The organism is Corynebacterium sp. AOP40-4SA-5, assembly GCF_052377355.1.
Lineage (GTDB): Bacteria > Actinomycetota > Actinomycetes > Mycobacteriales > Mycobacteriaceae > Corynebacterium.
Genome location: NZ_JBQSWS010000006.1, coordinates 1 through 57,671 on the forward strand (window position 1 = coordinate 1; position 57,671 = coordinate 57,671).

A 57,671-nucleotide genomic window follows, 5' to 3' on the forward strand; every position below is an offset into this window, starting at 1 on the left:
ACGAGCACCCGGCCCCGGACACAGTGGACCCCCGGACCGAAAGGGCCGGGGGTGCACTGCTGACGTTTCAAGAGGAGAATGCTCAGCTGCCGTATACGAGGTGTCCTTCCGGTGGGGTCCGTGTCGCTCGGCCACCTTCTCGGTGGCACTGACATCAATCTACGACTGCGTTCTTGGGGGAAGCTGTCAGGCTGCTGGAGCGTCAGTGCAAGTTCACGTAGCGCTGTCGCAGGGGGCGGCGAGCTGCACGTCAGTGGCCCAGTGGAGGGGAAAACCCACCCCGTCGAGCCACGCTTCCACGCCGCCGGCGTCGAGCATGCCGTTGATGAGGCGTTGCGAGGAGTGCAGTGCGCGGGACGCCGCGGCGGCGTCGACGTACCCGGCGAGCAGGGCGTCGCCGAGCTCCTCGAGGTCGAGCACCTCCCATTTGCGTCCGGCGTAGGTCACCAGGTCGACGTAGAGGTCGGTGGTGTGCCAGGTGTCGCCGGCGTCCTCGACCAGGGCGATGTCGACGTAGAGGTCCTGGCCGTCGAAGCGTCCGCCCTCGCCCTTCCGGAAGTGGAATCGGTTGACCCGCAGGTCGAGCTCCGGGATGAGCCAGCTCTCGAGGTAACCGAAGCGGGGGTGGTCGGCGGGACGGGCCATGTACAGCATGCCGTCGGTCCGCGACCAGTGGTCCACGGCGCGCAGGAAGCCCTTGGGGTCGGTGTTGGTGTCGTTGACGAGGTCGAAGGTCTCGACCTTGGGCGGGTGCAGGTCGCTCATCTCGGCTCCGGGGGTGGCCGGTGGTGGGTCAGCGGACGTTGAAGATACCGGCGGTGGGCAGGAAGGTGCAGTTGCCCTGGGCGCCCTCCTCGTCGGTGGTCACGCCGCCCTCGAGCAGGGTGAGGACGTTGCCGGGGCCGGTGTCCGCCAGGCCGTTGATGGTGGCGGGGCCGTCGGGGTTGATCCCGCCGAAGCCGAGGGGGGTCTGGCCCACGCGGCCGTTGTCGATGTTGACCCAGTGCACGCGCATGCCGTCGTTCTGGTGCTCGGCGACGGGTCCGGTGCCCAGGGCGGTGAAGACGAAGGAGATCTGTCCGGCGGGGACGCCGGGGAGGGGCAGCTCCGCGGGGCCGGGCACGCCCATGGCCAGGCCGACGGCGTTGCTGTCGCCGCCGATGCAGTTCTGGGCGAGTGTCGGCCAGCCGAACTGGGTGAAGCCGGGGGCGTCCTCGGGCAGGCCCACACCGGGTTCACCGTCGCCGCGGAAGAAGCTGACGACGCGCTTGAGGACACCGGAGACCTCTTCGGGGATCTCGGGCCGGTTGGCGACGTCCTCGATCTGCGCCAGGAGTTCGGGGGTGGGCCGGCCGAGGTTGTCGAGCGGCAGGTCCGGCATGGCCGGGAGCCCGGGCAGTCCCGGGATCGTGGGGGCGGCCTGCGCCGCCGGGGCGGCGGCGAGCGACATGCCGGCGGACGCCGCGGCGGCGGTCAGGACGGCGACGACGGTGCGCGCCACGCGGCGCGTGGGGCGTCCGGCGCGATTGGTGCGTCCTGCCCGGGCCGGGCGGGCGGGGCGGGTGAGCTGGGTGAGCTGGGGTAGCTGGGGTAGCACTGTCAGCCTCTCGGTGGTCTGGAATGGTGCCCCGTACGCTGCGGTCGCCGGGAACATCAAACGTCACATGAGTCCCAACCGTAACATGCGTAACAGGCCGGACCAAGTGTCGGTTTTGCCTACCATAGCAGCGATAGGCGTTCACCGCGCGCCGGAGAGCAGCACACGATAGTCTCGATGAGAGAAAACAGGGTGCTGTCGAGTACCCTGGACCGTCGTTGAACCCCGAGTCGTCCTCCGGGCCCGCCGACCTCGACTCATTCTCAATTAGGAAGCTGAAGGATCTGTGTCACTGACTGAATTCCGCAATGTCGCCATCGTCGCCCACGTTGACCACGGCAAGACCACCCTCGTCGACGCCATGCTGCGTCAGTCCGGGGTCTTCGATGCCCACGGCGAGGTCGAGGACCGTGTCATGGATTCGGGGGACCTGGAGAAGGAGAAGGGCATCACCATCCTGGCCAAGAACACGGCGATCCGCCGTGCCGGCCTGGGTAAGGACGGCGGTGACCTGGTCATCAACGTCATCGACACCCCCGGCCACGCCGACTTCGGTGGCGAGGTCGAGCGTGCCCTGTCCATGGTCGACGGTGTCGTCCTGCTGATCGACGCCTCTGAGGGCCCGCTGCCCCAGACCCGTTTCGTGCTCGGCAAGGCCCTCGAGGCCAAGATGCCGGTCATGATCTGCGTGAACAAGACCGACCGTCCGGACGCCCGGATCGACGAGGTCGTCACCGAGGCGCAGGACCTCCTGCTCGAGCTCGCCTCCGCACTGGACGACGAGGAGGCCGCGGCCGCCGCCGAGACCCTCCTCGACCTGCCCGTGCTCTACGCCTCCGGCCGCGCCGGCAAGGCCTCCACCGAGAACCCCGGCAACGGCAACGTGCCGGAGGCCGAGGACCTGCAGGCCCTCTTCGACGTCCTCTACGACGTGCTCCCGGAGCCGTCCGCAGACATCGAGGCCCCGCTGCAGGCCCACGTCACGAACCTGGACTCCAGCTCCTTCCTGGGCCGCATCGGCCTGATCCGTGTCTTCGCCGGCACGATCCGCAAGGGTCAGCAGGTCGCCTGGATCCACTACGACGCCGACGGCGTCGAGCACACCAAGACCGCCAAGATCGCCGAGCTGCTGCGCACCGTCGGCGTCTCGCGCGTCCCCGCCGAGGAGGTCATCGCCGGCGACATCGCCGCGATCTCCGGCATCGAGGACATCATGATCGGCGACACCCTCGCCGACCCCGAGCACCCGGTCGCCCTGCCGCGCATCACCGTGGACGAGCCCGCGATCTCGATGACCATCGGTGTCAACACCTCCCCGATGGCCGGCCGTGGCGGCGGCGACAAGCTCACCGCCCGCGTCGTCAAGGCCCGTCTGAACCAGGAGCTCATCGGTAACGTCTCCATCCGCGTGCTGCCCACCGAGCGTCCCGACGCCTGGGAGGTTCAGGGCCGTGGCGAGATGGCCCTGTCCGTCCTGGTGGAGACCATGCGCCGCGAAGGTTTCGAGCTGACCGTGGGCAAGCCCCAGGTGGTCACCCGGACCGTGGACGGCAAGCTCCAGGAACCCTACGAGCACATGATCATCGACGTGCCCGAGGAGCACCTCGGTGCCGTGACCCAGCTCATGGCCGCCCGCAAGGGCCGCATGGAGGGCATGGACAACACCGGTACCGGCTGGATCCGGATGAACTTCACCGTCCCGTCCCGTGGTCTGATCGGTTTCCGCACCATCTTCATGACCGAGACCCGCGGCACCGGCATCGCCAACCACTACTCGGCCGGCTACGAGGGTTGGGCCGGCGAGATCAAGGACCGTCCCAACGGCTCCCTGGTCTCCGACCGCACCGGTCAGATCACCGCCTACGCGCTGACCCAGCTCGGCGACCGTGGTGAGTTCTTCGTCGAGCCCGGCACCCAGACCTACGAGGGCATGGTCGTCGGGCAGAACAACCGCGACGAGGACATGGACATCAACATCACCAAGGAGAAGAAGCTCACGAACATGCGTTCCGCCACCGCGGACGCCACCGTGACGCTCGCCAAGGCGCGCAACCTCACCCTCGACGAGGCCATGGAGTTCTGTGGCGGCGACGAGTGCGTGGAGGTCACCCCGGAGAACATCCGCGTGCGCAAGGTCATCCTCGGCGCCACCGAGCGTGCCCGTGCGCTGTCGCGCATGAAGGCCCGCAACAAGTAGGCCGTTCCGGCACAGTCGCAGCCACGTACATGAGGAGCCGTCGCCAGGTGAACAAGATCAGTCGTCCCCGGCGGCGGCTTCCGTCGGTCGTAGCTGCCCTCGCGGCCTGCGGTCTCGTCCTGTCCGCCTGTCAGGCGAACCCCGGTGACGCGCCGACGGTCGAGGAAGCCAACGACCCCGACCCCGAGGCCGGCGACGCCGCCGACGGCGGGGGAGACGGCGACACCGGGGCGTCCTCCGTGCCCGAGGAACTGCGCACCATCACCGTGGGCGTGGACCGCATCCCCGCGGACCTGAACCCGCACCTGGTCGGGTCGCGGTCGATGCTGACATCGACGGTCGCCGACCTCACCCTGCCGAGCGCCTTCACCGTCGGCGAGGACGGCGACCGCACCGTGCTCAACACCGACCTGCTCGACGCGGCCGAGGTCACGGCCGGCGAGGAGGACGCACCCACCGAGGTGCGCTACACCCTGGCCAGCGAGGCCCAGTGGTCCGACGGCACGCCCATCAGCGGCACGGACTTCCACTACCTGTGGCAGCAGGTCGTGACCATGCCGGGGACCACCGACACCGCCGGGTACGGGGACGTCGACGACGTCGCCGTGTCCGCCGGCGGCAGCACGGTGACGGTGTCCTTCACCCGTCCGCAGCAGGACTGGCGCGAACTGTTCGCACACCTGCTGCCCAGCCACATCTACGGGGCCGAGGGCCGCAACTTCACCACCTTGCTGGGATCGTTGCCCGCGGCGTCCGGCGGGGTGTACACCGTGCGCCAGTTCGACCCCTCGCGCGGCAACCTGGTCCTGGAGCGCAACACCCGTTACTGGGGCGGGTCCCCGGCACGCACCGACCGGGTGGTCTTCTCCGAGTCGGCCGACCTGAACACCTCCACGCAGATGCTGCGCGCGGGGCAGTACCAGATGCTGACGACCCGTAGCGGGGCGGTGACCTCCGAGTCCGTGGACTCCGTGCCGACGGTGGGCGCCAGGACCGTGGACCTGGACACCCGGCTCGACCTGGTGCCCAACGTGGCCTCCGGTCGCCTCGAGTCCGCCGCGGCGCGGCGCGCGCTGCTGGGCAGCATCGACGCCGACCAGGTCTCACGCCTGGTCACCGGCGCGCCGGACGCCACGGCACCCGCCGGGGTCATCGGCGCGTACGGCGGAGGCGCCGGCGACGTCGACGCGGCGGAGGCCGTCGGGGCGAGCGACGCCGACCCGCTGCGCATCGCCGCGGACACCCTGGACGACGAGGCCGTCGAGGCCGCCCGCCGGGTCGCCGACCAGCTGACCTCCGCGGGCATTCCCGCGACGGTGGTCACCCCGTCCGCGTCCGACCTGTACTCCGCCTTCCTTCCACGCGGCGAGGTCGATGCGGTGCTGGTGTGGCAGGACCGGGACCGCTCGCGCACCGACCTGCGCAGCTCCTTCGCCTGCGACGACGCCGACCGACCCGTGATGTCGCCGTCGCGCTCCCTGCCCACCGAGTCCGAGCTGCCGGAATCCCCGGAGACCCCGGAGAGCACGGAGGACCCGGCTGCCACCGACTCCTCTGAGTCCTCTGAGTCTTCTGAGACCTCCGAACCGACGACCACCAGCCCGGCCCCCGGCGACAGCGAGCTGACCGCCCGGGCGTCGAACGTCTCCGGGATCTGCGACCCCGAACTCGACACGCTGCTGGACGACGGTTCGGACACCCAGGTCTCCGGGTACCTCTCCAACCTGGCGCTCTCGCTGCCGTTGATGGGCGACTCCGTGGTCGTGGGCCGCGCGGCCGAGCTGGCCGGTCCCGCAGGCCGCGTCGCGGACTGGCCGGTCGGGCAGAGCACCGGCCTCTTCGTGAGCATCCCGGAGTGGTTCCGCGCCAGCCAGCAGTCCGACGCCGCCTCCGACGACGAGGCGGACACCACGAATGAGGCAGACGATGACTGACGTGACAACCGAAGAAGCGCGCGGGGACGGCGATCTCGCCGGACTGCGCGTGCTCGCCGTCCACGCCCACCCCGACGACGAATCCATCTGGGGTGGCCTGGCGTTGGCTAACTGGGTGCGCCGTGGCGCCGACGTTTCCGTGGTGACCTGCACCTTGGGGGAGGAGGGCGAGGTGATCGGCGAGAAGTACGCCGACATCGTCGCCGACGGCTACGACATCCTTGGCGGATACCGCATCGCCGAACTCCAGCGGGCCCTCGGTGAACTGGGGCTCGGACGCCCCCGGTTCCTCGGCGGCCCGGGGCGCTGGCGTGACTCCGGCATGGTCGGAACCCCGGCCGCGGAGCACCCGTGTGCATTCGTCAACTCCGGGCAGACGGCCGTCGACCAGCTCGCCGAGATCTTCGACGAGCTGCGTCCCCACGTGGTCGTCACCTACGGCCCGGACGGTGGCTACGGCCACCCCGACCACATCCGTGCCCACGAGATCACCCACACCGCTGCCGACCAGGCGGCTCAGGACGCTCAGGACGCTCACGGCGGCAGGTGGGTGCCGTCGCGGATCTACTGGACCGCCCAGGAACGTGAGCGGGTCGAGGAGGGCCTGCGCGACCTCGACTCCCAGGGTGAGCCGCCGCAGGGTTGGCGGCGTCCCGAGCCCGGGGAGCTGGCCACCGTCCCGGCCCGCGTGGTGGACGCGAGGGTCGAGGGCAGCGGGGAGGACCTGGCGGCGAAGCGTCGGGCCATGGCGGCCCACGCCACGCAGATCTGGGTCGCCGACGGTTCCGTCAGCGACGTCAACGACCGGCCCCGCATTGGGCGTGCAGGTCATGCGGGGACGGTCGCCTACTGCCTGTCGAACCTCATCGCCCAGCCGCTGCTGGACACCGAGAGCTACACCCTCGCCCGGGAATTTCCGGCGCGGGGCGGTGTTTCGCAGGAGACAGTGGACAGACTAGACTGTCTATTTGCCGAAGGGAGGTGAGAGCGATGGGCGCACAGGACGGGACGGACACGTCCCGCACCGCCGAGCCGCACTGGGGAGACCCGGAGCGCTCGCAGGTCCGTCGTGACACCTCACGCTCCGAACGGGTGGCGGGGATCGTCTGGCTGTGCGTCGGCGCGGTCGTCGCCACCCTGTTGTCGGCGCTGTACCTGGGGTCGAGGATCACCGTCGGTGAGGTCTCGGTCCCGTTCCCCTGGCCGGTCGTCGCCGCACCGTGGTTCAACTTCGTGCTGGTCAGGACGGCTATGCTGTGGACCGACAACCGTCGGGTCGCCGCGACACCGTTGTGGGTGTGGCTGGCGACGTACAGCGTCCTGCTGTTCTGGCCGGTGCTCCCGGGGACCGGCGGAGACACGCCCCTCGGCGGTACCGTGTGGGCGGTCCTGCTGCTCGCACTGGGGGCGGCCGGGGGTGGTTGGGCATTACTGCGGTTGAAGTGAGATGATCACTTTCGACGAACGGCTGTGCAGCAGCCACGACTGCGGTGCGCACACCTCACAGGTGCGGGCCACCGGGACCCGGTGACTCCGGGACCCACCGAGCTAGACCAAGAGACAAGACCCCGAGAATCCTTGACAGTGACGAACTCCAGAAGGTGACAACGAGATGACCTACGTGATCGCGCAGCCGTGTGTGGATGTGATGGACCGGGCGTGCGTGGAAGAATGCCCCGTCGACTGCATCTACGAGGGCAAGCGTTCGCTGTACATCCACCCCGACGAATGTGTGGACTGCGGCGCCTGCGAACCGGTGTGCCCGACCGAGGCGATCTTCTACGAAGACGACCTGCCGGACGAGTGGGAGGACTACATCGACTACAACGTCGCCTTCTTCGACGACCTGGGTGACCCGGGCGGAGCCGCCAAGCTCGGCCCGCAGGACTTCGACGTGGAGGGCATCACGAACCTCCCGCCGCAGAACCAGGACTAGCACCGGACAAGCAGAAACCACCACCACAGCCAGAGGAAACCGCATGCCGCGCAGCACCCGCCGAACGCTCTCCGCAGAACTCCCGGATTTTCCCTGGGACTCGCTGGCCGACGCCAAAGCCACCGCCGCGGCGTACCCCGACGGCATGGTCGACCTGTCGGTGGGCACCCCGGTGGACGAGGTCGCCCCGTCGATCCAGCTGGCCCTGGCGGAGAGTGCCGGGGCACCGGGGTACCCGCAGACCGTCGGCACCCCGGCGCTGCGCGCGGCGATCGTCGCGTCCCTGGGCCGGCGCTTCGGCGTCGCCGGTGTCGGGGAGGATGCCGTCCTGCCCGTGGTGGGCACCAAGGAGGCCATCGCCTGGCTGCCGTTCCTGCTGGGTGTCACACCCGGGCAGACCGTGGTCATCCCGGAGCTGGCCTACCCGACCTACGAGGTCGGCGCGAAGCTGGCCGGTGCCGAGGTGCTGCGCAGCGACTCGCTCGTGGCGCTGGGCCCGCAGGCCCCGGCGATGATCTTCATCAACTCCCCGGCCAACCCGCACGGCAAGGTGCTCGGTGTCGAGCACCTGCGCAAGGTCGTGGAGTTCGCCCGTGAACGCGACGTGGTCGTGGTGTCCGACGAGTGCTACCTCGGCCTCGGCTGGAACAGTGCCGAGTCCGGAGACGATGGTGCGCCGGTCTCCGTGCTGGATCCGCGTGTCTGCGACGGTGACCACACCAACCTCATCGCGGTGCACTCGTTGTCGAAGACCTCGAACCTGGCGTCCTACCGCTCCGGGTTCCTCGCCGGCGACCGTGACCTGATCGCCGAGCTGCTCAGCGTGCGCAAGAACGCCGGGCTGATGATGCCCGGCCCGATCCAGGCCGCCAGCGTGGCAGCCTTCGAGGACGACGGCCAGGAGATCCTGCAGAAGGAGCGCTACCGCAAGCGTCGCGAACTGCTGTCCGCAGCGGTCGAGGTCGCCGGGCTGCGCATCGACCACTCCGAGGCCGGCCTGTACCTTTGGGCCACCGAAGGCCGACCGTGCCGCGAGACCGTGGACCGGCTCGCCGGGCTCGGCATCCTGGTCGCCCCGGGCGAGTTCTACGGTCCCTCCGGCGCCGAGCACGTGCGTATCGGGCTGACCGCCACCGACGAGCAGATCGTCACCGCCGCGCGTCGCCTCGCCGGGCAGGCGGAGTAGACCGCCCAGGCGGCAGCACCCGCTTTCAGGCAGCAACCCCGCAGGCTGGTCCGACCAGCCTGCGGGGTTGCTGCCTCGACAGGTCGTGCCGACGGCTCCTACCGCGGTTCGACGGCGTCCAGCGGTGGCACCCGGGCCGCGCGCACGGCCGGGGCTACGGCGGCGCAGACGCCGAGCACCACGGACCCGCCGAGGACGGCCCCCAGCAGGCCCCAGGGCACGCTGAGCACCGACAGTCCCACGTCCGAGAGCACGGTGAGCACCGCCCACCCGGCACCCAGCCCGAGCAGCACGCCCGGCACCGCCCCGTAGAGGGTGGTCTGCAGCGACTCGACGACCACCATGCGCCGGACCTGCCCACGGGTGACCCCCACGGCCCGCAGCACACCGATCTCGGCGCGACGTTCCACCACGGACAACGCCAGGGTGTTGACCACACCGAGCACCGCCACCGCGACGGCGAGGGCGAGCAGGGCGTAGACGGCCATGATCACCCGGTCGATCAGCTGGGACTGTTCGCCGGCGTACTCGTCCGGGGTGAGGACGTCGGTGGCCGGGGTGGTGGCCAGGGTCGTGGCGAGCCGGGTGTCCAGCTCGTCGGGACCGGTCGAGCCGTCGCCGGCGACGAAGAGGGCGAGGACGCGGTGACCGCCGCGTCCCTGCGCGCCCGGTGCGAGCCGCCAGTAGGCGCTCGCCCCGACGACGACGTCGCCGAGCACCCGGGACCCCTCGTAGGTGCCCTTGAGCGGCATGGTCACCGAGCGGCCTTGCCCGGGCGCGGCGACCGGCACCATGTCACCGACCTGCCAGCCGTTGTCGGCGGCGTAGGACGCCGACATCGTGACACCGTCCTCGCGGCCCAGGTCGAGGTCGCCGTGGACCCCGCCGACGTCCAGGACGCCGGCGGGGTCGCCGTTGCTCACGGTGACCAGGGGGAGGGTGCCGCCGTCGTGCTGCGACGGGTCGCCGACCGTGGCCAATGCCTTGGCCACGGTGAAGGTGGAGCCCACCCCGTCGGTGTCGCGGACCGCGCTCACCGCCTCTCCGGGCACGGGGACGTCGACGGCCCCGCCCGGGGCGGCGACGACCCGGTCGGCGGTGACCTCGGTGTCGATGACCTCACGCATCGACGCCGCGGTGGACGCCCCGGTCATCCCGGTCACCGTCACCAGGCACAGGCCCAGGGTGAGGGCGAAGGCGGTGCCGGCGGTGCGGCGCGGGGTGCGTCCGGCGTTGCGGACCGCGAGTCCGCCGGGGGCGCGGAAAGGACGCCCCGGGACCAGGTCGAGTACCCCCACGAGGCAGTGTCCCAGCACCGGGACGACCACGGTCGAGACCCCCGGGGAGAGCAGGTAGGTGCCCAGCAGCACGGCCAGGAGCCCCGCCGCGCAGAGGCCGCCGCGCACGCTGGTGCCCCAGTCCCAGTCCCCGTCCCCGGTAAGCACGGCCAGCACCGTCGCCGCGGCACCGAGCACGGCGAGGACGCCGCCGACGACGGTGCGCCGGACCAGCGGCGTCGCGGCGTCCTGCGCGTCGGCGACGGTGGGGGAGGCGACCGCGGCACGTCGGGCAGGTCCCCACGCGGAGACCACGGTGGTGACCGTACCCAGCACCAACGGCACCAGGGCCGTCGCGGCACCCGGTGAGGACGCGACCTCGGCAGGCTCGGGCAGCGGCAGTCCGGAGGTCACTTTCGCGGTCGCCCAGAGCCCGGCGACGACCGCGCCGGCGCCGGCCAGCACGCCGAGCACGGAGCCGAGCACGCCGATCACGACGGCCTCGGCGAGCACCGAGACGCCGACCTGCATCCGCGACATGCCCAGGCCGCGCAGCAGAGCGAAGTCGCGTAGGCGTTGACCGACGGTCATCGCGAAGGTGTTGGCGATGATGAACATGCCGACGACCAGGGCCAGTGCACCGAACACCGCCAGGGTGTAGCGCAGGAACGCCAGGCCGGACGTGGCGGGCGAGCGTTCCTGGGCGGCCAGGGCCTCGGCGGTGCGCACCGAGGGAGAGTCGTCCTGGCCGGAGAGCTCCCCGTCCAGCTTCTCGGCGACGTCGCCGGCGGACCTGCCCCCGGCGACGGTGAGGCCGAGGCCCGGGAGTCCGTCGGCGGCGAGTTCGCTGCGGTAGTCGTCCTCGTTGAGGGCTAGGCGGACGGCACCGTCTGCGCCGCCGCCGTCACCGTCGCCGTGGTAGAGCCCGGCGACGGTGACCTGCAGGTCGCCGGCGGCGTGGCTGACGGTGAGTTCGTCACCGACGTCGAGCCCGGCGGTGGCGGCGACGTCGGCACCGAGGGCGACCTCGCCGGGGGCGGGTTCCGTGCCCTCGACGATCCGGGTGTCCGGGTCCAGGGCGGTGGACGCGTCGTGCCAGGGGCCCGGGCGCACCGGGACGCCGCCGGTGTCGACGGTCGTCCCGTTGTCCGCGCCGCCGCGGGTGAGCACCACGCTGCGCCGGTCCAGCACGGTGAGCCGGTCGACCAGCGGGTCGTCCTGCAGGCGGTCGGGGATGTCGTCGGGCAGGACGAGGTGACCGTCGCCGGGCAGCACCACGACCTCGGCGCGGCCGTGGCCGGGGGAGAGCAGGCGGTCGACGGAGTCGTCGAGCACCCCGGACAGCACGGCGGTGCCGGAGATGAAGGCGGTGGAGAGCACCACCGCCAGCACCGTGAGCGCCAGGCGACCGAGGTGTGCGCGGAGCCCGCGGGTGCTCAGCCGCAGGACGGTGGCCGCCGCGCTCATCGGGGGCGGGTGAGGGTGGGGAGCAGGAGGGCAGGTGAGGCTGCGGGGAGTCCCATGGGGAGAGGAGAGCTTTCCGGGCCGCCGACGGCCCTGGAGGAGGGAGGAGAGCGGGGAGAGGGAGGAGAGTGGGCGTGCGCCCCCGGTCTAGTTCTTGTGGAGGTCCTCGTTGAGCTCCACCGAACCGCTGCGACGGGCCACGGCCTCGACCGCGCCGGACACGGAGTTGCGGCGGAAGAGCACGTTGGAGACACCGGAGAGTTCGGAGGCCTTCACGGTGGCGCCGTCCTCGACGCCGAGGGCGCAGGCGACGTCGCCGGAGACCACGGCCTTGGTGCCGAAGGTCATGTACAGGCCGGCCTCGACCACGCAGTCGTCGCCGAGGGAGATGCCCAGCCCGGAGTTGGCGCCGAGCAGGCAGCGCTCACCCACGGAGATCACGGCCTTGCCGCCGCCGGACAGGGTGCCCATGATCGAGGCGCCGCCGCCCACGTCGGAGCCGTCGCCGACGACGACGCCGCCGGAGACACGGCCCTCGACCATCGAGGAGCCCAGGGTGCCGGCGTTGAAGTTCACGAAGCCCTCGTGCATCACGGTGGTGCCCTCGGCGAGGTGGGCGCCGAGGCGGACACGGTCGGCGTCGCCGATGCGCACCCCGGACGGCACCACGTAGTCGACCATGCGCGGGAACTTGTCCACGGACAGCACGGTGACCCGGCCGTGGCGGCTCAGGCGGGCGCGGGTGGCCTCGAAGCCGTCGACGGCGCAGGGGCCGAAGTTCGTCCACACCACGTTGGCGAGCTTGCCGAAGATGCCCTCCAGGTTGCAGCCGTGCGGGCGGATCTCACGTCCGGAGATCAGGTGCAGACGCAGGTAGACGTCGGCGGTGTCGGTGGGGGTGGCGTCCAGGTCGTCGATGACGGTGGAGACCACGGTGCGCCGGACGCCGCGGTCGGCGTCCTCGCCCTCGAGGTGGGTCAGGTCCAGGGGGGCACCCGGTGCGGCCCCGAGGCCGAACTCGGGGTACCACACGTCCAGGACGGTGTCGTCTGCGGTCAGTGTCGCGATTCCGGTTCCGTAAGCGGCAGTCATGGTGAGTCAGTCTACCCGGACCCGGGTGGGCGCACGGCCGGTACCCGGTGTGCTGCTAGGCGCCGGCGGTGGCTTCCTCAGCCTCCCTGGCCTCCGTGCGCGCGTGGTGGCGGGTGACGTAGAGCCCCAGCAGGCTGACCGCGGTGAACGCGATGGCCACGGTGACCACCTGGTCGCGGGCGGTCTCGTCGAAGAGCATCAGCACCGCCAGGCCGACCAGGGCCACCAGCGTGATGATCGGCAGCACGGGCCAGGCCCACATTCGCACCTTCAGGCTGCCCTCGGCCTCCAGCTGCGGTCGCAGCCGCAGCTCGCTGAGCACGATGATGAACCAGATCACCAGCAGGCAACCGCCCACGGCGTTGAACAGGATGTTGATCAGGTTGTCCGGGCCCCAGACCTGCAGGCCGACGGAGACGAAGGCGAAGACCAGGGAGCAGACCACCGCGGCGGTCGGCACCTTCTGCGCGGAGACCTTCCGGAACATCTTCGGGGCATTGCCCTGGTGGGCGAAGGAGAAGGTCAGCCGGGAGGTGGCGTAGATCTGCGCGTTGAACGCCGACAGCAGCGCCAGCACGATGATCGCCTCCATGAACCCGACCACGCCGGGGACGTCCGCCATGGCCAGCACCCGGGTGAACGGGGAGTCCGCGGCACTGTCGGCCTCGTCGAGGGTGGAGACGTTCAGCAGGGCGACGATCACCAGGATCGAACCCAGGTAGAACACCGAGATGCGCCACACCACGGCACGCACCGCGGCGGTGATCGCCTCGCTGGGCTTCTCCGACTCCGCGGCGGCGATCGTCACGATCTCGATACCGCCGAAAGCGAAGGCGACGGCGAGCAGACCGGCGGCGATGCCGGAGATGCCGTAGGGGGCGAAGGGCGTGAAGTTGTCGACGCCCACCGCCTCGTGGCCGGGCAGCAGGCCGAAGATCAGCAGCGCGCCGACGACCAGGAAGAAGACGATGACGGCGACCTTGACGAAGGAGAACCAGTACTCGAACTCACCGAAGCCACGCACCGAGGCCAGGTTGATCACGGTGAACAGCACCACGCAGATCAGCCCGGGGATCCAGCCGTCCACGCCGAACCAGTTGCCCATGATCGCCCCGGCACCGGTGATCTCGGTGCCCATCACCATGATGAGCATGAACCAGTACAACCAGCCGGTGGAGAACCCCGCCCAGGGGCCGAGGGCCATCTTCGCGTAGGTGGCGAAGGTGCCCGAGGCCGGACGTGCCGCGGCGAGCTCGCCGAGCATGCGCATCACGAACACCACGATGATGCCGGCGACGATGTAGGACAGCAGGACGGCCGGCCCGGCCGCCTTGATGCCCACCCCGGTGCCGAGGAAGAGACCGGCGCCGACGGCGGAGCCCAGTCCCATCATCGTGAGGTGCCGGACCTTCAGGCTGTGCCCGAGATCCCTGTTTCCGGCCTCGGCCGGGTCGGCCCCCTGCGGATCGGAGGGTTGGCCGGCGGGGGAACCGGCGTGCTGTGTACTCATAGGTTCAAATTCTCGCACACTGGGCAGGCGGTTTCCGGCACAGGTCGTTAGAGTGAGGGCACGATGAACAATTCGACTCCCCCCGTCAACGACCATCCCACCGAACTGACCCTGTCCGGCCTGACCGGCTCCCCGGTGGAGCTGACCCGGGCGCTCGTCGACATCCCCAGCGTCTCCCACGAGGAGAAGGACATCGCCGACGCGCTGGAGCGGGTGCTGGGCGAACTCGCCGCCCAACACGACCACGTCACCGTGGACCGCAACGGCAACACCCTGGTCGCACGGACGAACCGGGGCCTGCCCACCCGCGTCATCCTGGCCGGGCACATCGACACCGTCCCGGTGGCGGACAACGTCCCCTCGGTGCGCCGGGCGGACGGGGAGGGCCGCGACGCCATCCACGGGCTCGGCTCGGTGGACATGAAGTCCGGCGACGCGGTCTACCTGCACGCCTTCGCGACGCTGGCCGGCTCGCCGGAGCTGGCCCACGACCTCACCCTGGTGCTCTACGAGGGGGAGGAGGTCGCCACCCGCTACAACGGGCTGGGCCACCTCGTCACCGCCCACCCCGAGTGGCTGGTCGGCGACGTCGCCCTGCTGGGCGAGCCGTCCGGCGCGGTCATCGAGGCAGGGTGCCAGGGGACGCTGCGGCTGCGGGTGACCGCCCACGGCACGCGCGCGCACTCGGCGCGCGCGTGGCTGGGCGACAACGCCGCCCACCGGCTCGGCGGGGTCATCGCACGCATCAGCGACTACACCCCCCGCGACGTCACCATCGACGGCTGCACCTACCGCGAGGGCCTCAACGTGGTCCACCTGGAGTCCGGGGTCGCCACGAACACCATCCCCGATGAGGCGTGGATGTTCGTCAACTTCCGCTTCGCCCCGGACCGCTCCGGCGAGCAGGCGCTCGCCCACACCCTCGACGTCCTCGGCGTGGGGACGCCGGACGCCCCGGCCGAGGGCTTCAGCGTCGAGGTCGACGACCTCGCGCCGGGTGCGCTGCCCGGGCTCAGCCAGCCCGCGGCGCTCGCCCTGGTGGACGCCACGGGTGGCAACGTCCGCGCCAAGTACGGCTGGACCGACGTCGCCCGGTTCTCCTCGCTGGGGATCCCCGCGGTGAACTTCGGGCCGGGCGACCCCGGACTGTGCCACACCCCGCAGGAGAACTGCCCGGTGGAGATGATCGAGACGGTGAGTGACCAGTTGATCGACTACCTGACACGAAAGGCACGGTAAGCACGGTGAGCAGAGAGAATCCCCAGCCGTTCACGTTCCAGGGACCGGTGGTGCGACGGGGCATCGACGGGGTCTACCCGAACACCCCCTACCCGCGGTCCACGACCGACCAGCGTCTCCTCGACGAGCAGCCGAACACCGACTGGCTGCACGCCGACCCGTGGCGGGTCATGCGCATCCAGTCGGAGTTCGTGGAGGGCTTCGGGGCGCTGGCCGAGCTCCCCAAGGCAGTGACGGTGTGGGGTTCCGCACGCGTCGCCGAGGACCACCCCTACTACGCCACGGGGTGTGAACTGGGTCGCCGCCTCAACGAGGCCGGCTACGCCGTGATCACCGGTGGCGGTCCGGGGCTGATGGAGGCACCGAACCGGGGTGCCGCCGAGAGTGGTGGACTGTCCGTGGGGCTGGGTATAGAACTGCCCCACGAACAGGGACTGAACTCCTGGGTGAACCTGGGCCTGAACTTCCGCTACTTCTTCGTGCGCAAGATGATGTTCCTGAAGTACGCCCAGGCCTTCATCTGCCTGCCGGGCGGATTCGGCACCCTCGACGAACTCTTCGAGGCCCTGGTGATGGTGCAGACCGGCAAGGTCCGCCAGTTCCCGATCGTGTTGCTCGGCTGCGACTTCTGGAGCGGCCTGGTCGACTGGATCACCTCACGGCTGGTCGACGAGGGCATGATCTCGGAAGGTGATCCGGACCTGTTCCTGGTCACCGACTCCCCGGAGGAGGCCGTGGCGTACTGCGTGGCCGCCCACCAGGGGCAGGTCGAGGAACTGGAGGAGAAGCGTGCCCGGTTGCTCCGGGAGCTCCAGGACCTGGAGAAGCAGGCCGGGGCCACCGGGGATCTCGGGTAACCTCGGCTGCCATGTACCTGCTCATCACCGTCATCGCCGCCCTGCTCGCGGGCCTGGTGCTGGTCTACCTCGTGCTCGTGGTCTTCGACCGTGAACCGGCGGCACCGGGAAGCACCCGGGCCGAGCGACTGGCAGGCAAGCGGGACGCCGCCCTGCGGATCGAGGGGCTCACCGCCCAGCTCGCCGAGCGGGACGCCACGATCGCCGACCTCCGGTCCGACCTGGGGACCGCCCCGGGTGATACCCAGGCCACCGACCACGAAACCGAGGAGAAGCTCCTGTGAAGAGGATCCCGAACCTACCTCGTCCCACCCCGGAGATCACCGTCGGTACCACGGTGACCGGCAGCGACGTGGTCGACTGCCGGGTGCTGGTCGACGAGAAGTCCACAGCGGACCTCGCCGCGGACCTTGCCGCGGACGGGGTCTGGGAGGTCCGTGTGCCCGCTGAACCCACCGCGTTGACCGACCTCGCCGAACTGGCCGATGAGCCACGCCTCGGCGACGACGGCTGGCGGGCCGCCGGAGCCGTGCTCAGCCGCCGGCTCAGCACGCTGATCGACGCCCACCCGGTGCGCGCCAAGCGCCACACCGTCCAGATCCGGGTGCCCCGGACCGCCACGGTCCAGAACCTGCGCAACCTCGCCATGGGCATCGTGTTGGGCGGCCGGTCCATGGTCGTGACCAGGAAGGACGCCGCGGCGGAGGTGCGTTCCGTGCACCTCGACGTCAGCGATGTCAGCGGTTCCGACGGTAACGGTTCCGACGGTGGCGATGTCGCCATGGTCAAGCGGGTGGAGGACGCGGTGCACCGCGGTCGGGTGTTCGGAGCGGCGACCATGATGGCCCGTGACATCGACGCGGTGCCCTCGCCGACCGCGACCTCGGTGTGGTGGCGACGCAAGGCCAAGGCCGTGCTCGGCGACGTGCCGGGCACCCGGGTGAAGACCCACGGGCGCGGTTGGCTGCAGCGCAAGGGGTTCGGCGGCCTGCTGGCCACCGCCTCGGCAGGGACCAGCGTCAACGACCCGGACGGTGAGGACGAGGTCGGGCTGGTCGAGATGTTCTGGGACCCGGCGGCCGCCGAGGGCGACCTCACCGACGAGCGTCCGGACGTCCTGCTCGTCGGCGGGGCCACCGTGCCCGCGGTGATCCGTGCCCTCGCCGAGCTCAAGGGGCCGAAGAAGGTCGTCGGCCTGGTCCCCGTGCACGGCTACAGTCCGCCGGCGTCCGTCCCCGGGCGGGCGAAGGCCGTCATCGAGCACGTCAACGGCACGACCACGCAGATCCCCGGGTTCAGCGGGGCCGCGGAACGCGCGGAGGTGTGCCGGCGGCTGGCCGCCGCCGACGCGGTGGCCTACGGCGTCCAGCGCTACCGGCCGCGCCGCGTGGTCGTCGTCGGCGCGCTCACCACGGCGTCGAAGTCGGCGCTCGGGGAGCTCACCGGTGCCGTCAGCGGTGACCCGCGCGACGCCCAGGCCGTCCGGCGCGTCACGCTGCGTGGCGCCCGTGTCGGTGAACGGTGGTGGCCGCTGCCGTCGCCGACGCACCTGGAGAAGAAGGTCAGCACCCGCGAGGCCGACGTCACGGTGGCCTCCGACGGGCCGGAGGCCCTGGTGGCGCCGCTGTTCCTGCGACGTTTCGCCGCCGGTGTGCCCTGCACGGTGCTCGACACCACGGGCCCGTCGTGGTCCGAGTCTGTCCGTGGCGAGGTGGACCGGGGTAGCTCCGGGTTCGCGGCCAGGACTCTTGTAGAGTGGTTCCGGAAGTAGCCGACCCGGTGCTTCCCAGTCCCGTTTCTGACTAGTCCCGCAACCGAGGGGAGACCTCGCACCCGTGCTCTCTGATGTCATCGACCTGCTCGCCGACCCGGTGGACGGCACCCTGTTGCGCGCCGGTGACGACGCGTGGAAGACCCTGGTGTCCGACTCCGGCCACAACTACGACGTGGCCCGCCAGGGGTACGTCACCCTCGCCGGTGGCGCGGGCCTGCGTTACTCCGGCGACGACGCCGAGATGATCCAGGCACGCGAGACCTTCCTGTCCGGCGGACACTTCGCCCCCTTCGTCGAGGCGATCACCGACAACGTCGGTCACGCCCTCGACGACGCCGGGGTCGCCGACGACGCGCACCCCTCCGTCGTGGAGATCGGTGCGGGCACCGGCTACTACCTGTCGCACACGCTGGACTCCATCGTGAACTCCCGGGGTGTGGGCATCGACGTGTCCGTGCCGGCAGCCAAGCGGCTGGCGTCCTGCCACCCGCGCATCGGTGCCGTCGTGGCCGACGCCTGGTCACGTCTGCCGTTGCGCGACGGCGTCGTCGACGCGGTGACGGTGATCTTCGCCCCGCGTAACGCCGCCGAGTTCGCCCGCGTCCTGTCCCCGGAGGGGCAGGTGGTGGTGTTGACCGCGGACGCCGGGCACCTCGCCGAACTGCGTGAACCACTGGGCATCATCGATGTCGAGGAGGGGAAGGTCGAGCGGATGATCACCCAGGCGTCCGGGCACCTGGTGCCGGTGGGGGAGCCGCAGAACGTGGAGTTCGAGATGAACCTCGACCAGGCGTCCATCGCCGCGCAGATCGGCATGAGCCCGTCCGCCCGCCACATCCACCCCAAGGTGCTCGCCGAGCGGATCGCCGGGTTGCCCGAGACGATGACGGTGACTGCCCGCGCGGCGATCACCCGTCTGAAGCGCGACCCGCAACTCGGCTGAGTCGAGGGGGTCGGCTCCGGGGCCTATTCGCCGGGGTCGACCCCTGCGGCGAGGTCACGGTCGGCCAGCACGGCCTCGCGGATGAGCTTCTCCTGCTCCTCCGGGTCGTCCAGGTGGGCGAGCTGACGCTGCAGCTGGCGTCCCAACGACTCCATCGCCGACAGCACCCTGGCGCCACCGGTGGCACGTACGGCGAACCGGTCGAAGGAACCGGGACCGGTCAGCGCGGTGGTCAGTGAGACCAGCCCGCCGTCGGCGAAGACCTCACAGACCGGGCCGTCGACGAAGATGGTCAGTGTGTCGCTGTCGGCGTCGGCGAGCGGGGCCGACCGGGTGTCACCGTCGCGGGTGACCGAGACCTCCTCACCGGAGTGGGTGATGCCGAGCAGGACGTTGCCCTCGGTGTCCAGCACGTCGACGGTGGCCGAACCGCTCTCCACCGACAGCTGGGCGGTGTAGACCGCCGCACGGTCGGTGTAGGAGCGGACCGCGGTGGGGAGTCCGATCACGTCCTGGTAGAGGTGTCCGTCACGCAGGCTGAGGAAGCGCGGCACCGACAGGCAGTTCGCCCACGTCGCCGGCTCATCGCCGTCCTCGCTGTGCGGGAAGGCGCCCACGAGCCCGGAGAGCACCGGTCGGGTGCCGTGCACCAGGCGGGGCCGGGTGAAGTCGTGGCCGTGGTCGAGGACCTGGAAGTCCGTGGCGGTGCGGAACGTGGTCCCGTCGAGGTCCCCGACGATGTAGCCGGTCGTCTCGCCGGACTTCGTGCCGGCCGCTCCGTCCGTGCCCACGGCCAGGCTGTCGTCCGGGTAGGTGATGAACAGGACCACCCGGTCCTGGCCCGTGCCCAGGTCCGTCATCAGCGTGATGCGCGGAGCGTAGGGGCGTCCCTCGGGGACGGACTCGCCGACGAAGGTGAGCTCGCCGCGTACCGTCCAGGACTGGCGGTCGGGGGAGTCCAGCACCACGATGCGGGCGTCTTCGTCGTCGACGAGGTCGAGGGCGAGCATCGTCCACCCCTCGCCCCGGCGCACCACCGACGGGGTGGCGAGGTTGTGGACGGGGAACGCGGAGTCGTCGACGTCGACGGCGCCGAGGCGCTCGACGAAGGGGGAGACCACGCTGGGGTCGTCCGACACCTCGGTCGTGGCGGACGCCAAGTCGGCGATGCGTGCGCGCTGGAGGGTGAAATCCCGTGCCCCACGGCGGCCGTGGGCGACGACGTTGGACTGCAGGGACGACGGCGCGGCATCTGCGGCGTCGGCAGCGGCGGTGGTGGTCACGAAGAAGAGCTCCACCCCGTCGTCCACCGGTACGGCGGACCCGGCGAGGCAGTCGATCTCGTCGTCGCGGGGGATGAGGACGTCGTCGCACACGTCCCAGCCGTAGGGGATCCCGGAGGCGACCTGGTGGGCCCACCGGGCACCGGCGTCAGGTCGTGGCCGGAACTGGTGGAAGACATGGAGGGACTCTCCCCGGCTCAGGGCTCCGGCTGGGGCCTCGAGAACGCCGACTTCCGCGGTGACGTGTAGTTCAGGTCTGTAGCGGTTCACGGCATCCCTGTATACCACCGTTAGCAAAGTCGGGGCCGTGGAATCGTCTCCACCGTCGCCGCCGTCCGGACTACCGTGCGGCGTGTGTGGTGATCACGGTGCACCCGGCGCCCAGGGGCAGACGGGCCACGGTGACGTCGTCGAGGGAACGCAGGTGTTCCTCGGCGTCGGCGGCGGCGCGGGTCTGCCGGTCCGAGTTCTCCGGGTCGCCCAGGGAACCGTCCAGCAGGGAGTCCAGCAGGACCAGGATGCCGCCGGGGCGCAGGACCGGCAGCGCGGCGTCCACCGTCGCCGTGAGGTGCTCCACGGCCGACTGTGAGACGATGATGTCGTAGGAGGAGGTCGCCAGCCGCGACACGCCCACCAGGGGGGCGGAGGGCAGGAACCGGTACGCGTTGGAGCGCACCCCGGCGGCGTTGAACGCCGAGCGTGCCAACGCCTGGTGTTGGACCTCGGGGTCGATGCAGGTGACGTGGCCCCCGCCGGGCAGCCCGGCGAACAGGTGCAGGCCGATCACCCCGTAGGCGGGGGACATGACCACGGCCGTGGGGGAGGTGCTGGTGACCTGCGCCGCCAGGAACGTGAGGAACTCGCCGGTCATGGCGTCCGGCTTGAGCAGCCCGTACTCGTTCGCCGAATCGCGGGCGGCGTCGAGTGTCTCGTCGGTGGCGGCCGTGCTGTTGACGTAGTCGCGGACGGCGTCGAGGGCGGAGCTGGATTCTGCGTTCACGGCTGTAACTGTAGGTGTGTCGGGGAGTCCTGGCGGTGACCGCCCCCGGCGAGTCGCCACAGCTCGCGGACAACGTGGGAACCGTGGATACCAGTGTGAACATTGTGCCTGGAGGGGTGCCGCAGCGGTATTGCCACCGAGGGTAGGTAACCGATATATTTAACGACGAAGTCAATTGCTGCCTGGTCCTCTTGGTGAGTCCGCCTTAACCTCACAGGAAAACCGAAGCGACCAGGTACTCCGTGGCAATGCACGTGCGTGAGGATGGATATCATGAACACCGCAGCAGACCCCGGCACCACCGGGGCGACCGACGCCTTCGACCGCGGTGAGGGCGACATGCCGAGCTGGAGCGAGCTGGTGCAGGAGCACGCGGACAGCGTCTACCGGTTGGCCTACCGGCTCAGCGGTGACCGGCAGGACGCCGAGGATCTCACGCAGGACACCTTCATGAGGGCGTTCCGGTCGCTGAAGTCCTACCGTCCAGGCACGTTCTCCGGGTGGCTGCACCGGATCACCACGAACCTCTTCCTGGACATGGTCCGCCACCGCGGCACGATCCGGATGGAGGCCCTGCCGGACGACTACGACCGCGTGGAGGGCACCCGGCTCGGGCCGGAGCGGGCCTTCGAGATGAGCAACCTCGACCCGGCCCTGGAGCGGGCGTTGGACGATCTCAGCGCGGAGTTCCGCGTCGCGGTGATCCTGTGTGACGGTCTCGACATGACCTACGAGGAGATCGCCGACACCCTCGGGTTGAAGATGGGCACGGTCCGCTCACGCATCCACCGGGCGCGGACCCAGCTGAGGGCCAGTCTGGAGCGCTCCGCCGGCGAACTCAGCTACGTGCCGCAGTCTTAGCGCTATCATCGATGGCAACGAAGCCATTGAGTCCGTTGATGCCGGACGGCGCACGGTAGGTGCGAGGCCGACGAGGAGGTCCCAGTCATGTCGGAAGTCGGGCGACTGTCAGATGTCGGTCATCTGACCCCAGAGGTCGTTGCGGCGCTGGTCGACGGGGAATTGACCCGCGGCGCCGAACACCGGGCCCGGATTCACCTGGTGCACTGCGGGGAATGCCGTGAGGAGGTCAGGGCTCAACGCCAGGCCGCCGAGCGACTGCGGGGCAGCATCCCGATGGACGAGATCCACGTCTCGGGCAGCCTGATGAGCCGTCTGGCGCGCATCCCCGACGACTGCGACGGCACCGGCCCCGGGGAGCAGGACGCGGCGGCGGAGCATGACCCGGTGGGCATCGACGGGTGCCGCCGGCCGGACAGCCTGACCGGCCGGATGGCGGCCGCCGCGCGCAAGGTGCAGCGCCGCACGACGGGATGGACGGCCAATGGCCGCTCGAAGTCGCCGCGTCAGCAGGGGGAGGGCTAGGATCGAGATGTTGTCAGTACCGAGTGATCCGAGAGAGAGGCGTGGCAGGTGTTCTCCAGCGTCGGGTGGGTTGAGATCCTCATCATTGTCGTCGTGGGCATTATCGTCGTCGGGCCCGAGCGCCTGCCGCGACTGATCACGGACGTCCGCGCCCTGCTGCTCGCCGCTCGCAACGCCATCGCCGACGCGCGCAAGGAACTCGACCAGGACTTCGGGGAGGACTTCGAGGAGTTCCGCAAGCCGCTGTCGCAGCTCAACAGCGTGCGGCAGATGGGCGCCCGGGGATTCATCACCAAGACGCTGCTGGACGACGACGACAGCTTCCTCACGGACCTGGAGTCCTCGGCGAAGGACGTCACCGGCGCTTTCCGGGGGACCGGGTCGCGGATCTCGGGGCAGGCCCCGAAGAACCCGCCGCGTCCCACGGAGGTTCCCGCAGAGCCCGCTGCAGACCCCGCCGTGGGTGCTCCGGATGCGGGGGCGGCGGATCCTCAGGCGGACGGCGGCTCGGCAGGGGCCGTGGGCGGGGAGGAGCCCCGGGTGGAGCTGCCCCAGCAGGACGAGGTCGGTCAGTCCCGGGACTGGGGACGCTCCGGAAGCTACGACGACACGATGTAGGGCAACACACTTGTAGGCCAGACAGTTCAGGCGCCTCACCCGGCAAGGTGAGGCGCCTGAGACGTGTAGTGGTCGGCTACTGCCCGGCGACCCCGAGGTTCAGCTGACGCCCGGCCAGGGACTGCCGGCGGGTGGAGAGCTTGTCGGCGATCGCGCCGAGTGCCTTGCCCGCGGCCGAGTCCGGCTCGGAGATGGCGATCGGGTTGCCGAGGTCGCCGCCGATGCGCAGGTTCGGGTCCAGCGGGATCTGCCCCATGAGGGGAACCTCCCCGCCGGTGAGCTGGCTCAACCGGTCCGCCACGACCTGGCCGCCACCGGTGCCGAAGATGTCCATCCGGCTGCCGTCAGGCATGTCCATCCAGCTCATGTTCTCGATGACCCCGCCGATGCGCTGACGGGTCTGCTCCGAGATACTCCCGGCACGCTCGGCCACCTCGGCGGCCGCCGTCTGCGGCGTCGTCACGATCAGCAGTTCGGCGTTCGGCACGAGCTGTGCGACGGAGATCGCCACGTCGCCGGTTCCCGGCGGGAGGTCGAGCAGCAGGATGTCCAGGTCGCCCCAGAAGACGTCCGCCAGGAACTGCTGGATCGCGCGGTGCAGCATCGGCCCGCGCCACACCACCGGCGAGTTGCCCTCGAGGAAGTGCCCGATGGACATGATCTTCACCCCGTGCGCCTGCGGCGGGATGATCATGTCGTCGACCTGGTGCGGGCGGTGGTTCGAGCCCATCATGTGCGGCACCGAGTGACCGTAGATGTCGGCGTCGACGACACCGACGTTCAGCCCGCGCCGCGCCAGGGCGGTCGCGAGGTTCACCGTGACCGAGGACTTGCCGACACCGCCCTTGCCGGAGGCCACCGCGAAGACGCGGGTCGTCGACTCCGGCTGGGCGAAGGGGATGACCGGCTCGGAGACACCGCCGCGCAGCTGGGTGCGGAGTTCGCGACGTTGCTCGTCACTCATCACGTCCGTGGCCACCGTGACACTCTCGACCCCCTCCACGCTCTCCGCGGCCTCGCGGGTACGCGTGGTGAGCGTGGACTTCATCGGGCAACCGGCGATGGTGAGGTAGATCTCGACGGCCACGGACGAGCCGTCGACGTCGATGGACTTGACCATGCCGAGTTCCGTGATCGGCTTGTTGAGTTCCGGGTCCTCGACAGTGTCCAGGGCGCTGCGAACTGCTGATTCAGTGACAGTAGACATTGACCCCGATGATACGCCCACCCCGATTCAGGGCCAATCACCGTGTGCGGTCAGCGGCCGCCGGCGGCCGTCTCGTCCCTGTCATCCGGCAGTTCGTCGTTGCGACGGTCCTCCAGCTTGTCCTCGATGCGGCGCAGCACGTCCCCGAGGTCGTCGAGTTCGCGGCGCAGGTAGTCGCGGGTCACGTTCTCGCCCACGGCGATGCGCAGTCCGGCGAGCTCACGGGCGAGGAACTCGGTGTCCGCCTTCGTCTCCTCGGCTCGCCGGCGGTCCTCGTTCAGGGACACACGGTCACGGTCGTCCTGCCGGTTCTGGGCCAGCAGGATCAACGGTGCCGCATAGGCGGCCTGCGTGGAGAACGCCAGGTTGAGCAGAATGAACGGGTAGACGTCCCAGTTCCACCAGAAGCCGCCGACGTTGAGGCAGATCCAGACGATCACGATGATCGTCTGCCACATCAGGTAGCGGCCGGTTCCGAGGAAACGGGCGACCTTCTCGGCGCCGACGCCCACCGCGTCGTCGTTGTAGGCGAACAGGCGGCGACGAGGCCCCGTCGACGGGGTGTCGAGGTCGGTCCGGGAGAAATTGTCGGGCATGGGGTGTCTCTTTCTCGTCAGGCGGACGGGGTGGTGGTGGCAGCCCGGCGGTTGCTGCGCCAGTCGTCGTCGCGCCAGTTCTCCGGCAGCAGGTGGTCGAGCAGGTCGTCGACGCCGACGACCCCGAGCAGGTGGGAGTCCTCGTCGAGGACCGGCGCGGAGACCAGGTTGTAGGTGGCGAAGTAGCGCGCCGCGGTCTCCTCGGTGTCCTCCGGGTGCAGCGCCGGAAGCTCGAGGTCGAGGATGCCGCCGACCAGGGACGACGGCGGTTCGCGCAGCAGCTTCTGCAGGTGCACGCACCCCAGGTAGCGCCCCGTCGGGGTGGCCTGCGGTGGGCGGACGACGAAGATCAACGAGCTCAACGACAACGGCACCTCGGGGTTGCGGGCGTGCGCCAGGGCCTCGGCGACGGTCGCCTGCGGGGTGAGGATGATCGCGTCGGAGGTCATCAGCGCACCGACGGTGTCGGGGGAGAAGCTCATCAGACGGCGCACCGGCTCTGACTCCTCCGGGTCCATCAGCTCGAGCAGGACGTCGGCCTTGTCCCCGGGCAGTTCACCGAGCAGGTCGGCGGCGTCGTCGGGGTCCATCTCCTCCAGGATCGTCGCGGCGCGCTCGATGTTGAGCACCTCCACGATCTCGGTCTGCTCGTCGTCGGGCAGCTCGGCGATGACGTCGGCCAGACGCTCGTCGTCGAGCTCGGCGGCGACGCGCAGCCGGCGTTCCCGGTCCATGTCGCGCAGGGCGTGGGCGACGTCCGCGTTGCGCATCGTGGCGAACTCGGCGATCAGCTCGGCGTCCATGTCAACCGGCCCGGTACCCGAGGCGGACAGACCGTGGACGTGGGTGAAGGGGATGACCGCCGGGGTGGTGCGCCGGCCCAGTCGTCCGCGGGTGAACACGGCCACCCGGCTGAGCTCCCACTCACGGGTCCGGGTGCGTTCCAGCTCCACGTCGGAGATCTCCACGGCCCGTCCGGCCAGGTGGCCGAACTCCGGGTCGTCGGTGTGCACCATCGCCCCGACGAGATCCTCCATCACCGAGATCTCACCGGCACGGGAACGGAAGGGACGCAGGCTCACCGAGCTGGTGTTGAGGGTGACCTCCTTCGGGTCGATCGAGGCGATGCGGCCCATGGGGAGGAAGATGCGGCGTTTCGCGCCGACCTCCGCGACGATGCCGAGAGCGACCGCGCGGGTGGAGCGGATGGTCAACACGACGTCACGGACGCGTCCGAGCGACTCGCCGTCCGCGCCGAGCAGGAGCATCCCGGCGAGACGGCCGGCGAAGAACCGTGTGGTGATCCGGCTGGGGTTCCTGCCGGCGTTCGCAGTGGAGTTCATGGAACTAGAGGTTACGGCACAGCTTCCTGTGACCGCGCCCTGAACCGGCCTGTACGGCTTCTTCCGGGACGCGCACTGCAGGTATTCTGGTGCGGATGTCGAGCTACTGCCGAATGAGCGGAAGGAAACCATGTCGCGTCTGATAGCCGGTGGCCTGTGCGGGGTCGCGCTCATCCTCGCGGTGCTGGGGAGCCCGTTGTGGATCCCCCATGCGGTGGCGGCGGTGGTGGCCACGGCCGGGGCGCTGCTCTCCGACCGTGCCCGGTGGTGGGGGATCGTGCCCTGGCTGGCGCTGGTGGGCGTGTATCTCGTGGCGTGGTGGTGAGATGGGTGTGAGAGGCTGGGCCGGTGGCGGACGAGACGATGGACAGGACGGGCGCATGAGCACTCACGGGAACACGGCACGTGCCGGACGGTGGACGCGCGCCGGCGCGCGCCGTACGGCGGTCGCGGCGTCGGTCCTCGTAGCGGCGGCAGGGGTGTCGTCCTGCACGGCAGGCGGTGTCACCGGCCCCGCGTCGGTGGCCATGAGCGAGGAGACCTCGGGTCCGGTGTACCTGGGGGTCACCGACGACACCGTCCAGCACCGGCTGGAGGACAGGTACCGCAGTGCCTTCGAGGCGGCGGGCCGGGAGGTCGAGGCCCGGGACGTGACCACGGGTGACCGGCTGGACAAGCTGCACAACGGCGAGGTCAGCGTGGTGATCGGTTGTGTGGGCGAGCTGCTCGACGAGCTCGACCCGGCGAAGGGCGAGGAGCTGCGGGGGCTCTACGCCGAGGCACAGGAGGAGGGTGCGGACGCCTCGCAGTGGCGCGACATCGCCCACTCGACGATGTTCTCGGCGCTGCCGACGGATCTGCAGGCCAGCGACCCCGGTGAGGTGGCGGCGTGCGACGACGACTCCCTGCCGCAGAACTTCGTCGCCGTCTACCGCAAGACCGCGCTGGACCGTCCTGACCGGCGGGCGTTGAACAACGTCGCCGGAGGGGTGTCCGACGACGACCTCGCCGAGGAGTCGTCCGACAGCTCCTAGCCGCCCGGACATGCCGGAGGCCCGGCGGGAACCTTTCGGTTCCCGCCGGGCCTCCGGCTTTTCCCCGCCCCCGGCCGGCGACGGCGGGGTGGGGACGCTACTTCGCGAACGCCTCGTTGAGCAGCTGCTCCTGCTCAAGCTTGTGGACCTTGGCCAGGCCGGTCGCCGTGGACGACTGGGCGCGGCGGGAGACGCGCTTCAGGCGCAGACCCTCGATACGCTCCGGCAGGTTGAGGGCCAGGAACGGCCACGGGCCCTGGTTGGCGGGCTCGTCCTGGACCCAGCGGTACTCGGCGTTCGGGTACCGGTCCAGGATCTCCTTGACACGGTTGTGCGGCAGCGGGTGCAGCATCTCCATGCGGGCGATGGCGACGTCGTCGCGACCGTCCTCCTGACGCTTCTTCTCGAGGTCGTAGTAGATCTTGCCCGAGCAGAACAGGACCGTGGTGATCTCCTCGTGCGTGGCGGCGGAGTCCGCCAGGCGCGGGTCGTCGAGCACGGAGCGGAAGCCCTTGACCTCGGTGAAGTCCTCCACCGGCGAGGTCGCGGCCTTGTTGCGCAGCATCGACTTCGGGGTGAAGACCACCAACGGACGACGCATCGTGCCCATGGCGTGGCGACGCAGCAGGTGGAAGTGGTTCGCCGGGGTGGACGGCTGGGCGATGGTCATCGAACCCTCGGCGGCCATCTGCAGGAACCGCTCGATACGGGCGCTGGAGTGGTCCGGGCCCTGTCCCTCGTAACCGTGGGGCAGCAGCATGATGACGCTGGAGAGCTGACCCCACTTCGCCTCACCGGAGGCGATGTACTGGTCGATGATGGTCTGGCCACCGTTGACGAAGTCACCGAACTGGGCCTCCCAGGCGACGACGGCGTCGATGTTGCCCACCGAGTAGCCGTACTCGAAGCCGAGACCGGCGAACTCGGTCAGCGGGGAGTTGTAGGCACGGAACGATCCGCCGTTGCCGGACTCCTCGGCGAGCTTCTCCAGCGGGCTGTAGGCCTCGGTGGTCTCGGAGTCGAAGAGCACGGCGTGGCGCTGGGTGAAGGTGCCTCGCAGGGAGTCCTCACCGGCCAGGCGCACGAGACGCCCGTCCTGGGCCAGGGTGGAGAAGGCGAGCAGCTCGCCGAAGGCCCAGTCGATGCCGCCCTTTCGGGTCATCTCCTGACGGCGCTTGACGACCGGCTTGACGCGCTGGTGGACGTTGAATCCCTCCGGGACGCCGGTGAAGGCGTCTCCGACGGCCTCGACGACCTCGCGGGAGACGGATGTGTCCAGCCCACGGGTCAGGGCCTGGGAACCGGCGATGCCGGTCTGCTCGGCCGGGGCAGTGCCCTTCTCGGCCTCGCGCACCTGGTTGAAGACCGTCTCCAGCTGGCCGTGGAAGTCGTCGGCGGCGCGCTGGGCGTCCTCCTCCGACAGCTCGCCACGTCCCACGAGGGTGTCGTGGTAGAGAGCGCGCACGGTGGAGCGGTCGTGGATGCGGTCGTACATCTCCGGCTGGGTCATCGACGGGTCGTCGGACTCGTTGTGACCGCGGCGGCGGTAGCAGACCAGGTCGATGAAGACGTCCTTGCCGAAGCGGCGACGGTACTCGACGGCCAGACGTGCGACCCAGACGACTGCCTCGGGATCGTCGCCGTTGACGTGGAAGATCGGGGCGTCGAAGCCCTTCGCCAGGTCGGTGACGTAGTGGGTCGAGCGACCGGAGTCCGGGGTCGTGGTGAACCCGATCTGGTTGTTGACCACGACGTGCACCGTGCCGCCGACGGAGTAGCCGTCGAGGCGGGCGAGGTTGATGGTCTCCTGGACGATGCCGAGGCCGGTGAAGGCCGCGTCGCCGTGCATCAGGATCGGCATGACCGGGTGCTCGGCCTGGCTGGTCGAGATGTCCTGGTGGGCGCGTGCGAGACCCTCCATGACCGGGTTGACCGCCTCGAGGTGCGAGGGGTTCGCGGTCAGGGTGATGTCGATGTCGTTGTCACCGAACATCTGGGTGTACTGGCCGGTCTGGCCGAGGTGGTACTTGACGTCACCGGAGCCGCCGGCGACGGTCGGCTCGATGTTGCCCTCGAACTCGGTGAAGACCTTGGAGTACGGCTTGCCCACGATGTTGGCCAGCACGTTGAGGCGGCCACGGTGGGGCATGCCGATGACGACCTCTTCGAGACCCTGCTCGGCGGCGGAGTCCACGGCGGCGTCCAGCAGCGGGATCAGCGACTCGGCACCCTCGAGGGAGAAACGCTTCTGGCCGATGTACTTGGTCTGCAGGAAGTTCTCGAAGGCCTCTGCGGAGTTCAGGGTCTGCAGGAGGTACTTCTGCTCGGGGTTGGACAGCTTGGGCTGGCCACCCTCGATCTGCTCCTCGAGCCACTGACGCTCGTCGTGGTCGAGGATGTGGGTGTACTCGGAGCCGACCTTCAGCGTGTAGGCGCGGCGCAGCGTGGCCAGCACCTCGCGGAGGGTCATCTTCTCGCGGCCGGCGAACCCACCCACGTTGAAGCTGCGGTCGTAGTCCCACAGGGTCAGGCCGTGGGTCTCGATCTCCAGGTCGGAGTGGTCGGGGACCGGCAGACCCGGCTGGGTCCACAGCAGCGGGTCGATGTCGGCGATCAGGTGACCACGGCTGCGGTAGGCCTCGATGAGCTGCATGACGCGGGTCGACTTGTCGACGCCGATGTTCGGCAGGTCCTGGCTCCAGCGCACGGGGGCGTAGGGCACGGCCATGGCGGCGAACAGGTCGTCCCAGAAGTCGTCGTTGATCAGCAGGCGGCTGATGTCGCGCAGGAACTCGCCGGACTCCGCACCCTGGATGATGCGGTGGTCGTAGGTGGAGGTCATGGTGACGAGCTTGCCGACACCCATGTCCGCCAGGCGGTCCTCGGACGCGCCGGCGAACTCCGCCGGGTAGTCCATGGCACCGACGCCGACGATGGTGCCCTGCCCGCGGGTCAGGCGCGGAACGGAGTGGCGGGTGCCGATGCCACCGGGGTTGGTGAGCTGGATCGTCACACCGCTGAAGTCGTCCATCGTCAGCTTGCCGACACGGGCACGGCTGACGATGTCCTCGTAGGCCTCGACGAAACCGTCGAAGGTCAGGGTCTCGCACTCGCGGATGGCGGCGACCACGAGGTTGCGGGCACCGTTCTTGCTGACCATGTCGATGGCCAGGCCGAGGTTGATGTGCTCGGGGGTGACCTGGACGGGCTTGCCGTCGACGAGCTTGTAGTTGTTGTTCATCGAGGGGTGGGCCTGGACGGCCTTGACCATCGCCCAGCCGATGATGTGGGTGAAGCTGATCTTGCCCTTACCGCGGGACATCAGGTGGTCGTTGACCATCGCGCGGTTCTCGAACATGAGCTTGGCGGGCATGTCGCGCACGGTGGTCGCGGTGGGGATCTCCAGGGAGATGTCCATGTTCTTGGCGATGGACTTCTGCGCTCCCTTGAGGGGGTGCTCGCCGGCGGTGGGTGCCTCGGCCGGGCCCTTGGGCGCCGGGGGAGCCACGCGGTCCGGAATCGGGTTAACCGATGCAGAAAGCGACTTCTTCGGGGCCACCGCGCCCTTGGGCTTACCGGGCTTGCCGGGCTTGGAGCCGCCGGTGCTGCTCGCCGCGGCCTTCGGCTCGGACTTCGACGGTCCGGTCGAAGCCTTGGCGGTCTTGGTCCCCTTGTCGGCGGACGTGCCGTCGTTCTCGGAGGTCGTGGAGCTCGGGGACGTCGTCCCCGATGCGTGGTCAACCTTGTCCGGCCGCTTGTTGAAGAGTTCCCGCCATTCCGGATCTACGGACTGGGGGTCTTCCTTGAACTGCTGGTACATCTGGTCGACCAGCCATTCATTTTGGCCGAAATTGGTGCTGTTCACAGCAGGTCCTCGCCTCATTTCATGATGTGGTCAATCTCGACGTTCCACCCTACTACAACACCAGTTTCCGTGACCGTGGTGGGGGAGGTGTCGATATTGCCAGCTGAGCGTATGTTTTCAGTAGCTTCGCGTATGGCTCGCGGAGATGGGCCCGTTACCTGGACGAAACCACTCCTGGTGGGCGGCGAAGCGAGAGGCGAGGAGGGCGGGGCCGTGGGCAGGGACGTGTGGCGGCAACTGGGCTAGCATGGTGTCGTTCCGGCAGCCCGACCGCGCGAAGCCTGCGCAAGCTGCACATCATTCGGAGGAAGTACCGAGGAGGCGCCCGCCATGGGGTTCTATGAGGATGTTGCTGAGTCGCTGGATGCCGAGGGCATTGAGTCGAGGGTGAATGACGGGACGGTTTTCGTCCCGGTGTCCTCGGACCTCGAGATCCAGTTCGTGGAGATCGGGGAGGGGGTTCCTGCCGGACTGGTGGCGGCGAACGTGTTCCTCGCCATGGCCGACGTCGCCGAGGATGACGAGGAGTTCGAGGCAGCCCTGGTGGGTGTTGTCTTCTCTGTCGAGGAGGCGGTCGCCACCGTTGCCCGCCATATCGCGACCGACCAGGTCGTCGGCGTGATCCGCGACCTGATCGACGGCACGGACTCCAGGATCGTCGACCTGGAGTTCGTGCAGGACCCGGTCGACGCCCTCCGCGTCTCCGCGGAGATCGGGGAGAGCTCGGAGCTGGTCGTCACCCTCGACGGCGAGTCGACCGAACCGACGGCACGCGTCGAGTTCATCTCCCTTGGCGACGGGTTCGAGGACCTCATGGACGAGGCAATCGCCGACGTCTGGGACGGCGACTCGGTGGGCGAGGAGTACTCGGAGATGGAACGCCAGGCCATGTTCCGTGGGCTGGTCAGCAACGTCGCGGAGATGTCCGAGGAGGTCCTTGACCTCGGCGTGTACACCGACTTCGACCGGCTCTTCGACGTCCTCGCCCTGGCGCAGGTCCAGGCCCCGGACTGGGAGGCTCTCCTGGTTCCGCTGGAAACCCTGTGGGAGGAAGACGACGAAGACGATGAAGACGATGATGGGGACGGTCAGGCCGCGGTGCCGTGACCGGGTTCGGGTGCTGATGCGCGGCCGGGTTCACCGCTCAGGAGGGCGTGCCACGTCCACTCCATGAGTCCGTCGGTCCGGGCGGGCCCGCCGCAGGACTCCTGTGACACCCAGAGCACGTGGCCGCAGACGAGCTGGCCGCCCTGGCCGTCCTCGGCACCCTCGCCGGTCTCATCGGCGTCGGACCTGAGCGTCCGACGGAACAGCGAGTGCACGTCCGTGGTCATGTTCCGGGCGGACGCGGTCAGCTTCGACTTCTCCGCCCTGGCGGTCAGGGTGACCAGGTGGACGGGTGACGGCGGTGGGGTCTCGTCCAGTCCGGCCCCCGTGAGCCTGCGCCACATGGTGGTGGAGACCCGGTGACGTGACATGAACACCTGTGCGGGGCCGGAGGGGAGTGCGATGCGCAGGGACGGGGCCGTCCAGCCGGGGGAGACGCGGATACGGCTGCGCGGGTGGCGCAGGACCGTGGCGCACCGCTCGGCGGCACGGGAGACGGACGGTGCCGGCCTCAGTGCACTGAGCGGCCGACGCATCAGGACGTGGATGGACGGTGTCGTGGGTGTGGTGGTGTTCTCCATGCCGGGAACACTACGGCCGGCCGCGGACATGAATCCGCGACCGGCCGTGGTCAATCGAACATCCGTTCGAAAATAGTGCTGAGGTCAGTAGAGGTCCACCGGTGCGACACGCTGGGGGAACACCCGCGGACGCGCGCCGGCGATCTCCTCGACGATGCGGATCACCTGGTTGGAGTAGCCGTACTCGTTGTCGTACCACACGTAGACCACCAGGTTACTGCCCTCGGCGATGGTGGCGAGACCGTCGACGATGCCGGCGTGGGTGGAGCCCACGAAGTCGGTGGAGACCACCTCGGGGGACTTGATGTAGTCGATCTGCTGACGCAGGTTCGAGTGCAGGGCGACCTTGTGGAGGTAGTCGTTGACCTCGTCGCGGGTGGTCTCGGTGTCGAGGTTGAGGTTCAGCACCGCCATCGAGACGTCCGGGGTGGGGACGCGGATGGCGTTGCCGGTGAGCTTTCCGCCGAGCTCCGGCAGCGCCTTGGCCACGGCCTTGGCGGCGCCGGTCTCGGTGATGACCATGTTCAGACCCGCGGCACGTCCGCGCCGGTCGCCCTTGTGGAAGTTGTCGATGAGGTTCTGGTCGTTGGTGAACGAGTGCACCGTCTCGACGTGGCCGTGGCTGATGCCGTAGCGGTCGTTGATCACCTTGAGCACCGGCGTGATCGCGTTGGTGGTGCAGGACGCGGCGGACAGGATGCGGTCCGAGTCGTCCTCGGTGATGTCGTCGTGGTTGATCCCGTAGACCAGGTTGCGCACGTCGCCCTTGCCGGGCGCGGTCAGCAGGACCTTGGCCACACCGTTGGCCGCGAGGTGCTGGGAGAGTCCCTCGCGGTCGCGCCAGCGGCCGGTGTTGTCGACGAGTACCGCGTTGTCGATGCCGTAGGAGGTGTAGTCCACGGACGCCGGGTCGTTGGAGTAGATGACCTGGATCGGGGTGCCGTTGGCCCAGATGATCTCGTTGTCGTGGTCGACGGAGATCGTCCCGTCGAAGGCGCCGTGCACCGAGTCACGACGCAGCAGGCTGGCGCGCTTCTCCAGGTCGTCGTCGCCGTTGCGTCGCACGACCATGGCGCGCAGACGCACGCCGCCGTAGGCGGCTTCGCGGGCGATGAGGATGCGGGCGAGCAGGCGTCCGATACGTCCGAAGCCGTACAGGACGACGTCCGTCGGATCCTTCTCGGTGTGGGCGCCGACGACCTCGGCGAGCTCACGCTCGAGGTAGTCGCGCAGTGTGCCGGCGGACTCGCCCTCGGCCTCGTAGCCGGTGGCCAGGCGTCCCAGGTCGATCGAGGCGCTGCCGAGGTTCATCTCCACCAGCTCCTGCAGGATCGGCAGGGTGGAGCTCAGCGGCAGCTCACGGTCGGTCACCAGACGTGCGTAACGGTGCGACTTGATCACGTCGACACCGGTCACGTTGATCAGCAGGCGACCGAAGACGGACGTGACGACGTTGTGCTCCCGGTGCAGGCGGGAGAGGAGCGGGAGGATCTGCTCGGCAAGCAGGATGCGGGAGTTCCAGTCGCTCTGGGAATCGGTGGCCGGTGCACTCATGGGTGTGGGAGCTCCTAGGGGGCGGTCGTGATGGTCCCCGGTAAGGGGGTAGAAGGACACTACAAAGGTAAGGGAACGGACGTACGGAGAGCTACTCTCCCCCGATGTCATCCCCCCGCTGCGGGGAGTCGGACGCTGGATCAGACGCGGCGGCGGCCGCGCGGCGCCGGGTGAGGGGGTAGAGCGCGGTCATCGCGACCAGGAAGATCACCCCCGCCCAGAGGGCGGAGTGGTACTCGTCCATCCAGACCATCGTCCCGAAGGTGATCAGAATCACCCCGATGGCGAAGAACTGGCCCACCGGCCACAGCGGGACCGGGAACGCCGGGGGAGTGCCGTCGTCCTTCGTCACCGCGTTCCTGCCGTAGCGGCTGCCGAGGTGGGCGAGCAGGATCATCAGCCAGACGAAGACGGTGGCGAAGGTGGCCAGCGCCGCGATGCTCTGGAACATCTCCGCAGCGGTGCTGCTGGCGAGCTGAAGGGCCACACCGACCAGCAGGACGACCAGCATGACCCCGATCGTGGTCACCGGGACGCCCCGGTGGTTCAGCCGCGCGAAGATCCGCGGGGACAGGCCCTGGCGGGCCATGCCGAAGACCACGCGTCCGGCGCCGTAGAGGTCGGAGTTGATCGCCGAGAGCGCAGCGGAGACCACCACGACGTTCAGTGCCGCCGCGGCCCAGCCGATACCCAGGTCGCTGAAGATCTGGACGAACGGGGACTCCTCGCCGGTGATCTGCCGCCAGGGGATCACCGCCACGATCACCAGGATCGCCAGCACGTAGAACAGCAGGATGCGCATCGGCACGGTGTTGACGGCCTTGGGGATCGTCTTCTCGTGGTCGGCGGCCTCCCCGGCGGTAACCCCGATGATCTCGGTGCCGCCGAAGGCGAAGAGCACGAGGATCAGGGCGCTGAACACGCCGGTCACGCCGTTGGGGAACAGGCCGCCGTCGTTCCACAGGTTGTCGAATCCGGCGGACCCGCCGGTGTCGAGGTTGAAGACCAGGATCGCCGCACCGCCGAGGATCATCGCCACCACGGCCGTGACCTTGATCGAGGTGAACCAGAACTCCAGCTCCCCGTACCAGCGCGCACTGGCCAGGTTCGCCGCGCCGACGATCAGCAGTGCCACGGAGACCCAGACCCAGCCTGGGGTGTCGGGGAACCAGAAGGTCATGTACACCGTGATGGCCGTGAGGTCGGCCAGGCACACGATGATCATCTCGAAGGCGTACATCCAGCCGGTGATGTAGCCGGCCCAGCCGCCCAGGTACCGGCGGCAGTACTCGGCGAAGGACCCGGGGGCGGGGTCGGCGACGGCCATCTCGCCCAGGGCCCGGAGCATGAAGTACACCACGGCGCCGCCGAGCAGGTAGACGAACACCACGCCGGGGCCCGCGGCGCCGATGGCGCCGGACGAACCGTAGAACAGGCCGGTGCCGATCGCGGAGCCCAGTGCGATGAAGTGGATGTGCCGGTGGGTCAGCGTGCGGCGGAGCTGGCGTTCCTGCCGGACGGGGGCGCTTAAGTCACTCACGGACTCACATACTAACCATCGGGGAGTCCTATATCACAGCGCGGGCCGGTCGAATCGCTTTTATGGCGCCGACCACGTACTGTGAGGTCAATGTCTGAAACTGAGAACGTAACCGGCGACGAAAATATGCCGGAAACCTCCCAGTCGTCAGTACCTCAGGAGAATCTGCACGAGGATGCCACCTCCCCGGTCACGGGGTCGTCGGACCTCGGTGACGAAGTGGGCGCAGAGATTCCCGAGAGCACTGTGGACGGGGACGTCACCGAGAAGAACATCCAAACAGAAAACGAGAAGAACGGCTTCGACACCCTCGGCCTGCCGCCGAAGATCCTCGAGGCCGTGGAACGGGTCGGCTTCACGACCCCGTCGCCGATCCAGGCGTCCACCATCCCCACCCTCATGGAGGGTCGGGACGTCGTGGGTCTGGCGCAGACCGGTACCGGTAAGACCGCTGCCTTCGCTCTGCCCGCGCTGTCGCGCCTCGACCCCAACCAGCGCACCCCGCAGGTCCTGGTTCTCGCCCCCACGCGAGAGCTGGCCCTGCAGGTCGCCGATTCCTTCGAGACCTTCGCCAAGCAGCTCGGCGGCGTCAGCGTCCTGCCGATCTACGGTGGCGCACCCTACGGTGCCCAGCTGTCCGGCCTGCGCCGTGGCGCCCAGGTCGTCGTCGGCACCCCCGGTCGTGTGATCGACCACCTGGCCAAGGGCAGCCTCGACCTGTCCGGTCTGCGTTTCCTCGTCCTCGACGAGGCCGACGAGATGCTCAACATGGGCTTCCAGGAGGATGTCGAGCGCATCCTGTCCGACACCCCCGACGACCGCCAGGTCGCCCTGTTCTCGGCCACCATGCCGTCGGCGATCCGTCGCCTCTCCAAGCAGTACCTGAACGACGCCGCCGAGATCACGGTGAAGTCCACGCAGCGCACCGCGGAGAACATCGAGCAGGACTACCTGTACGTCACCTACCGCAACAAGCTCAACGCGCTGACCAGCATCCTCGAGGTCACCGACTTCGACGCGATGATCCTCTTCGTCCGTACGAAGAACGACACCGAGGAGGTCGCCGAGAAGCTGCGTGAGCGCGGGTTCGACGCCGCCGCCATCAACGGTGACATCCCGCAGAACCAGCGTGAGCGCACCGTCGACCAGCTCAAGGACGGTCGCCTCGACATCCTCGTGGCCACGGACGTCGCCGCCCGTGGTCTCGACGTGGAGCGCATCACCCACGTCTTCAACTACGACATCCCGCGCGACACCGAGTCCTACGTGCACCGCATCGGCCGTACCGGCCGTGCCGGTCGCCACGGCCGCGCGATCCTCTTCGTCACCCCGCGTGAGGGCCGGCTGCTCAAGAACATCGAGCGGGCCACCAAGTCCAAGCTCAACGAGATCGAGCTGCCGGGCGTCGACCAGGTCAACGAGGCACGCAAGAAGAAGTTCCACGCCTCGATCACCGAGTCGCTCAAGGGCAAGCAGGTCGCGACCTTCCGCGACCTGATCGCCGAGTACGCCACCGAGAACGACGTCGAGCCCACGGAGATCGCCGCGGCCCTGGCCGCCAAGCTCCAGGGCAAGGAGCCGTTCCTGATGGAGGAGATCCAGGAGCCGCCGCGTCGCGAGCGTCGTGACCGCAACGACCGTGGGGACCGTGGCGACCGCCGTGACGGTTTCGACGGCCAGTCCGGTGTGCACCGCCCGTTCAAGGAGCGCTTCAACAAGCAGGCGCCCACGGTCACCGACCGTAACGGCAAGTCCCTCGCGGTCTACCGCATCGGCGTCGGCCACCGGCAGCGCGTGCGCCCGGGAGCCATCGTCGGTGCCCTGGCCAACGAGGGGAACATGAATTCCCGCGACTTCGGCCGGATCAGCATCTTCTCCGAGCACTCCCTGGTGGAGCTGCCGGCCGACCTGCCGCGCGAGACCTTCGAGTCCCTCGACCAGACCCGGATCTCCGGCAAGCTGATCAACATCGAGCCGGATCCCGGCGCCCCCGCCGGACGCCCCGCGCGTACCCGTCAGGACGGCGACCGCGGCGGTGACCGTGGTGGCAACCGCGGCGGCGGGCGTCCCCGCGGCGACCGTAACGATCGCAACGACCGTAACGACCGCGGCAACCGCGGCCGGAACGACCGTGGCAACGGCGGCGGACGTTTCGACCGCGACCGCAGCGACCGCGGTGGACGCGGCAGCTTCCGCGGCAACCGCGGCGCGAAGCGCGACTGACGGTCACAGACCGCACACCCGTCGTGCCGCGTCCGCGTCCGCGGCACTGACGGTGAGCCGGTAGGTCAGGCTCACCACGAGATAGCGCGCGGCATAGGCACAGCCGGCTCCCGAGAGGGAGCCGGCTTTCGCCGTCTGCGGGAGCCATTCACCCAGCGTCCCGTCACTCTTGGCCTGGTTCGCCGCGCCGGAGACCGCCAACAGGTTGACCTCCCGGTCGTTGGCGAAGGCCACGCGCGTCGAGCGCTCCCACCCCCACGCGCCGTGGTCCCACGCCGCGGAGAGGGGGACCACGTGGTCGATCTCCACGTCCCCCGGGCTCAGCGGTCCACCGGTGTACACGTCGGTGGTCTCGCCCGTCGCGACGGGGCAGGAGCCGGGCGTACCGGGGGAGTGGTCGGCGAAGGCGTCCAACAGGACGAGGTGCCGGGTGCTGCACCCCACCCCGTCGCCGTACTGCTGCGACCACCCGCCGAAGTGCTCGCGCGAGTAGCCGAGCACGTGGACGCGGCGCGGGACGGTGCGCAGTTCGTCCAGCGCCGCCGTCACCGACGCGCGGTCGGCGGACGCCGGGGCGTCCTGCGCCCGTCCGGAGGGGGTCAGCACGCAGGCGGCCAGCAGGGCGCCGGCGACGAACAACGGCGGGAACGACGAAACCGGCCGGGGGAGTCTCATGGTGAAGAGAGACTCCCCCGACCGGTCCGGAGGTTCCCGTCCGGGGCAGATCCGCGCGGGGCGCGGGTCAGTGCCCGGGGTGGATCACTGCTAGAGCTTGCCCTCGGCAGACTCTGCCTCGACCTTGGCACGGGCGGCCTCGAGGTCGGCGTCGCCGTTGTCGACGGTGAGCTGGGCGAAGCGCAGGGCCTCGTCGAACTCGTCGGTGATCTCCTTGGAGGGGGCCTTGGTGGCCAGGGTGACGGTGACCATCAGGATGACGTTCAGCGCCACGCCCGGGATCATCTCGTACAGGCCGAAGGGCTTGTCCATGACACCGAACTGCGGCAGGCCACCCCAGATGAAGGCGACGAGCGCGCCGGCGATCATGCCGGCAGCCGCACCCTGGGCGTTGAGTCGACGCCAGTACAGCGAGGCGACGATGACCGGGCCGAAGGCCGCACCGAAGCCGGCCCAGGCGAACTCCACCAGGCCGAGGATCGCGGAATCCGGATCCAGGGCGATGAGCGCGGCGATGATCGCCACGATGACGACCATCGCACGCGACAGGTTCTTCAGCAGCGTGTCCGAGGCGTTCTTGTTGATCATGCCCGCGTAGATGTCCTCCACCAGTGCGGAGGCGACCACGAGCAGCTGCGAGGAGACCGTGGACATGATCGCGGCCAGCACGGCTGTGAGGATCAGGCCGGCGACCAGCGGGTGGAAGAGCACCTTGGCCATGTCCAGGAAGGTGGTCTCGTAGTTCGCCGTGTCGGAGAACATGGCCTCCGGGGTCTGGGCGAAGAAGACCGGGGCGGTCATGACGATGAACACCGCGCCGATGAGGCACAGGAACATCCAGCTGACGCCCCAGCGACGGCCGGCGACGGCGTCGGACGGCTTACGCATGGCCATGAAGCGAACCACGATGTGGGGCTGGCCGAAGTAGCCGAGGCCCCAGGCGAGGTTCGAGATGATGATGATGAACGCGGCCCAGGTGGTCGTGTCGTTGAACTGGAACAGGTTGTAGAAGTTCGAGTTCGCCGCGACGGCGTTCACTGCGCCGTCGGCCATCGACCCGTAGTCGTTGTCGAGCTGGTAGGTGAAGATGTCCCCCGGGTTGTCCAGGGAGATGATCGCGAAGACGGGCACCAGGATCAGCGCCAGGAACATCATCGAGCCCTGGACCACGTCGGTGTAGGACACCGCGAGGAAGCCGCCGACGAAGGTGTACACCACGGTGACGGCACCGATGATGGCCAGGCCGGTGAGGTAGTCGCCGTCGAAGCTGGACTGGAAGTAACGTCCGCCGGCGACCATGCCGGAGGACACGTAGAAGACGAAGAAAACCAGGATGATGATGCCGGCGACCACACGCAGCGTGTGGCTGTGGTCGCGCAGGCGGTTCTCGAAGAACGACGGCACGGTGATCGAGTTGTTCGACACCTCGGTGTAGCTACGCAGCCGGGGTGCGACCAGCTTCCAGTTCAGCCAGCAACCGATCAGCAGCCCGACGCCCATCCAGATCTCGGAGAAACCTGACATGAACAGTGCGCCGGGCAGACCCATCAGCAGCCAGCCGGACATGTCGGACGCGCCGGCGGACAGTGCGGCGACGAACGGGTGGAGGCCGCGGCCTCCGACCATGTAGTCCTCGTACTTGTCTGTCTTGGTGAAACTCCAGACTCCGATGCCGAGCATCACAGCCAGATAGATCACCATGGCGATAATGAACCAGGTTTGTTCACTCACCGTTGGCCTCCTCAGTAGGTGGTAGCGGTTGATCGTTCAGAATTAGCAGGCGCCACCCCACTACGTGGGGAGGCGACACCCCATCAGGGTTCCATGTCCGCACCGTGATATCCAGCCGGACAGCCAAAAAACCCGAATGTTCCCCCCAGGATTCTGCCAGGATCACGCTGGTATGCCCGTTGTTCGACCGTTCGGGTGCGCGCGTGGTTTCCATGTCCGTGCCCCGTGGTACACAAGGGGAGTGACTGACTACCAGGTTCATCTCCTCTGGCTCAACGGCCAGGGCCTCCACGTCTGGGCGGAACGTGTCGAGGGGCATGCCGCCGTCGTCGACGCGTCCGAGATCGCCGAGGGCGCCCTGCCGGACCGGCTGCGCACGTTGATGACGGCACGCCCGTTGCGCCGCCGGGAACCGGTGCAGGTGGCGACGCCGAAGGGTAAGGTGCTGGCGCTCGACCTGCCCACCCAGGGCTACACGCCCGACCAGGCGCTGGAGGTGCTCGGCGAGTTGTCGCGCCACGTGCGTTCGGCGGGCTCGGACGAGGGGCTGAGCCCGGAGTCACTGTGGTTCATCCGCCTCTACGAGCTCCTCCTGGAGGCGGTCCACGCCGGCCGGGTGATGATGAAGATGCAGTTCGCCGACGGCCGGTGGTTCCCCACCTGGTGTCTGTCCACCAGCGGCGACCACAACCGCGTGGTGCGCGAGTTCCAGGCCGGTGCACCGGCTGTGCTCACCCTCAACGGGGGGCCGGACGTGCTGCTGCGTGCCGCCGACGAACTGGTGCACTGGATGTGCGTGCGGCTGTTGCAGGACCGCATGGAACTGGTCGGAGGACTTCCGGAGAACCACTTCATCCACTCGTTGGTCACCGGGGAGGCCGACAAGCGGGCCAACTCGGCGGTCGCCGAGCTGTTGAACGGCTGGCGTGCCTCGGCCCGCGCGGCGTCCACCCGGCTGGTGCTGTCCCTGGAGGAACCGGACAGTCTCGCCGGCGCGGTGACCCCCGGGCACAACCGGGTGGCGGGCAAGGAGGCCGGGCCGTGTTGGCGCGTGGAGGTCAGGTTGTCGGTGGATGACGGGCCTGCCCAACCGATCAAGGCAGCCGAGGCCACCGGGTCGGTGCGTCAGTCCCTGCGCACCGGGCTCGACCAGGCCTACCGGGCGTGGCCGCAGCTGCGAGAGTACACCTCGGCCGCGGAGGCGTGGCTGCGCACGAAGCTGTGGTTCCCGCCGTCGGAGTCGCTGACCGGGCGACCGGAGAAGGACCGCGTGGTCTACCTCGCGCTGGACATCTCCCAGGTGGAGACCCTGCTGGGAGAGGGCGTCCAGGCGCTGTCCTCCAGCGGCATCGAGGTCCTCGTGCCGCGGGCGTGGTCGCGGGTGCGACCGGACGTGCGGGTCAAGGTCACCCCTGTCGGTCAGGGGCCGGGCTCGGGGAAGATGGGCCTGGACCAGGTCCTGTCGTTCGACTGGTCGATCGCGGTCGACGGGGAGGAGCTCAGCGCCGAGACGATGGAGGAGCTGATGACCAGCGCCTCGTCGATGGTGGAGATTCACGGGCGCTACGTCCGGCTCGACACCAACTCCCTCAACGCCGCGCGCAACTACTTCGCCAGGCTGCGGGACGCGGCGGCGGAGGCGGCGGACGCAGCGTCCGGCGACGGGTCGGACGGTGCGCAGCTCACCCTCGTCGACCTCGTCGACGCGGAGCTGGACTCCCTGTCCGAGGGTGGCCCGGGGATGGAGGAGATCACGGTCGACGCGGAAGGCTGGCTCGACCGGCTCGTTCGTTCCTTCTTCCCGAACCCGTGGAAGGACGAGGGGCGTCCCGCCCTGGCCCCGCCGGAGATCGTCGAGGTCCCCGCCATGGTGCAGTCGACGCTGCGTGACCACCAGCGCCGTGGCCTGAACTGGTTGGTGTGGATGTTCCGGCACCGCATCGGCGCCATCCTCGCCGACGACATGGGGCTGGGCAAGACCCTGCAGGTCCTGAGCCTGCTGGCGTGGGAGCGTGAGGCGGGCGAGGTCGAGGGGCCGACGTTGGTCATCGCGCCCACCTCGGTGCTCGACACCTGGCGTTCGGAGGTGGATCGCCATGTCCCGGGGCTGTCGGTGCTGGTCGACCACGGTTCCCGGAAGGTCGCCGAGAAGGACTTCGTGGAGCGCGCCACGTCCAACGACATCGTGCTCACGACCTACGGCACCGTGGCCCGTAACCCCGCGCGCTACGGCCGGCTCACCTGGGGCCGGGTCGTCGCCGATGAGGCGCAGAACATCAAGAACCCCGGTACCGCGCAGAGTCGGGCGGTGGGCCTGATCCCCGCCGGCCACCGGCTGGCGTTGACCGGTACCCCGGTGGAGAACCGCCTGGCGGAGCTGCATTCGATCCTCAACTTCTGCAACCCGGGGATCCTGGGCAGCGCCCAGGCCTTCCAGAACCGGTTGGCGATGCCGGCGGAGAAGGGGGAGAACGACGACAGCCGCGACCAGTTGCGCAGGCTCGTGGAACCCTTCATCCTGCGCCGGGTCAAGGACGACGAGTCGGTGGGGCTGAACCTCCCGGACAAGCACGAGGTCATCGACCAGGTGCCGCTGACCGAGGAGCAGGCGGCGCTCTACGAGGCGTACACCTCGAGCCTGGAGCGTCGGATCGCCGAGGCGAAGGGCAAGGGTCGCAGCGGGATCATCCTCGGCGCCCTGGTGCGCATCAAGCAGATCTGCAACCACCCGGCGCACTTCACCGGCGACGGGTCCGGGCTGATGAAGAACGGACGGCACCGGTCGAAGAAGGTCGAGCGACTCTTCGAGATCGTGGAGGAGGCACTCGCCAGTGGCCGCAAGGTGCTGGTGTTCACCCAGTTCCCGTCCTTCGGGGCGATGCTCGCTCCGGAACTGCAGCGCAACTTCGGTGAGCTCGCCGACGGTGGTGTCCCGGTGCTGCACGGCGGACTCAGCCGTGGTGAGCGCACGAGGATGGTCGACGGCTTCCAGTCCGACGACGGGCCGAAGGTGATGATCCTGTCGACACGGGCCGGAGGGACCGGCATCACGCTGACCCACGCCAGCGTGGTGGTGCACATCGACCGGTGGTGGAACCCGGCGGTCGAGGACCAGGCCACCGACCGGGCCTACCGGATCGGGCAGGGACGCGAGGTGACCGTCCACAAGCTGGTCTCCGTGGGTACCCTGGACGAACGCATCAACGACATCCTGAGTTCGAAACGTGAGCTGGCGGGAGACATCGTCACCACGGGTGAGGGGTGGATCGCGAAGCTGGACGACGGCGACCTCGCCGAGCTCTGGATGCTCAGGCGCTCCACCGTGGACAGGACGTCCGCCGGCAGCGACAGGGCGGAGCCCGCCACCCGCGGACGCGCCGGTGAGAGGGAAGGGAACGGGGATAACGATGAGTAACCGCTGGGACGAACGTCGCAAGGCCAGGGAGAGGATCGGCATCCCCCAGCCCGAGTGGGGCGACAACGTGGTGTCCGCGGACTTCAGCCGCGGTCGTGGCGCCACGAAGAAGCCGGGACGCGCCCGCCAGCCCGACCCCACGTCACCGGTGCAGCCGGACGGTTCGGACGGCGCGGGCGGCGCGGGCGGCAAACGGGCTCGGCGTGGTACGGGCGCCGAGGAACCCCGGAGTGCCAGGGAGGGGTGGGCCGCCGAGGAGATCATGCGTACCGCCACCGCGCAGGCCGACTCCTCGCGGCTGTCGCGTGGGCGGACCTACTTCCGCGGCGGCCACGCGACCCGGATGGAGTACGAACTCGGGCGGGTCGACGCCCTGGTCAGCGGTACCCAGCTGGAACCTTTCGAGGTGCAGATCCGGTGGCGTCCGCTGACGCGCCGGCAGGTCGACTTCGTCATCGGCGAGTGCAGCGACCAGCCCGACAACGTCCGTCGGCTGCTGGCGGGCATGCGTCCGACGGCGTCTGTGGCCAGTGTGCTGTTCGGCGTCGAGCACTACATGGACTCGTTCTGCACCTGCCCGGACCTCGCGGAGTTCTGCAAGCACCGGGTCTGCGTGGCCTACGCGCTCGCCGAGAGGTTCTCCAAGGACCCCGCGGAGTTCCTCGCATGGCGCGGAGTCGACGTGGAGGAGCTGCTTGCTGCGACCGGAGGCGCGGTCAGCCCCCCGACGGGCTGGTCGGACGAGGACACGGGGAAGGCAGACGGCTCCGGGGACGCCGGGGCGTCCGGGTGGGCTGGGTGCAACGGCAACGGCAACGGCACCGCCAGCGGCAGCGGGGAAGATCATGCAGCCGACGGCTCCGACGGGTCGCAGGAGGACACGACGACCTACACACCGACGGAGTTCTGGGGCGACCCGGAGGCCCTCCCGTCCTGGGGCCCGCTGGAGATGGAGTTCGGCCTCGAGCTGGGGGACACACAGGCCAGGGACCGTGCCCTGCGCAAGTTCAGCTGGAACAACGCCGACCAGCTCCGCGTGCTCGACACGCTGACCCGGTGCTATGAGGCGCTCACCGCCCTGGACGACCCCAGCGAGCCCTACGGGCAGGACGGTCCGCGCGGAGCCGGGGGCAAGGTGTTCGAACGCGAGCCGTGGATGTCCGGGCCGGATGATAGAAGTGGTGACCATGACTGAGACAGCGGCGTTACCCGTGGGCCTGCCCCCTCTGCCGGAGGACGGCGTGTTCCGGTTCATGCACACCTCCGACTGGCAGCTGGGCATGGACCGTTGGTTCCTCGGCGACGAGGCGGGGCCCCGGTACCGGGAGGCACGTCTGGCCGCGGTGGAGCGGCTGCTCGTCACCGCCGGTGAGCGTGGCTGCGCCGCCGTGGTCGTGGCCGGTGACGTCTTCGACGACAACCTCGTCGACCCGGTCACGTGGCGCCGGGCCGTGGACATCCTGCGGCGCAGCCCGGTCCCGGTGTTCCTGCTGCCGGGTAACCACGACCCCTACGACGCAGCCAGTGTCTACCGGTCCCGGGAGTTCGACGACCTCGCGCCGACCGTGCAGGTCCTCACTGACAGCCGGCCGCGTACCGTCGCCCGGGGTGAGGAAGAGGTGGACGGTGCGGTGCCTGCCGAGATCCTCGGCGCGCCTCTGTTGTCGAAGTACATGAGCGCCGACCCGGTGGCCTCCGCGCTGTCCGGGTCGGGCGCTGGAATCAGCTCCGCCGGTACCGGCGATGATGCGGAGGCCGGGGGGCTGGAGCAGAAGCAGCCGGGCGCGGTGCGCATCCTCGTGGGGCACGGCGCGACCCAGTCGCGGACCTCCGGCGGCGACCCGGCGGTCATCGACGTCGACGCCGCCGCAGCGGCCTGCCGTGACGGGGTCATCGACTTCCTCGCCCTGGGCGACACCCATTCGGTGGGGTGCCTGCACCAGGACGGGACCGTCTGGTACTCCGGCAGCCCCGAGGTCACCGACTTCCGTGAGGAGGACGGCGGCGGTGAAGGCCGCTCGGGCCACGCCCTGATCGTGGACATCACCCCGGTAGCCGGCCGGCCCGCGTCCACCGTGGGGGTCGAGGATATCCGCACCGGGCGCTGGCGGTTCCAGGCGTTGTCGGCCCAGATCAACGGTCCACAGGACGTCGAGGAGTGGATCGGCCGACTCGAGGAGATGCAGGAGAAACGCACCACCGTGGTGAAGTACGCGCTGACCGGCACCGTCGACCTGGCGACCGCGGCGGTGCTGGACCAGGAGATGGAACGGATGCGTCCGGCGTTCGCCGCACTGTACGAACGGCAACGGCTGATGGACCTGCACGTCGTCCCGGGCGACCAGGAGCTGGTGGGCGCGGACTGGCCGGGGGTCGTCGGAGTGGCGGCGAGACACCTCGCCGACCGCGGTGCCCACGAGGACGAGACCGCCCAGGACGCGCTTCGCCTGCTCTACCGGCTCAGCGCACAGAAGGGGAGCTAGGAACAAGACGATGCTGAAAATCAGGTCACTGACCCTGTCGCATGTGGCGGGGGTCGAGCACGCCCACGTGGAGTTCCCGGACAACGGGGTGCTCGTGGTCCACGGGCCCAACGAGGTGGGCAAGTCCACCCTGTTGCGCGCGATCCGGCTGCTGCTCGACGACACGCCCACCAGCTCACGCAAGCGGGAGGTCAAGGCGCTCAAGGACGTCGGCGTCGACGAGCCGACCACGATCAGTGCGCAGATGCTCGTCGGGGACATGGAACTGCACCTCACCAAGGCCTACAACAAGGGCACCGGACGGTGTGAACTGCAGGTCAGCTCGCCGCGCGCGGAGAGCCTCACCGGACGTGAGGCCTCCGACCGCTTCGCCGAGATCCTGCGTGGCGAGGTCGACACCGACCTGCTGGACGCCCTCACGGTGGAGCAGGGGGCGAGTCTCGACCAGCTGGCCGCCGCCGGCCTCGGACCGCTGGAACGGGCGCTGGCCGAGGAGACCGGGGTCGACGACCCCGCCGCGGGGGACCAGGGCGACATCGGTGCGGCATCGACCCTGGTCGACCGTATCGCCGCCGAACGGGCCCGCTACTTCACCCCGGGTGGCAGGGCGTCGAAGGAGCTCAAGGCGGCCGACGATGAACTGGCGGTGGCCGAGGACGAGCACCGCACCGCCGAGTACGCCTACGACCAGGCGCAGAAGCTGATCACCGACCTCGAACGCCTGCGTGCCGAGAAGGACGAGGTCACCCGCCAGGAGCCGAAGGCACGTGCCGAGGCGCAATCGACCGCCGCAGACCTGGAGAAGGGCCGTGAGCGCCAGCGCAGGATCGACGAGCACACCCTTGTGGTGACCAGGGCGAAGCAGGCACTGGAACTGGCGGAGCAGCGACTCCAGGTGCGTGAGGACCGGGTGGCCGAACTGACCGAGGCGACCACGGTCCGGGATGCCGCCGCCACGGCCGTCACCGCCGCGACGGAGGCCGCCGACGGGGAACGCCACCGCGAGGCGCAGCTGCGCGAAACACTGGCGCAACTGCGACGCCGTGCCCGCACCCTCTCCGCCTACGGCAGGTACCTCGACGCCAGGGAGCGCCGGGCGGCGGTGGCACAGACCCGCCAGGTACTCGCCGAACAACAGGAGAAGGCGGAGGAGGTCTCCCGGAAGATCGAGGAGACCCGGCGGCAACTCGCCGAGAACCCCGTCACACCGGAGCTGGAGTCGAAGATCCGGCAGGTCGAGGCCGAGCACCACCGGGCCCTCGGTGTCCGTGATGCCTCGGCGACACTCGTCGAGGTCAGCGGGCCGGCGGGGACACACTTCCGCGTGGACGGCGGCGACCACGAACTCGCCGAGGTTCCCGAGAGCCTGCGGGTCACCTCCCCGCGGGCACTGGAGTTCGGCGACGTCACCGTCAGCGTCACCCCGGCCCGGGGCAAGGACGGGCAGCTCGAGAGCGGTGACCTCGACGCCGAGGTCGAGAGGACGCAGACGTCCCTTCGCGCCGCCCTCACCGAGGCAGGGGTCTCCACGATCGAGGACGTGGCGGGGCAGGCAGAGGCCAGGCGTGTGCTCCAGGAGTCGCTCGGGGAACTGCGCATCACCCTGAGCCAGGCCACCGGCGGACTGTCCTTGGACGAGCACCGCCAGAAGATCGAGGAGAACGACCGGGACCACCGCGCCGCCGACACCGCGGCCACCGCCGCCCACGACCTCATCGCCGAGGAGGATCCCGACGGCGAGGTCGAGCTCCCCGACGAGGCCGGTTCCGCGACGTCCGCCCCCTCTGCGACCTCCGGCACCGGTGAGGTGACCCGGCAGGTCGACGAGGCTGAGGCGCAGGCGGAGAAGACCAGGGAGGACCTCGACACCCTGGCACGCACCGGGGCCGTCGCCGTGCTGAACAGCAGGGTGGAGGAACGTGACCGCGCCGACGCCCGGGTGGGCACCATCGCCACGGCCCTGGAGAACATGCGCGCCGACGTCGACGACGACCACCTGCGACAGCAGGTGAGCGGTGCCAGCCAGGACGTTGCCACGGCACAGGGGGAGTTGGACGCCCTGCTCGCAGAGACCGACCACAGCGCCGGCGACCTCGACACGCTCGAAGGGCTCGCCGAGGGTGCCCAGTCACGGGTGAAGCGACTGCGTGACCGCGCCGACCGCATCGGCCACGAGATCTCCGGGGCCAACGGTGCGCTCGGTGAACACAGCGGTGTCGCCGAACGCATGGAGGCGGCCACCTCCCGGCTGCAACGCGCCCGTCGTACCCGGGAACGCGTCCACCGCCAGGCCCAGGCCGCCGACGCACTCCACCAGGCGGTGCAGGCCGCCCGTGACGATGCGCGACGTCGCTACGAGGCGCCCTACCGGGCCTCCGTGGAGAAGCTCGCCCGCACCCTCTACGGCCGGGCGGTCACCATCGAGTTCGACGAGGACCTGCGCATCTCGCGCCGGGTGCTGGACTCCACCGCACTCGACGCCGCGCAGCTGTCCGGCGGCGCCAGGGAACAGCTGTCGATCCTGTCCCGCCTCGCCGTCGCCGACATCGTGGGCAAGGGGGAGGGCGTGCCGGTGGTCATCGACGACGCCCTCGGTTTCGCCGACTCCGCGCGGGTGCAGCGGATGAACGTGGTGCTGTCACAGCTCGGCAGGACCAACCAGATCATCGTGCTCACCTGCGACCCCGCACGGTTCGACGGCGTCCCCGGGGCCACGGTGACCTCCATGGCGCAGCTGCAGGGCTGACATCGAGAAGCGGCCCGACCACCATCGACGATGGTGATCGGGCCGCATCAGTGTGCCCCCGAGACGATTCGAACGTCCGACCGCTGGTACCGGAAACCAGTGCTCTATCCCCTGAGCTACGGAGGCAATGCGGTCACTATAGCACCGCGGATCCGTGCCACCGCAAAACCCCCGGACGGGACGCGATTCGCGGAGTCCAACCCCGGACTTGTTACTCTCGTGGGTTGTGACCCCAGCTGAACTCGCCTCCATCATTACCGAGACCACCCGCACCGTCCTGACGGAGCATGATCTCGACCCCGCCGTCGTGCCTGACCTGGCCACCGTCGAACGTCCCCGCAACCCGGAGCACGGCGACTACGCCACCAACATCGCGCTGCAGACAGCGAAGAAGGCCGGCACCAACCCCCGTGAACTCGGCACCTGGCTCGCCGAGGCACTCGGGAAGGTCGACGGGGTGGACGAGGCCTCCATCGCCGGCCCCGGTTTCATCAACATCCGGCTCGCCGCCGACGCCCAGGGCAAGCTCGTCGCCGACATCATCACCGCCGGCGACTCCTACGGCACCGGCGACGACTACGCCGAGCAGCGCATCAACCTCGAGTTCGTCTCCGCCAACCCCACCGGCCCCATCCACCTGGGCGGTACCCGCTGGGCGGCCGTCGGCGACTCCCTGGGCCGCATCCTCGCCGCCCGCGGTGCGGCGGTGACCCGCGAGTACTACTTCAACGACCACGGCACCCAGATCGACCGGTTCGCCCGGTCGCTGGTCGCCTCCGCGAAGAACGAGAAGGCCCCCGAGGACGGTTACGGCGGAGAGTACATCGCCGACATCGCCAACCAGGTCATCGAGGCCACCCCGGACTGGGCGGACAACGACGACGCCACCATCCAGGAGATCTTCCGCTCCCAGGGCGTGGAGCTGATGTTCGCGCACATCAAGCGCACCCTCGCCGAGTTCGGCACCGAGTTCGACGTGTACTTCCACGAGAACGCCCTGTTCGAGTCCGGTGCGGTGGACAAGGCCATCGCCACCCTGAAGGACAACGGCAACCTCTACGAGGCCGAGGGCGCCTGGTGGCTGCGGTCCTCCGAGTTCGGTGACGACAAGGACCGGGTGGTCATCAAGTCCGACGGCAACGCCGCCTACATCGCCGGCGACATCGCCTACATCGCCGACAAGATCGACCGCGGGCACAACCTGTGCATCTACATGCTCGGCGCCGACCACCACGGCTACATCGCCCGGCTCAAGGCCGCGGCCTCCGCCCTGGGCTACGACTCCGACCAGGTCGAGGTCCTCATCGGCCAGATGGTCAACCTCGTGCAGGACGGCAAGGCCGTGCGCATGTCCAAGCGCGCCGGCACCGTGATCACCCTCGACGACCTCGTCGAGGCGATCGGTGTGGACGCCGCCCGCTACGCGCTGATCCGCACGTCCGTGGACTCCTCGCTGGACATCGACATGAGCCTGTGGGCCAGCGAGACCAGCGACAACCCGGTCTACTACGTGCAGTACGGCCACGCGCGTCTGTGCTCGCTTCAGCGCAAGGCCGCCTCGTTGGGTGTGGAGATCCCCGAGGACCTCTCCACGCTGGACTTCTCACTGCTCGACCACGAACGCGAGGGTGACCTGATCCGTACGCTGGGCGAGTTCCCGGGTGTGGTCGCCACGGCCGCCGAGCTGCGTGAGCCGCACCGCATCGCCCGGTACGCCGAGCACCTCGCGGGCACCTTCCACCGCTTCTACGACTCGTGCCAGGTCCTGCCGAAGTCGGACGAGCCCAACGGCGCCGACACCGCCGCGATCTTCCTGGCCCGTCTGGCCCTGGCCGACGCCACCCGACGTGTACTCGCCAACGCCCTGGGCCTGCTCGGGGTTTCCGCACCGGAGAGGATGTGACCCGCCACCATGGATCCTGACGTCCACCTGCCCCAGATCCCGCTGCGTAAGCGCACCGAGACCCTCGAGGACTTCAACAAGATTCCCGCGCACGTCTTCCCGATGTCCTCGGGACGCACCGGTGAGGGCGAGCTGGTCATCGCCGGCAACCGCGTCACCGACCTCGCCGAGCGCCACGGCACGGCCCAGTTCGTGATGGACGAGGCCGACTTCCGCGCGCGCTGCCGTCGTCTCGCCGTCGCCTTCGGCGGTGGGGAACGGGTGCACTACGCGTCCAAGGCGTTCCTGTCGCGCACCGTGTGCCGCTGGATCGACGAGGAAGGCCTGGCGCTCGACGTGGCCAGCCACGGCGAGCTCGCCGTGGCCCTGGCCGCCGGTTTCCCGCCGGAGCGCATCACCGTGCACGGCAACAACAAGAACCGCGGGTTCATCACCGCCGCCGTGCGCGCCGGTGTGGAGCTCATCGTGATCGACTCGGTCATCGAGATCGAGCGTGTTGCCGAGATCGCCCGGCAGGAGGGACGTCGCCAGGACGTCCTGGTGCGGGTGAAGCCGGGCGTGCACGCCGACACCCACGAGTTCATCGCCACCAGCCACGAGGACCAGAAGTTCGGCTTCTCGCTGGCCTCCGGCTCGGCCGAGGACGCCTGCATGACCTGCCTGTCCACCGAGGGGCTGCGCCTGCGCGGGCTGCACTGCCACGTCGGCTCGCAGGTCTTCGACGCCGACGGTTTCGCCCTGGCCGCCGACCGCCTGCTGGGACTGTGGGTCCGCCTCGTCAGCGGCGAGTCCACGCACGACGCATCCGAGACCGAAGCGCTCGACGTGCTCGACCTCGGCGGCGGCTACGGCATCGCCTACACCCCCGACCAGGAGGCCCTCGACGTCGAGGCCGTCGCCGGCGACCTGCTCGAGCGGGTCGCGGCGAAGGCCGCGTCCTACGGGGTCGCCGCGCCGGTGGTCAACGTGGAGCCGGGCCGCGCGGTCGTCGGCCCCTCGACCGTCACGCTCTACCGGGTCGGCACCGTCAAGGACGTGCACACCTCCGACGACACCGTGCGCCGCTACATCTCCGTGGACGGTGGCATGAGCGACAACATCCGTCCCGCCCTCTACCAGGCGGAGTACGACTGCCGTCTGGCCAACCGGGAGGCGAGCGGCGAGCTGGTCGCCACCCGCGTGGTCGGCAGCCACTGCGAGTCCGGGGACATCCTGGTCAACGACACCCTCATGCCCGATGACATCGTCCCCGGCGACCTGCTCGCCATCCCGGCGACGGGGGCGTACTGCTACATGATGTCCTCGCGCTACAACATGATGACCCGGCCCCCGGTGGTCGTCGTCTCCGACGGGGAGTCCCGGGAGATGATCCGCCGGGAGACAGTGGAGGACGTCATGGCACTCGAGAATTTCTGATGGTTTATCATCAGGAAAACGAATCTTCACGCGGGGCAACCCCACACGACACAACAACGGGAGAGTAATGGCTGATCAGGCTGACAACAATGCCGCGCCCACCGTCGGCGTAGCGCTGCTGGGCATGGGTACCGTGGGTACCGAGGTGCTCCGCATCCTCGAGGACAACGCGGCGGACTTCACCGCACGCACCGGCGGCCCGATCGAGGTCCGCGGCATCGCGGTCTCCGACCTCTCCAAGCCGCGCCCGGGCGTGCCCTCCGAGCTGCTCACCGACGACGCCTTCGGCCTGGTCGGCCGTGACGACATCGACCTGGTCATCGAGGTCATCGGCGGCATCGACTACCCGCGCACCGTGGTGCTCGCCGCCCTGCGTGCCGGCAAGTCCGTGGTCACGGCGAACAAGGCGCTGGTCGCCGCACACGCCGACGAGCTCTCCGAGGCCGCCGACTCCTCCGGCGCCGACCTGTTCTTCGAGGCCGCCGTCGCCGCCGCCATCCCGGTGGTCGGCCCGCTGCGCCGCTCCCTGGCCGGTGACAAGGTCAACCAGGTCATGGGCATCGTCAACGGCACCACGAACTTCATCCTCGACGCGATGTACAGGCGCGGCGCGTCCTACGACGAGATGCTCGCCGAGGCCACCGCACTGGGCTACGCCGAGGCCGACCCCTCCGCCGACGTCGACGGCTACGACGCGGCGTCCAAGGCCGCCATCCTGGCGTCGCTGGCGTTCCACTCGCCGGTCAGCATCGACGACGTGCACGTCGAGGGCATCCGCTCGATCAGCGTCGACGACATCGCCGCCGCCAAGGCCGCCGACTGCACCATCAAGCTGCTGGGCATCTGCGAGCGCCTCGTCGACGACAACGGCGAGGAGTCGGTCTCCGCGCGCGTGTACCCCGCGCTGATCCCGCTGGACCACCCGCTGTCCAGCGTGAGCGAGTCCTTCAACGCCATCTTCGTCGTCGCCGAGTACGCAGGACGCCTCATGTTCTACGGCAACGGCGCCGGTGGCGCCCCCACCGCCTCCGCGGTGCTCGGCGACGTGGTCGCCGCCGCACGCAACATCGTGCACGGTGGACGTGCGCCCGGCATGTCCACCTACGCCAACCTGCCGGTCGGCGACTTCGGCTCGGTGCGCACCCGCTACCACGTGGACATGGTCGTCGAGGACCGTCCCGGGGTGCTGGCCGAGGTGTCCTCCACCTTCTCCGTGCAGGGCGTCTCGCTGAAGACCGTGCGCCAGGAGGAGGCCGGTGACGACGGGGCACGCCTGGTCGTCATCACCCACCACGCCGCCGAGAGCGACCTGGAGTCCACCGTGGACAACCTCAAGAACCTCGACGCCGTGAAGGCAGTCAACAGCGTGATCCGAATGGAAGGCAACTGATGACCGACAACCGCACCCCGGTGCTCCACCACTGGACCGGCCTGATCAACGAGTACCGCGACTGGATGCCCTTCGCCGCGGACTGGGAGCCGGTCACCCTCAACGAGGGTGGGACCCCGCTGATCCGGGCGAACCACATCTCCGAGGTCACCGGGTGCGACGTGTGGCTGAAGGTCGAGGGTGCCAACCCCACCGGTTCCTTCAAGGACCGCGGCATGACCGTGGCGGTCACCGACGCCGTGCACGCCGGCAAGAAGGTGCTGATGTGCGCCTCCACCGGCAACACCTCGGCCTCGGCCGCGGCCTACGCCGCACGTGCCGGCATCGCCTCCGCCGTGCTGATCCCCGAGGGCAAGATCGCCCAGGGCAAGCTGTCGCAGGCCGTGATGCACGGTGCGAAGATCATCCAGGTGCGCGGCAACTTCGACGACTGCCTCGAGCTCGTGCGCAAGACCACCACCGACTTCCCGGAGATCGCCCTGGTCAACTCGGTCAACCCGATGCGTATCGAGGGCCAGAAGACCGCCGCCTTCGAGATCGTCGACGCCCTGGGCGACGCACCCGACATCCACGCCCTGCCGGTCGGCAACGCCGGCAACATCACCGCCTACTGGAAGGGCTACTCGCAGTACGCCGAGGCAGGTCTGTCCACGAAGCGTCCGGTGATGCTCGGCGTGCAGGCCGCCGGTGCCGCACCCCTGGTCAGCGGTGAACCGGTGCTCGAGCCGGAGACCGTGGCCACCGCCATCCGTATCGGCAACCCGGCGTCCTGGCACCAGGCCGTCGCCGCCAAGGAGGAGTCCGGCGGATCCTTCCGCGCCGCCACCGACGAGAAGATCCTCGAGGCCTACCGCCTGATCGCCGCCCGTGAGGGCGTGTTCGTCGAGCCGGCGTCCGCCTCCTCGGTGGCCGGCCTGCTCGCCGCCCACGCCGAGGGCTCGATCGAGCCGGGCCAGCGCATCGTCTGCACCGTGACCGGTCACGGTCTGAAGGACCCGACGACCGCGCTCAGCGAGATGCCGGAGCCCACCCCGATCGACGTGGACACCAATGCCGTGGCAGAGGCACTGGAACTCGCATGACCGAGCGCACCCTTGCCGCCGGACGTCGGGTGACGGTCACGGTGCCGGCCTCCACGGCGAACCTCGGTCCGGGTTTCGACACCCTGGGCCTGGCCGTGGGCCTGTACGACACCGTCGAGGTGGAGTCCACCGACGCCGGCCTGGACATCTCCGTGCACGGGCAGGGTGAGGGGGAGGTCCCCCTCGACGAGCGTCACCTGGTGGTCCGCGCCCTGCGCTCGGGCCTGCGTGAGGCCGGTGTGGGCGTGGGCGGGCTGCGTATCGTCTGCCACAACAACATCCCGCATTCGCGCGGACTGGGCTCCTCGGCCGCCGCGGCGGTCGCCGGGGTCGCCGCCGCCAGCGCCCTGGCCGGCGGTGAGCACCCCACCGGTGCCCTGGACGACGACACGCTGATCCAGCTGTCCTCCGCGTTCGAGGGCCACCCGGACAACGCCGCGGCCTGCGTGCTCGGCGGGGGAGTGGTGTCCTGGACGAACATCCCCGTGGACGGGCGCAGCGCCCCGGAGTACCACGCCGTGGCCGTGCCGGTGCACCCGGACATCGCGGCGACCGCCCTGGTCCCGGACTTCCACGCCTCCACCGAGGCGGTGCGCCGCGTGCTGCCCAGCGACGTCTCGCACCAGGACGCACGCTTCAACGTGTCCCGGGCGGCACTGCTGCCCCTGGCGCTGAGCTCGCACCCCGATCTGCTGTGGGAGGCCACCCGCGACCGGCTGCACCAGCCGTACCGTGCGGAGGTGCTCCCCGTGACCACCGAGTGGGTCAACCGGCTGCGCAACCTGGGCTTCCCGGCGTTCCTGTCAGGGGCCGGCCCCACGGTGATGGTGCTGTCGACCACCCCGGTCGACCCCGCACTCCTCGACGAGGCCCGTGGCCGCGACATCGGCGTGCTGGAGACCGGTGTGGGACGCCGCGCCAGCGTCGAGGTCCACTAGCCTCTTACGACCTCTACTGCTCCTCCCCGGCGGGCTTCGGCTCGCCGGGGCCTCGCAGTTTGATCACGTCGAACTCGCCGTCGGTGAGGTGGGCGCGCAGGTCCTTCTTGTCGAACTTGCCGACGGAGGTCTTGTCGATGCGGTCGACGAACGTCCAGTACTCCGGTGCCATCCACCGCGGGACCTTCGTGGCCACCGCGGCCGCCAGTTCCTCGGCGGTCCCGCGTCCACGCTCCACCCCGGGGGTGGTCACCACGACGGCGAGGGGACGCTGCCCCCAGCGTTCGTCCGGCACACCGATGACCGCGGCCTCCGCGACCACGACGGACTCCATGACGATGTTCTCCAGGATCGCCGAGTAGATCCACTCCCCGCCGGAGCGGATGGTGTCGGTCTGGCGGTCGTGCACGGTGAGGTAGCCGTCGCGGGTGATCGTGCCGATGTCGCCGGTCCGTAACCACCCGTCGTCGGTGAAGCGTCCGGCCGCGTCGTCGTTGTCGTCGACGTCGGAGCCACGGAAGACGTGGGCGGCCCCACCCTCGGCGGAGGCGGGCGAGTGGTGGTAGTCCGTGGTCACCCAGTTGCCGCGCACCTGGATCTCGCCGCTGGAGCGGTCGTTGGCCTGCTGCGGGGTGCCGTCCTCGCCGACGACGCGGAACTCCATGCCGATGGGGAAGCGGCCCTGGCTGTCGCGGTAGCGCCGCCGGGCCTCACCGCCGACACCGACGGGTGTGCGGGCGACGGTGCCGACCGGGCCGGTCTCGGTCATGCCCCAGGAGTGGATCATGTCCACGCCGTACCGCTCCTCCCAGGCGTCGATCAAGGCTGGCGGGACTGGGGCGCCTCCCGAGATGATCTCCTGCAGGCTCATCTTCTCCGGCGGGGTGTGCTGGTAGTGGACCACCAGCTGCATCCACACGCTGGGCGCGCCGTGGGCCATGCGGGGCATGGCGTCGGCGATGACGTGCGCCAGGTGGGCGGGTCCGCCGGCGCCGCCGGGGAACACCAGGGGGGTGCCGGCCATGAACGCGGCGATGGGCACGCCCCAGCTCAACACGTGGAAGATCGGTACGGCGCACAGGAAACTGTGCCCGTTGCGGATCCCGAAGGAGTCGGGGGTGCGCAGGTTCATCGCGTGCAGCCACATCGACCGGTGCGAGTAGGCCACGCCCTTCGGCGCACCCGTGGTGCCGGTGGAGTACAGCAGTGCGGCGGGGGACGTCTCGTCGACGTTGGGCCAGTCGTAGCTGGTGGGGTAGCCGTCGAGGAGCTCCTCGTAGCCGAGGACGCGGATGCTGCCGCGTCCGGCGTCGGCGAGCAGGTCGGAGAGTTCCTTGCGCGCGGCGTCGCCGCCGGTGCCGGTGACGACGAGGGTGTGGACGTCGGGGCAGTCGGGCATCACGGGGACGAGGCGCCGGGACGACCGCGGCGAACAGATGATCACTTGGTCACCGGCGTGGTTGATGATGTGCACCAGCTGGTCGGCGACGAGGTTGGAGTTCAACGGCTGCAGCACCGCGCCCATGGAGGTCACCGCGAACAGGGACTC

44 protein-coding genes and 1 tRNA gene (1 of these 45 running past the window's edge) are annotated in these 57,671 nt (G+C 69.5%); 27 read left to right on the top strand and 18 right to left on the bottom strand.

The window, feature by feature from the left end; translation table 11 throughout:
* Positions 1-213: 213 nt before the first annotated feature.
* Both ACT3S3_RS04925 and ACT3S3_RS04930 read right to left on the bottom strand, forming a co-directional pair.
* Positions 214-765 carry a DUF402 domain-containing protein gene (locus tag ACT3S3_RS04925; protein WP_301442528.1) on the bottom strand — a complete coding sequence of 184 codons (552 nt, stop codon included), beginning with the start codon at positions 763-765 and terminating at the stop codon, positions 214-216.
* Positions 766-793: 28 nt separating this feature from the next.
* Entirely contained in the window at positions 794-1,597 is an 804-nt protein-coding gene (locus tag ACT3S3_RS04930; RefSeq protein ID WP_441582159.1) for an Rv1157c family protein, read from the bottom strand.
* A gap of 286 nt (positions 1,598-1,883) precedes the next feature.
* On the opposite strand from ACT3S3_RS04930, the gene typA reads away from it, so the two are divergent.
* From typA to dapC, 6 genes are all read left to right on the top strand, one after another.
* On the top strand, positions 1,884-3,794 hold the full coding sequence (gene typA, locus ACT3S3_RS04935; RefSeq protein WP_444626378.1) for a translational GTPase TypA: 1,911 nt from the start codon (positions 1,884-1,886) through the stop codon (positions 3,792-3,794).
* 47 nt (positions 3,795-3,841) lie between these two features.
* Positions 3,842-5,728 carry an ABC transporter family substrate-binding protein gene (locus tag ACT3S3_RS04940; protein ID WP_444626380.1) on the top strand — a complete coding sequence of 629 codons (1,887 nt, stop codon included), beginning with the start codon at positions 3,842-3,844 and terminating at the stop codon, positions 5,726-5,728.
* Positions 5,721-6,713: an N-acetyl-1-D-myo-inositol-2-amino-2-deoxy-alpha-D-glucopyranoside deacetylase gene (gene mshB, locus ACT3S3_RS04945; protein ID WP_441582156.1), complete on the top strand. Its 993-nt coding sequence runs from the start codon at positions 5,721-5,723 to the stop codon at positions 6,711-6,713. Before ACT3S3_RS04940 ends, mshB begins: the two co-directional genes overlap by 8 nt.
* A 5-nt stretch (positions 6,714-6,718) precedes the next feature.
* Positions 6,719-7,174 carry a hypothetical protein gene (locus ACT3S3_RS04950; protein WP_301443812.1) on the top strand — a complete coding sequence of 152 codons (456 nt, stop codon included), beginning with the start codon at positions 6,719-6,721 and terminating at the stop codon, positions 7,172-7,174.
* A 166-nt stretch (positions 7,175-7,340) separates the two neighbouring features.
* Entirely contained in the window at positions 7,341-7,664 is a 324-nt protein-coding gene (gene fdxA, locus ACT3S3_RS04955; protein WP_301443811.1) for a ferredoxin, read from the top strand.
* Positions 7,665-7,707: 43 nt separating this feature from the next.
* Complete coding sequence (gene dapC / locus ACT3S3_RS04960) at positions 7,708-8,850, top strand: succinyldiaminopimelate transaminase (RefSeq protein WP_444626382.1); 1,143 nt, start codon at positions 7,708-7,710, stop codon at positions 8,848-8,850.
* A gap of 98 nt (positions 8,851-8,948) precedes the next feature.
* On the opposite strand, the gene ACT3S3_RS04965 is transcribed toward dapC, so the two are convergent.
* The 3 genes from ACT3S3_RS04965 to ACT3S3_RS04975 form a co-directional block, all read right to left on the bottom strand.
* A complete protein-coding gene (locus tag ACT3S3_RS04965) occupies positions 8,949-11,594 on the bottom strand; it encodes an ABC transporter permease (RefSeq protein WP_441582154.1) in 2,646 nt (881 codons plus the stop codon).
* A gap of 144 nt (positions 11,595-11,738) precedes the next feature.
* On the bottom strand, positions 11,739-12,683 hold the full coding sequence (dapD, locus tag ACT3S3_RS04970; protein ID WP_301442202.1) for a 2,3,4,5-tetrahydropyridine-2,6-dicarboxylate N-succinyltransferase: 945 nt from the start codon (positions 12,681-12,683) through the stop codon (positions 11,739-11,741).
* 55 nt (positions 12,684-12,738) lie between these two features.
* Positions 12,739-14,193, bottom strand: a complete 1,455-nt coding sequence (locus ACT3S3_RS04975; RefSeq protein ID WP_301442203.1) for an amino acid permease — start codon at positions 14,191-14,193, stop codon at positions 12,739-12,741.
* A 111-nt stretch (positions 14,194-14,304) separates the two neighbouring features.
* Here ACT3S3_RS04975 and dapE point away from each other — a divergent pair, with 111 nt between their 5' ends.
* From dapE to ACT3S3_RS05000, 5 genes are all read left to right on the top strand, one after another.
* Positions 14,305-15,432, top strand: coding sequence for a succinyl-diaminopimelate desuccinylase (dapE, locus tag ACT3S3_RS04980; RefSeq protein WP_301442216.1), 1,128 nt, complete (start codon positions 14,305-14,307; stop codon positions 15,430-15,432).
* A 5-nt stretch (positions 15,433-15,437) separates the two neighbouring features.
* A complete protein-coding gene (locus tag ACT3S3_RS04985) occupies positions 15,438-16,289 on the top strand; it encodes a TIGR00730 family Rossman fold protein (RefSeq protein ID WP_441579243.1) in 852 nt (283 codons plus the stop codon).
* Between the two features lie 11 nt (positions 16,290-16,300).
* On the top strand, positions 16,301-16,573 hold the full coding sequence (locus tag ACT3S3_RS04990; protein ID WP_301442204.1) for a hypothetical protein: 273 nt from the start codon (positions 16,301-16,303) through the stop codon (positions 16,571-16,573).
* Entirely contained in the window at positions 16,570-18,060 is a 1,491-nt protein-coding gene (locus ACT3S3_RS04995; protein ID WP_301442205.1) for an aminopeptidase, read from the top strand. Before ACT3S3_RS04990 ends, ACT3S3_RS04995 begins: the two co-directional genes overlap by 4 nt.
* Before the next feature lie 64 nt (positions 18,061-18,124).
* Positions 18,125-19,006: a methyltransferase domain-containing protein gene (locus ACT3S3_RS05000; RefSeq protein ID WP_301442206.1), complete on the top strand. Its 882-nt coding sequence runs from the start codon at positions 18,125-18,127 to the stop codon at positions 19,004-19,006.
* Positions 19,007-19,029: 23 nt separating this feature from the next.
* Here ACT3S3_RS05000 and ACT3S3_RS05005 read toward each other — a convergent pair whose 3' ends face one another.
* Together ACT3S3_RS05005 and ACT3S3_RS05010 are read right to left on the bottom strand one after the other, a co-directional pair.
* Positions 19,030-20,559, bottom strand: coding sequence for a GH32 C-terminal domain-containing protein (locus ACT3S3_RS05005; RefSeq protein WP_441582151.1), 1,530 nt, complete (start codon positions 20,557-20,559; stop codon positions 19,030-19,032).
* A 70-nt stretch (positions 20,560-20,629) separates the two neighbouring features.
* On the bottom strand, positions 20,630-21,289 hold the full coding sequence (locus tag ACT3S3_RS05010; RefSeq protein ID WP_301442208.1) for an O-methyltransferase: 660 nt from the start codon (positions 21,287-21,289) through the stop codon (positions 20,630-20,632).
* Between the two features lie 273 nt (positions 21,290-21,562).
* Here ACT3S3_RS05010 and sigE point away from each other — a divergent pair, with 273 nt between their 5' ends.
* The 3 genes from sigE (at position 21,563) to tatB (ending at position 23,293) form a co-directional block, all read left to right on the top strand.
* The gene (gene sigE / locus ACT3S3_RS05015; protein ID WP_441579246.1) at positions 21,563-22,150 is read left to right on the top strand and encodes an RNA polymerase sigma factor SigE; all 588 of its coding nucleotides are present in this window, start codon (positions 21,563-21,565) and stop codon (positions 22,148-22,150) included.
* 87 nt (positions 22,151-22,237) lie between these two features.
* Positions 22,238-22,675 carry an anti-sigma factor gene (locus ACT3S3_RS05020; protein ID WP_301442209.1) on the top strand — a complete coding sequence of 146 codons (438 nt, stop codon included), beginning with the start codon at positions 22,238-22,240 and terminating at the stop codon, positions 22,673-22,675.
* A 48-nt stretch (positions 22,676-22,723) separates the two neighbouring features.
* Positions 22,724-23,293 carry a Sec-independent protein translocase protein TatB gene (gene tatB, locus ACT3S3_RS05025; RefSeq protein ID WP_367620294.1) on the top strand — a complete coding sequence of 190 codons (570 nt, stop codon included), beginning with the start codon at positions 22,724-22,726 and terminating at the stop codon, positions 23,291-23,293.
* Positions 23,294-23,369: 76 nt separating this feature from the next.
* On the opposite strand, the gene ACT3S3_RS05030 is transcribed toward tatB, so the two are convergent.
* From ACT3S3_RS05030 to ACT3S3_RS05040, 3 genes are read right to left on the bottom strand one after another with little or no spacing between them, the layout of a single operon-like run.
* Entirely contained in the window at positions 23,370-24,500 is a 1,131-nt protein-coding gene (locus ACT3S3_RS05030) for an Mrp/NBP35 family ATP-binding protein (RefSeq protein WP_301442210.1), read from the bottom strand.
* Positions 24,501-24,550: 50 nt separating this feature from the next.
* Complete coding sequence (locus ACT3S3_RS05035) at positions 24,551-25,096, bottom strand: DUF1003 domain-containing protein (RefSeq protein WP_301442211.1); 546 nt, start codon at positions 25,094-25,096, stop codon at positions 24,551-24,553.
* 17 nt (positions 25,097-25,113) lie between these two features.
* Positions 25,114-26,439 carry a magnesium transporter MgtE N-terminal domain-containing protein gene (locus ACT3S3_RS05040; protein ID WP_301442212.1) on the bottom strand — a complete coding sequence of 442 codons (1,326 nt, stop codon included), beginning with the start codon at positions 26,437-26,439 and terminating at the stop codon, positions 25,114-25,116.
* 130 nt (positions 26,440-26,569) lie between these two features.
* Here ACT3S3_RS05040 and ACT3S3_RS05045 point away from each other — a divergent pair, with 130 nt between their 5' ends.
* A complete protein-coding gene (locus tag ACT3S3_RS05045) occupies positions 26,570-26,764 on the top strand; it encodes a hypothetical protein (protein ID WP_301442213.1) in 195 nt (64 codons plus the stop codon).
* A gap of 55 nt (positions 26,765-26,819) precedes the next feature.
* Positions 26,820-27,473 (top strand): hypothetical protein, encoded by a 654-nt coding sequence (locus ACT3S3_RS05050; protein WP_301442214.1) that lies wholly within the window; start codon positions 26,820-26,822, stop codon positions 27,471-27,473.
* 97 nt (positions 27,474-27,570) lie between these two features.
* Here the strand turns inward: ACT3S3_RS05050 and ACT3S3_RS05055 are convergent, their stop codons facing one another.
* Positions 27,571-31,338, bottom strand: a complete 3,768-nt coding sequence (locus ACT3S3_RS05055; RefSeq protein WP_301442215.1) for a multifunctional oxoglutarate decarboxylase/oxoglutarate dehydrogenase thiamine pyrophosphate-binding subunit/dihydrolipoyllysine-residue succinyltransferase subunit — start codon at positions 31,336-31,338, stop codon at positions 27,571-27,573.
* 330 nt (positions 31,339-31,668) lie between these two features.
* Here ACT3S3_RS05055 and ACT3S3_RS05060 point away from each other — a divergent pair, with 330 nt between their 5' ends.
* Positions 31,669-32,445: a hypothetical protein gene (locus tag ACT3S3_RS05060; RefSeq protein WP_441582150.1), complete on the top strand. Its 777-nt coding sequence runs from the start codon at positions 31,669-31,671 to the stop codon at positions 32,443-32,445.
* Here the strand turns inward: ACT3S3_RS05060 and ACT3S3_RS05065 are convergent.
* The 3 genes from ACT3S3_RS05065 to ACT3S3_RS05075 all read right to left on the bottom strand — a co-directional run bounded on the left by ACT3S3_RS05065 (position 32,427) and on the right by ACT3S3_RS05075 (position 36,120).
* On the bottom strand, positions 32,427-33,026 hold the full coding sequence (locus ACT3S3_RS05065) for a hypothetical protein (protein ID WP_444626383.1): 600 nt from the start codon (positions 33,024-33,026) through the stop codon (positions 32,427-32,429). The genes ACT3S3_RS05060 and ACT3S3_RS05065 overlap by 19 nt on opposite strands.
* Before the next feature lie 84 nt (positions 33,027-33,110).
* On the bottom strand, positions 33,111-34,580 hold the full coding sequence (locus ACT3S3_RS05070) for a glyceraldehyde-3-phosphate dehydrogenase (RefSeq protein ID WP_301441815.1): 1,470 nt from the start codon (positions 34,578-34,580) through the stop codon (positions 33,111-33,113).
* Positions 34,581-34,671: 91 nt separating this feature from the next.
* A complete protein-coding gene (locus ACT3S3_RS05075; RefSeq protein ID WP_301441816.1) occupies positions 34,672-36,120 on the bottom strand; it encodes an amino acid permease in 1,449 nt (482 codons plus the stop codon).
* A 90-nt stretch (positions 36,121-36,210) separates the two neighbouring features.
* On the opposite strand from ACT3S3_RS05075, the gene ACT3S3_RS05080 reads away from it, so the two are divergent.
* Positions 36,211-38,343: a DEAD/DEAH box helicase gene (locus tag ACT3S3_RS05080; RefSeq protein ID WP_301441817.1), complete on the top strand. Its 2,133-nt coding sequence runs from the start codon at positions 36,211-36,213 to the stop codon at positions 38,341-38,343.
* Positions 38,344-38,346: 3 nt separating this feature from the next.
* Here ACT3S3_RS05080 and ACT3S3_RS05085 read toward each other — a convergent pair whose 3' ends face one another.
* Both ACT3S3_RS05085 and putP read right to left on the bottom strand, forming a co-directional pair.
* Complete coding sequence (locus tag ACT3S3_RS05085) at positions 38,347-39,018, bottom strand: HNH endonuclease family protein (RefSeq protein WP_444626385.1); 672 nt, start codon at positions 39,016-39,018, stop codon at positions 38,347-38,349.
* A 90-nt stretch (positions 39,019-39,108) separates the two neighbouring features.
* Entirely contained in the window at positions 39,109-40,749 is a 1,641-nt protein-coding gene (gene putP / locus ACT3S3_RS05090) for a sodium/proline symporter PutP (protein ID WP_444626387.1), read from the bottom strand.
* Positions 40,750-40,990: 241 nt separating this feature from the next.
* Between putP and ACT3S3_RS05095 the strand changes: the two genes are divergently transcribed.
* From ACT3S3_RS05095 to ACT3S3_RS05110, 4 genes are read left to right on the top strand one after another with little or no spacing between them, the layout of a single operon-like run.
* A complete protein-coding gene (locus ACT3S3_RS05095) occupies positions 40,991-44,164 on the top strand; it encodes a DEAD/DEAH box helicase (protein WP_301441820.1) in 3,174 nt (1,057 codons plus the stop codon).
* Positions 44,157-45,359: an SWIM zinc finger family protein gene (locus tag ACT3S3_RS05100; protein ID WP_301441821.1), complete on the top strand. Its 1,203-nt coding sequence runs from the start codon at positions 44,157-44,159 to the stop codon at positions 45,357-45,359. The genes ACT3S3_RS05095 and ACT3S3_RS05100 overlap by 8 nt, the downstream gene beginning before the upstream one ends.
* Positions 45,352-46,647, top strand: coding sequence for a metallophosphoesterase family protein (locus ACT3S3_RS05105; RefSeq protein ID WP_444626389.1), 1,296 nt, complete (start codon positions 45,352-45,354; stop codon positions 46,645-46,647). The genes ACT3S3_RS05100 and ACT3S3_RS05105 overlap by 8 nt, the downstream gene beginning before the upstream one ends.
* Positions 46,648-46,657: 10 nt before the next feature.
* Positions 46,658-49,393, top strand: coding sequence for an AAA family ATPase (locus tag ACT3S3_RS05110; protein ID WP_301441823.1), 2,736 nt, complete (start codon positions 46,658-46,660; stop codon positions 49,391-49,393).
* Positions 49,394-49,446: 53 nt separating this feature from the next.
* Here the strand turns inward: ACT3S3_RS05110 and ACT3S3_RS05115 are convergent.
* Positions 49,447-49,519, bottom strand: a tRNA-Arg gene (locus tag ACT3S3_RS05115).
* A gap of 100 nt (positions 49,520-49,619) precedes the next feature.
* Between ACT3S3_RS05115 and argS the strand changes: the two genes are divergently transcribed.
* From argS to thrB, 5 genes are all read left to right on the top strand, one after another.
* Positions 49,620-51,296 (top strand): arginine--tRNA ligase, encoded by a 1,677-nt coding sequence (argS, locus tag ACT3S3_RS05120; protein ID WP_301441824.1) that lies wholly within the window; start codon positions 49,620-49,622, stop codon positions 51,294-51,296.
* Positions 51,297-51,305: 9 nt separating this feature from the next.
* Positions 51,306-52,712 carry a diaminopimelate decarboxylase gene (gene lysA / locus ACT3S3_RS05125; RefSeq protein ID WP_441579675.1) on the top strand — a complete coding sequence of 469 codons (1,407 nt, stop codon included), beginning with the start codon at positions 51,306-51,308 and terminating at the stop codon, positions 52,710-52,712.
* A gap of 67 nt (positions 52,713-52,779) precedes the next feature.
* Positions 52,780-54,102: a homoserine dehydrogenase gene (locus tag ACT3S3_RS05130; protein ID WP_441579674.1), complete on the top strand. Its 1,323-nt coding sequence runs from the start codon at positions 52,780-52,782 to the stop codon at positions 54,100-54,102.
* Positions 54,102-55,184: a threonine synthase gene (gene thrC, locus ACT3S3_RS05135; protein ID WP_301441827.1), complete on the top strand. Its 1,083-nt coding sequence runs from the start codon at positions 54,102-54,104 to the stop codon at positions 55,182-55,184. Before ACT3S3_RS05130 ends, thrC begins: the two co-directional genes overlap by 1 nt.
* A complete protein-coding gene (thrB, locus tag ACT3S3_RS05140) occupies positions 55,181-56,122 on the top strand; it encodes a homoserine kinase (protein ID WP_301441828.1) in 942 nt (313 codons plus the stop codon). Before thrC ends, thrB begins: the two co-directional genes overlap by 4 nt.
* Before the next feature lie 13 nt (positions 56,123-56,135).
* Here the strand turns inward: thrB and ACT3S3_RS05145 are convergent, their stop codons facing one another.
* Positions 56,136-57,671, bottom strand: the 3' portion of a protein-coding gene (locus ACT3S3_RS05145; protein WP_301441834.1) for a long-chain fatty-acid--CoA ligase. 282 nt of this gene lie beyond the right edge of the window; 1,536 of the gene's 1,818 nt are visible here — the last part of the coding sequence; the start codon falls outside the window, past its right edge; the stop codon is at positions 56,136-56,138.

Excerpts from the sequence above, each read along its gene's own strand:
- ACT3S3_RS04925 (WP_301442528.1), bottom strand. The coding sequence starts at position 765 with ATGAGCGACCTGCACCCGCCCAAGGTCGAGACCTTCGACCTCGTCAAC.
- mshB (WP_441582156.1), top strand. The coding sequence starts at position 5,721 with ATGACTGACGTGACAACCGAAGAAGCGCGCGGGGACGGCGATCTCGCC.
- ACT3S3_RS04950 (WP_301443812.1), top strand. The coding sequence starts at position 6,719 with ATGGGCGCACAGGACGGGACGGACACGTCCCGCACCGCCGAGCCGCAC.
- fdxA (WP_301443811.1), top strand. The coding sequence starts at position 7,341 with ATGACCTACGTGATCGCGCAGCCGTGTGTGGATGTGATGGACCGGGCG.
- dapC (WP_444626382.1), top strand. The coding sequence starts at position 7,708 with ATGCCGCGCAGCACCCGCCGAACGCTCTCCGCAGAACTCCCGGATTTT.
- ACT3S3_RS04965 (WP_441582154.1), bottom strand. The coding sequence starts at position 11,594 with ATGAGCGCGGCGGCCACCGTCCTGCGGCTGAGCACCCGCGGGCTCCGC.
- dapD (WP_301442202.1), bottom strand. The coding sequence starts at position 12,683 with ATGACTGCCGCTTACGGAACCGGAATCGCGACACTGACCGCAGACGAC.
- ACT3S3_RS04975 (WP_301442203.1), bottom strand. The coding sequence starts at position 14,193 with ATGAGTACACAGCACGCCGGTTCCCCCGCCGGCCAACCCTCCGATCCG.
- ACT3S3_RS04990 (WP_301442204.1), top strand. The coding sequence starts at position 16,301 with ATGTACCTGCTCATCACCGTCATCGCCGCCCTGCTCGCGGGCCTGGTG.
- sigE (WP_441579246.1), top strand. The coding sequence starts at position 21,563 with ATGAACACCGCAGCAGACCCCGGCACCACCGGGGCGACCGACGCCTTC.
- ACT3S3_RS05020 (WP_301442209.1), top strand. The coding sequence starts at position 22,238 with ATGTCGGAAGTCGGGCGACTGTCAGATGTCGGTCATCTGACCCCAGAG.
- ACT3S3_RS05030 (WP_301442210.1), bottom strand. The coding sequence starts at position 24,500 with ATGTCTACTGTCACTGAATCAGCAGTTCGCAGCGCCCTGGACACTGTC.
- ACT3S3_RS05035 (WP_301442211.1), bottom strand. The coding sequence starts at position 25,096 with ATGCCCGACAATTTCTCCCGGACCGACCTCGACACCCCGTCGACGGGG.
- ACT3S3_RS05040 (WP_301442212.1), bottom strand. The coding sequence starts at position 26,439 with ATGAACTCCACTGCGAACGCCGGCAGGAACCCCAGCCGGATCACCACA.
- ACT3S3_RS05045 (WP_301442213.1), top strand. The coding sequence starts at position 26,570 with ATGTCGCGTCTGATAGCCGGTGGCCTGTGCGGGGTCGCGCTCATCCTC.
- ACT3S3_RS05050 (WP_301442214.1), top strand. The coding sequence starts at position 26,820 with ATGAGCACTCACGGGAACACGGCACGTGCCGGACGGTGGACGCGCGCC.
- ACT3S3_RS05060 (WP_441582150.1), top strand. The coding sequence starts at position 31,669 with ATGGGGTTCTATGAGGATGTTGCTGAGTCGCTGGATGCCGAGGGCATT.
- ACT3S3_RS05065 (WP_444626383.1), bottom strand. The coding sequence starts at position 33,026 with ATGGAGAACACCACCACACCCACGACACCGTCCATCCACGTCCTGATG.
- ACT3S3_RS05070 (WP_301441815.1), bottom strand. The coding sequence starts at position 34,580 with ATGAGTGCACCGGCCACCGATTCCCAGAGCGACTGGAACTCCCGCATC.
- ACT3S3_RS05080 (WP_301441817.1), top strand. The coding sequence starts at position 36,211 with ATGTCTGAAACTGAGAACGTAACCGGCGACGAAAATATGCCGGAAACC.
- ACT3S3_RS05085 (WP_444626385.1), bottom strand. The coding sequence starts at position 39,018 with ATGAGACTCCCCCGGCCGGTTTCGTCGTTCCCGCCGTTGTTCGTCGCC.
- ACT3S3_RS05100 (WP_301441821.1), top strand. The coding sequence starts at position 44,157 with ATGAGTAACCGCTGGGACGAACGTCGCAAGGCCAGGGAGAGGATCGGC.
- ACT3S3_RS05105 (WP_444626389.1), top strand. The coding sequence starts at position 45,352 with ATGACTGAGACAGCGGCGTTACCCGTGGGCCTGCCCCCTCTGCCGGAG.
- ACT3S3_RS05110 (WP_301441823.1), top strand. The coding sequence starts at position 46,658 with ATGCTGAAAATCAGGTCACTGACCCTGTCGCATGTGGCGGGGGTCGAG.
- lysA (WP_441579675.1), top strand. The coding sequence starts at position 51,306 with ATGGATCCTGACGTCCACCTGCCCCAGATCCCGCTGCGTAAGCGCACC.
- ACT3S3_RS05130 (WP_441579674.1), top strand. The coding sequence starts at position 52,780 with ATGGCTGATCAGGCTGACAACAATGCCGCGCCCACCGTCGGCGTAGCG.
- thrC (WP_301441827.1), top strand. The coding sequence starts at position 54,102 with ATGACCGACAACCGCACCCCGGTGCTCCACCACTGGACCGGCCTGATC.
- thrB (WP_301441828.1), top strand. The coding sequence starts at position 55,181 with ATGACCGAGCGCACCCTTGCCGCCGGACGTCGGGTGACGGTCACGGTG.